Genomic DNA, 57,671 nt, shown 5'->3' with positions numbered 1-57,671 from the left:
ACGATTTTTGGACGCAGCGTAGGGCGGGTAAGACGGATTTTGAAAACACCTTATGCCAAGCAATTAACTGAGCAGGAGCAGGCGGGAATGACGCTTGAACAATACGCGGAATGGACGTCTGAAGAAAAGCATGTCAAAGGGGCGATGGAAGGCGATATGGAAAAAGGCTTTATTAATAGCGGCCAAATTGCAGGCCTGATTGAAGATGTTCCGACTGTAAAAGAATTGCTTGAAAGAATGGTGGAAGAGGCGGATGAACAGTTGAATCGCTCGGCGCAGGAACTAAGAGAAGTGAGGTCACGAGCGGGAAAATAAACAGCACCTCCTATTGCCGGCAAGGGTCATCCGTGGTAATATGTTCAGGTGCATGACTATGAGAAGTGAAATCATTTTCTTAAAAAAGCTTTTCATTGGAGAGGGGATTAGCCGCTCTCTTTTTTTATCGAGAAAATGCTGTAATTTTGGAAGAGAAAGACTTTTCTAAAAACATTGTTGACTCATCTATTACCGATTGGTAAAATGACGTTGGAATAACGTTATACATAAAAAGGGTAATATTAAAGAAAAAATAATGTAAGCGTTTTCTGATTTCAACAACTTTTATGGGGTGAAAAAATGGAACAAAAAGAACAATGGTCGTCTAAGCTAGGGTTCATTTTGGCAGCCGCAGGTTCAGCTATTGGGCTTGGTGCCATCTGGAAATTCCCTTATGTAGCTGGAACGAGTGGGGGAGGAATTTTTCTTTTAATTTTTATCCTCTTTACGCTTCTTGTCGGACTGCCGCTTTTAATCGGGGAATTTATTGTCGGCAGAAGTACGCAAAAAGATGCAATTGAATCATATAAGGAGCTGGCGCCGAATTCGTCCTGGCATTTTATTGGCAGACTCGGCATCTTCACATGCTTCGTTTTATTATCGTTTTATAGCGTGGTAGGCGGCTGGATATTAATTTATATTTTTAAAGGATTGACTGGAGATTTAAGTGGATTGACAGAAGCCCAGTATGGTTCTTTATTTGGAGAAACGATTTCCAGTCCATTCTTGGCTGTCTTTGCTCAGTTTCTCTTTATGGTCATTACCATTTATGTTGTCTCTAAAGGAGTAACAGCAGGAATTGAAAAGGCCAGCCAGTTTATGATGCCTGCTTTATTTATTTTATTCTTGCTTATCATTATACGCTCTGTCACACTAGACGGATCGATGGAAGGCATTGAGTTTTTCTTGAAGCCTGATCTATCAAAGATTACATCGGAAACGATTTTGTTTGCGATGGGACAGTCTTTCTTTGCGCTAAGTGTTGGGGTATCAGTCATGGTCACATACAGCTCCTACTTATCTAAAAAAGAAAGCATCCCGCAGTCGGCTATTTCCATTGTTGTATTGAACCTGCTCGTCGCTATTTTAGCGGGACTGGCTATTTTCCCAGCTGTTTTCTCATTCGGATTAAAGCCGGATGCAGGTCCAGTTTTACTGTTTAACGTATTGCCGACGGTCTTTAACCAAATTCCATTTGGCGTAGTCTTTCTAATTGCCTTTTTAGTTCTATTTTTATTTGCAACATTAACATCAGCCTTTTCCATGCTGGAAATTATCGTCGCTGTGTTGGCAAAAGGGAATGACAGCAAGCGTATGAAATTTTCTTGGATTATTGGAATGCTTATTTTTATCGTCGGTGTTCCGTCCGCTTTGTCTTTTGGCGTGTGGAGTGATGTATTAATTTTTAATAAATCAATTTTTGATGCAGCCGACTTTCTCGTCAGCAACTTGCTAATGCCGCTCGGCGCTTTGTTAATTGCTATTTTTGTTCCGTTAAAGATTCCGAAGCAAAGATTGTTGGAAGAGATTTCTTCGGGGTCATCTATCGGAAAGAAGATTTTCTCAGCTTGGTTCTTATTAATTAAATATTTAGCGCCAATTGCTATTATCATTGTTTACTTGGATGTGCTCGGCATCATTTAATATAAGCAGTAAAGGCCGGAAAAAGCATAAGAATAGAGTGAAATCAAACGTTTGAAGGTGAAAGCATGGATGAGACAGATATTCAACTTTTGAAAATTCTTCAAGAGGACGGAAGAATTACATTAAGCGATCTATCGAAGAAGTTATCCCTTAGTCGGCCAAGCGTAGCCGAACGATTTACGAGGCTAATGGAAAAAGGGGTGATAGACAAGATAAGCGCAAGAGTATCTCCCAATGCTGTCGGCCGCAACATTCTTTTATTTATCCAGGTGAGTGAGGTAAGAGTTCCTTATGATGAATTTGAACAAATGACGCTTGAACACCCGGATATTATCGAGTGTCACCGTTTGACCGGCACAGTCAATTACTTATTAAAAGCAGCGGTCAACGATATGGAGCATTTGAATAAGCTGATTGATTATTTAATCCGATACGGCATTATTCATACGTCCATCGTACTGAAGTCCCCGGTTCCTGAAAAGATTATTTTGCCCTCGGACGACGAACAGGAATGGCCGTAAATAAGACTGTGGATAAACTAGCAGGTAAAAAGTAAAAAGTTGTTTGCGTGTTGAAGCCTCTTTCATATACAGAAAGAGGTTTTTTTATGGCTGTCATTTCTGGAAATGAAAGCGTTTTACAAAATGAATAGGAATAATAAAAAATACATACGAAAAGTAAATGAAGGTCTGAAAATTCAATCACATTGATATATATATATGTAATTTAACCTTTTATAATTAAAGTAAATAATATGTTTATAAATCAGCTGTTTGACGCCTTTGTGAAAGGGCTTACAAAAAATAAAAAATGACAACGAGGCTAGCGTTTTTTTCGCGGCCGCATAAGAAGATGTAACTATTCATAATGAAAGCAGGGATTGAATATGAGTCTAGTAAAAAAAACCTCCATTACAGAAGATTTCACACTTTTTGACAAAATGTCTGAGCACGAACAAGTTGTTTTCTGCAACGACCCGGCAACAGGGTTAAAGGCCATTATCGCGATTCACGACACGACACTCGGGCCGGCGCTTGGCGGTTGCCGCATGCAGCCGTACAACAGTGTAGAGGATGCTCTGGAAGATGCTCTTCGTCTCTCCAAAGGAATGAGTTATAAATGTGCGGCTTCTGATGTAGATTTCGGCGGAGGAAAAGCAGTGATTATCGGCGATCCGCAAAAGGATAAATCCCCTGAATTATTCCGGGCTTTTGGACAGTTCGTCGATTCTCTTGGCGGCCGCTTTTACACAGGAACGGATATGGGAACGAACATGGAGGACTTCATTCACGCGATGAAAGAAACCAATTGCATCGTCGGTGTGCCGGAAGCTTATGGCGGTGGCGGCGATTCTTCGATTCCAACGGCGATGGGTGTTCTGTACGGAATTAAAGCAACGAACAAAATGCTGTTTGGCAAAGATGATCTCGGTGGCATTACTTATGCCATTCAAGGGCTTGGCAAAGTGGGCTACAAAGTAGCAGAAGGCTTGCTGGAGGAAGGGGCTGATTTGTTTGTGACAGACATTAACGAACAAAGCCTGCAGGCGATCCAGGAAAAAGCAAAATCAACACCGGGTTCTGTCACTGTAGTAGCCAGCGATGACATTTACTCTCAGGAAGCGGATGTGTTTGTTCCTTGTGCTTTTGGTGGAGTCGTCAATGATGAAACGATGAAGCAGTTCAAAGTGAAAGCCATCGCTGGTTCAGCTAACAATCAATTGCTGACGGAAGATCATGGCAGACAGCTTGCAGACAAAGGGATCCTTTACGCTCCAGACTACATCATTAACTCCGGCGGTCTTATTCAAGTAGCAGATGAATTATACGGGGTGAATAAAGAGCGTGTACTTGCTAAAACGAAGCACATTTATGATGCCATTCTAGAAGTATATCAGCAAGCTGAACTGGATCGGGTAACAACAATGGAAGCCGCCAACAGAATGTGTGAGCAGAGAATGGCAGCAAGAGGCAGACGAAACAGCTTTTTCACTTCTTCTGTTAAGCCAAAATGGGATATTCGCAACTAATATTGTTCGGGGAGGCTATCATGGAGACTCAATATCCAATCAAAAGAATCATTGATGATGAAGGAAATTTGGTAGATGCTTCTTATCAGGAGCAACTGGATGAGCAGCTCGTAAAGCAGCTTTATTACCATATGTATAGAATTAGAACGTTTGATAGAAAAGCGATTAGCTTACAGCGTCAGGGGCGCCTCGGCACTTATGCACCATTTGAAGGACAGGAAGCTTCTCAGGTTGGCAGTGCGCTGGCACTTGGCGAAGACGACTGGATGTTTCCAACTTATCGTGACCATGGAGCAAAGCTTACTTTTGGCGCTGATATGGCTAAAACTTATCTTTATTGGAATGGACGGGTAGAAGGCTGCGTGCCGCCGGAAGGAAAAAACATTTTTCCACCGGCTGTACCGATTGCGACACAGCTGCCGCATGCAACAGGCGCGGCTTGGGCTGAAAAGCGCAAAGGAACGAAAAATGCAGCTATCGCCTACTTTGGTGACGGAGCTACGTCAGAGGGAGATTTCCATGAAGGGCTGAATTTTGCCAGCGTCTTTAAAGTGCCGGTTATCTTTTTTAACCAAAACAACCGTTATGCGATCTCTGTGCCAATTGAAAAGCAGATGAATTCCGAAACGATCGCTCAAAAAGCCGTCGCATATGGAATGCCAGGGGTGCGCATTGATGGCAATGACTGTTTCTCTGTTTACTTTGAAGTGAAGAAGGCACTCGATCATGCCCGCAGCGGCAACGGCCCGACATTAATTGAAGCGGTAACTTGGCGCACAGGCGCGCACACCACGGCTGATGACCCGACAAAATACCGTCCGGAAGACCAGGGCAAGCATATCGTAGAACCGCTCTTACGCATGGAGCGCTTCATGAAAAATCACGGTTACTGGGATGAAGCGTGGATCGCTGAAATAGACGAAAAGATTAAAGCAGAAGTAGAAGCGGCTGTTGAAGCAATGGAGAGTTATCCGAAGGCCAATGTCGAAGATTTGTTTGATCATGTATATGCGGAAATGCCAGCTCAGCTCGCTGACCAGAAAGAATCCTATCTCGCGCATTTGAGGAGGGGGTAAAATGGCAATGGAAATGGAAGTAAGAGACATACCGCAAAAGAAAGAGACTACTCAGTTTTTGACCATCGTGCAGGCTGTAAATGATGGCATGAAAACATTGCTTGAAACAGATGACAGCGTCATGATTCTTGGGGAAGATATCGGAAAAAACGGCGGAGTATTCCGGGCGACAGAAGGACTTCAGGAAAAATTCGGTGCTGATCGTGTGATTGATACACCGCTGGCAGAAGCGGGTATTATCGGAACGTCCATCGGTCTCGCGGTAAATGGATTTAAACCAATTGCTGAAATTCAGTTTCTCGGCTTTATTTATCCGGCTTACGAACAAATTATGACACATGTATCCCGGATTCGAATGAGAACGATGGGCCACTTTACTGTGCCAATGGTCATTCGTGCGCCATATGGAGCCGGCATCCGCTCGCCGGAGATCCATTCCGATAGCACAGAAACACTGTTTACCCATATGCCGGGAATTAAAGTTGTTTGTCCGTCCACTCCATACGATGCAAAAGGATTGCTCATCGCAGCGATGGAAGATCCGGACCCTGTGCTCATGCTGGAGCCGATGAAGAGCTATCGTGCTAAGAGGGAAGAAGTGCCGACTGGCAAATACACAGTTGAAATCGGCAAAGGGAAAAAGGTAAAAGAAGGAACAGATGTAACATTAATTGCTTGGGGAGCGATGATGACAGTCGTTGAAAAAGCAGCTGAACAAGCAGAGAAAAAAGGCATCAGCTGTGAAATCATTGATTTGCGTACACTCTATCCAATCGACAGTGACATTATTGCCGAGTCTGTACAAAAAACAGGCAGGGCCGTGATCGTACATGAAGCTCACTCAACAGGCGGACTGGGCAATGACATTGCTTCCATTATTAATGATACCTCTTTCTTATATCTACGGGCACCGATTGAGCGTGTTACCGGCTTTGATGTGCCTGTTCCATTCTTCGCTCTTGAAGAGGATTTTCTTCCAACGCCGGCACGTGTCTTGGAAGGTATTGAAAAAGTTGTTCATTTTTAATTGTCCGGCTTAAGGCGCCACGAACCGGGCGCCTTCTGTTTTTCTATTATTTAACTTCAGGCGTCAGCGGCTCGAGGTCATAAGCCAGTCTGTCCAGAAGGCAAAAAAGCAGCCTTCCAGTCAGCTTGCTTTGTGCTTGTCGGGCCAATACAGGCGCGCACACTTTTATAACTATCCAGCTTCAGGCGTCAGCGGCTCGAGGCCATAAGCCAATCTGTCCAGAAGGCAAAAAAGCAGCCTTCTAGCCAGCTTGTCTTATGCTTGTCGCCGCTAAGCGGACGCCTTACACTTTTAAATAAAGGGGGAAACGATGTGTTAGAGGTGAAACTTCATGATATTGGAGAAGGGATGACAGAAGGCGAAATTCTTCATTATCTTGTCAAACCAGGAGATCGGGTAACGGCTGACCAGCCGCTTGTTGAAGTGCAGACTGATAAGATGGTGGCGGAATTGCCGTCGCCGGGGGCCGGTACAGTGAAAGAAATCGTTATTGATACAGGAACAACGGTCCAGGTTGGCACGACGCTACTTTATATTGAAGGAGAGGGCAGCCCGGCAGCTGCTGCTGAAGCAAAGCCAGCAGAAAAAGCAGAAACGCAGGCTGAAAAGAAGCAAGAGAAAAAGACATTTATTGCTTCTTTTAACCGTGTACTAGCCACTCCTTATACACGTAAAATTGCTCGCGATCACAATATTAATATTGAGGATGTGACACCATCTGATCCGTCGGGCCGGGTAACAGAGGAAGATGTATACCGGTTCATAAAAGGGGAACAGCAGCCACAGCAAGAAGCCGCTTCGCCAAGTGAACCACCTGTCTCCGCACAACAAACAACGCCTGATGAAATTCCATTCCGGGGCATGCGCAAGCAAATTGCGAAAAAGATGACAAAATCACTTTTCACTATTCCGCACGTCACGCACTTCGATGAAGTGAATATGACAAACCTGCTTAAGCTGCGCGAGGAATTAAAAGCGGCAGGTGTGTCGGTATCGGTCCCCGCATTTTTCGTAAAAGCCCTAGTGATCGCTTTAAAAGACTTTCCGGTATTCAATGCAGAACTTGATGAAGAAAATGAAAAGATTTTGTTGAAGAAAAACTATCACATCGGTATGGCTGTAGATACAAAAGATGGCTTAATTGTTCCAGTTGTTCACGATGCCGATAAAAAATCAATCAAAACGATTCATGATGATATTAAGCGCTTGAATGAGAAAGCACGAGACGGAAAATTAGCACCGGCTGACATTCAAAATAGCACATTTACTGTCAGCAATGTTGGACCGCTCGGCAGTATCGGTGCGACGCCGATTATCAACTATCCAGAAACAGCATTAATTGCTTTCCATAAGACGAAAAAAGTACCGATTGTGAACGAAAAGGATGAAATCGTGATTGGTCACATGATGACACTATCCATGTCATTTGACCATCGCGTCGCTGATGGAGCAACCGCTGTTGCGTTCACGAACCGGTTTGCCAGCTTAATTGAGCAGCCGAACAAATTGATGCTGGAGATGATATAAATGGTTGTTGGGGAAATCAGTCAGGAAAGAGATCTTATTATTATCGGCGGCGGCCCGGGCGGCTATAGTGCAGCGATCCGGGCTGCACAGCTCGGCTTGCCAGTGACATTAATTGAGCAAGCTGATCTCGGCGGTGTTTGCTTAAATAAAGGGTGCATCCCTTCTAAGGTATTTACATATGCTGCGAAAAAGCAGGCGGAAACGGCTCATATGAAAGAGCTTGGACTCCCGACAGGAGACGGCACGTTTGATTTAGAAAAGCTGGTCTCTTACAAGTCGAAAGTGACTGAACAATTGAGAAAAGGTGTGGAAGCTCTTTGTAAAGCCAATAAGGTTGAAGTGCTAAAAGGAAAAGCAGGTTTGATTGCAGAAGACCGTGTCGGTGTCGAAAATGGCCACCAGTTTGATATTTATGTGTTCAAACAAGCGATTATCGCCACAGGAAGTACGCCAGTTTTACCCCAAGGTCTACGAAAAAATAGCGAGCGCATTTTGCTTTCTCATGAAATGTTTGATTTACAAGAGCTGCCTGAGCATTTGATCGTCTATGGCAACGACTATATTTCTTTAGAAGTAGCGACGAGTTTTCACGCTTTAGGAGCTAAGGTGACCATCCTTTTGGAACAGGCAGCTGCTTTTCCATTTGATGAGTCCATCACTAAAGAATTGAACCGATTGTTGAAGAAAAAGAAAATCAAAGCGATCAAAGAAGCAGTGATTCAGTCGGCAGAAGAAACAGAAGACGGCGTACGCGTAATGTTTACTGCCGGCGGAAAAGAAGAAGAAGTAACAGGCTCTCATTTATTTGTGGACGGCAGCCGCCAGCCAAACGTTCAGGACTTAGGGATCAACCGCTTTGGTGTTGAGCAAACGTCTGAAGGATTTGTGAAGGTGAATGGAAACATGCAGTCTTCGGTTCCTTCCATCTATGCGATTGGCGACGTTACTGAGGGGCCGCTTTTAGCGGTGAAAGCGATCAAGCAAGGAAAGGCGGCAGTGGAAGCAATTGCTGGCGGCAAGCCGGAAGTCGATTTGACGTTTCTTCCAACAATCGTTCATTCCGTTCCGCCGATTGCCTCAGCTGGCTTAACTGAACAGCAGGCACGTGAACTCGGAATAGATATTCGTGTGGGCCAGTTTGCCCTTGGTGGCAATGGCTATGCAATGATTACTGGCAAAAAAGATGGCTTTGTTAAGGTGATTTCTGATGCTTCTAATGAAATCGTCCTTGGAATTCACATGATCGGCGAAGGAGCAGTTGAGCTATCCAGCACGTTTGTCCAATTGCTTGAAATGGCTGCCAAAGAGGAAGATGTGAAATTTCCGGCCTACGCGCACCCAAGCTTCAATGAAGGGTTGCTTGAAGCGGCTGAAGGCCTTATTGGCCAGGCGATTCACATGGTGCCAAAAAAATAAAAACTGCTTAATAAGCGGCTGTTCCAATTTAGGGAATAGCCGTTTTTGGTTTTTACTGAAAAGAGATGCAAATCCACTGTATATCTAATAGAATAGAAGAAAAGCTTATTGCAAGCTACAAGCTGATAGAATGGAAAATAGACTTCGTCTACACTCTGAAGCTTTAATATTATGAACAAGGCAGGTGAACTTTATGAAAACGGCAATTGTAACGGACAGCACTAGCTATCTTTCGAAAGAGTTGCGTGACCAGTTGCATATACATATGATCCCATTAAGTGTGGTTATTGGGCAGGAGACTTATAGAGAAGAAGTAGATATTCAAGCAGGGGACTTTTATGAAGTCGTCCGCACGCAAGAAAAGCTGCCGACAACGACACAGCCGCCTATTGGCGAGTTTGTTAAATTGTATGAACAGCTGCTAGAGCAAGGGTATGAGGCAGTGGTAGGTGTTTATTTATCAAGCGGGATTAGTGGTACTTACCAGACATCCCTCGCAGCGGCCGATCTGGTGGAGGGGCTAACGGTTCGCTCTTTTGATTCAGAAATTAGTTGCGGCCCCCAAGGATTTTATGTACTTCGAGCTGTAGAACTCGCCCGTGAAGGGAAAGGGCCGGATGATATTATTCAAGAGCTGGAAAAAATGCGGTCGTCCGTTAAAGCATATTTCGTTGTAGACGACTTGAACCATTTGAAGCGCGGCGGCCGTTTAAGCAGTGCGCAAGCTTTGATCGGCGGGCTCTTACAGGTTAAGCCGTTGCTTCAGTTCGTGGACAAAGTTATTGTTCCGTTTGAAAAAATCCGCACGAGCAAAAAAGCACTGAAGCGGGTGGCGGACCTGTTTGAAGAAGACTACCAAAAAGGTGAGCCGCTGGAAGCCGTCATTATTCACGCTAACAGAGAAACGGAAGCTCGCCGCTGGATCGGAGAGCTGGAGGAGCGTTTTCCTAATGCCTCATTTTCCATCAGTTACTTCGGGCCTGTTATCGGCACTCATCTTGGCGAAGGCGCCCTTGGATTTGGCTGGACAAAGAAGCGAGATTAATTTGTTTGGCTAATAAAAGCGTGGATTCAGACGATAAAATGAATCTTTGGAGAATAAGCCTTCCTTTTTGTTCTTAAATAAAGCTTCTTGTTTCATAAACTTTATTGTTCTGATAAAACAAACAAGCAGCTAACAGGTTTGTGATCTATGAAAGATAGAGGGGGAAGTTTTATGTTTGATATTTCAACTCTGAGTACATTTGTAGTGGTCGTTATGGGTCTCTTTTTAATCCCGGGGCCCGCTGTTTTTCTTACAATTACCCGAACAGCGCAGGGAGGCCAAAAAGCAGGCATTATGGCAGGGGCAGGCATTGCCACTGGTGATTTTATTCATACGGTGTGCGCAGCTGTAGGGCTGTCTGCTATCCTGATGACGTCTGCGCTCGCTTTTAATATCGTTAAACTAGCAGGAGCCGCTTATTTGCTCTACATGGGAATTAAAGCCATATTGGAAAAATCAGCTGATGCAGCGGCACCTGCAGCGACTCCTGTTTCAACGCTGAGTGTATACAGTCAAGCTATCGTCGCTGAAGTGCTCAATCCTAAAACAGCTCTTTTCTTCTTAGCGTTCTTGCCGCAGTTTGTCCATCCTGAACAGGGAACACCGATCATCCAGTTTTTAGTTCTCGGTTTAATCTTTGTGCTGATGAGCATTACCTATACCACGCTGATTGCTGTAGGCATACGGCCGCTCGGAAAATTGATCAAACGGATTTCCTGGATAGGCCGTTGGAGCGGAAAAATTGTTGGAACGATTTACATTGCACTCGGTTTAAAGGTTGCTTTTCAAAGCCGATAACGCAGCAATGAAAAAAGCTCTCCCTTCTCTTAAGGGAGAGCTTTTTTGCTTACTCAGCAAGCAAATCTAATTCATCTTTTGGCAATTCATTAAGATCGAGCTTTGCCTTCTTTTCTTTTGAACTTGCAGAAATAGGTTTAACGATATCACCAAATCCTTGCTGTTCGAGAAGCATGATAATTTGCGACTTAATAGGGATATTGTTATCAACCAGATATTGAGCTTTAGAGCGGATCATCGCATCGAAAATCGTACTGCGCCCTATGCCGTTTTCCTCAAAAGCTGTTTGTGAAAGCAGCAAGTCCATTAATGTTAGCCAATCATAGTCATTGCCGGTAAATTGCAGCTTGCCGTTTACTTGATACCATAAATCGCCGTTGGAGCGGATCCATCGTGGATAAAGGTTTTCAATCCCCGCTTTTAACTCACGGGCTGTTTTTAAATACGTCGGATCTTTCGTCTGTTTATATGTTTCTAGTAGAAATCTCATTTCGCCTAAAGCATGGTTAAGCGATACGTGTGTTTTTTGACTGCCTTTTGCATAATAGTCAGCAATTAAATGACTAGATGATGTGACTTGAATAACGTTGCCGATTTCCTTTTGCTTCACGAGAAAATCCGCATAGCGAAGATTCGCTTCAGACAGTTGCGGAATATTCAGGCTTTCTGCGGCGTTTTTCAAGAATAGCGCAGCATTTTCATTATGGCGCGTATCCACATAAGGAGCGGTCGTTCCATAAGCATTTTTAAGCCAGGTGCTCGTATACTCCGTTTTGAAAATAGGTGTCTTGCCTGCAGAGATTATTCCGCCAGAGAAAACATCAAGATCGGCAATAGCATTTACTACAAGGTCTTCAAAGTAACGTTCTTTGTTCCCTTCGTAAGCTGTTAAATAAATGCCTCCCTGCAATCGGCCGATATTACGTCCGTATCCCATTTTGTAACCAGGTTCAATCGACCATGGCAGCTTTGTATAAGCTCCATCCGCCGTTAACCAGTTATTAATCGACGTATACTCTTTAATCGATCGCTTAAACCACTCATCTCGATTGTTGTTATCGGCAAACAGTCGTTTGTCGGAAAGCAATACCCAATTTTCAGAAATCGCTTTTCCTTTAACAGACATATTTACATGGGTAGTGACAAGGTTTCGCTCGGTATCCGTGTATACTTGATGGCTTTCATACTCATTGAGCAGCTCACGGAGAACAGAGCGCTGCCCATTGGCATAATTCGTTTGGCGATCAAGAGAAATGTAGTTTTTGCCGATCATCATTTCATTGACCACTGTATTGCCTTTTTTCACTGATAAAATGCCGACTGGATGCGACGTTTTATCAACGCCGAACGTATCGTCATGCTTTTGATCTACCTGGCCGAACGTATTATATTTAGCCAGTGAATAGCTATTCGACTGCTGGAATGGCACAATGACCGAGGCAGAGTACGTGTTGTCGCCGTTATGGATGAATTTTGTAAAGACGAATACATCGCCATTCTCCAGCTTCCTCAGCGTCACTCTCAAGGAGCCAAGCGGCTTAGAGGCGTTCCCCATATGATAGTAATAATGATAGTCTGTCGAGCGAATGTGCACATCTGTCGTACGCTTATTGTATGTAAGAGGCACACCGCGTGTATTCATTCTTACTTTAATATATTGGTAGTCATTGACTGGAACGACAACCTCTGAGGAATCGATCGGCTTAGGAATCGTAATCGGATCTTTGCTTCCAGAGAATAAATCAAGCTTTTCCATCAATCGATACACAAACACGGCTGATTCACCGCGTGTAGCAATTTTCTTCGGTAAAAAATAATTATCTGCTGTTCCTTTAATGAGTCCGTAATGAGTCATGCGCTGTACAGATTCATAGGCGTACCGGGTAATATCTGCTGCATCCTTATACGTAAGTGCAGCTTTTGTTGGGTACTCTCCTTTTAGCTGCATGGCCCGATCAAGCATAACAGCTACATCCGAACGTGTGACTGGATCATTGGCGAGCGCATAGCCCTCGGCATTTCCTAAAAGAAGCCCCGCTTTTTTCGCTGCTGCAATGTCTTTATATAAATTGCTGCCGGAAGGAACATCCTTGAAAGCAGAATCCCCGGGTGGCAGATCCAAGGCCCGAACCAAAAATGCAATAAACTGTCCTCTTGTTACTTGAGCATCTGGCCGGAATGTTCCATCATGATAGCCGTTAATGACACCGGCATCGACAAGCGTCTGGATTTCTTTCGCAGCCCAATGATTCTTGGCATCATTGAATACTTGAGCAGACGCTTGAACCGTTAACGTAAAAAACAAAACGATCACGGTCAGGCTCGCTAGTAATTTTTTCATAATTTCCCCTTTCCCGATGGAATTTTTAACCCTTGACATTATATCATATTAGCAATTCCTTATCATAGGAAGCTAATGGAAAAGATCAACTTACATGATAGTATAAGTATGTACTTGTTTAAAAGGGAAAAAAGCCCCCTTTAAATAAGAAGTCATATATAATAGAAGAAACTCTACCAATAAGGAGATGAAATGATGAGTTCCTCAAATATATCCTCTTCGCTGGTTTCCTTTCTTTCCGGCCGCCTCCTCCTTGAAGAAGAAGTTCCTTTCCTTCTGCCAGTTTCTCCGCATATTCAGAAGCTTCCCGGCATTTCAAAAAAACATCAATATTTTTACTGTGAACGCTGCGGGAATAATAAAAAAGAGCGGTTTGCCGTTTTTCCCTGTGCTCGCTGCCGAACAATTTGTCCGTATTGCCGCCACTGTCTCATGATGGGACGTGTTGCTGGCTGCTCTCGGCTCATTTATTGGACAGGTCCTGAGCCGCCGTACGAAGGCGACGGCGTTCTTCAGTGGATAGGCCAGCTGTCAGAGGGACAGTCCGCTGCCTCGCAGGCAGTCATTCAGGCAATTCAGGATGATGAAGAACAGCTGATTTGGGCGGTGTGTGGAGCTGGAAAAACAGAAGTGCTGTTTGCTGGGATTGAGTCAGCGCTGCTTGCGGGCAAGCGAGTGTGCATCGCCACACCGCGGACGGATGTTGTTCTTGAGCTTGCCCCGCGCCTGCAAAAAGTGTTTCCTGGTATTCCCGTTGCCGCTTTGTACGGCGGCAGTCCTGACCGCCACCTGTACAGTCCGCTTGTTGTTACTACTACTCACCAATTACTTCGTTTTTTCAAGGCATTCGACGTCATGATTGTTGATGAAGTGGATGCGTTTCCCTACTCTTATGACCCCTCCTTGCAACGGGCTGTACAAAAGGCTCGGAAATCTCCTTCTTCCCTCATCTATTTAACCGCCACTCCTCATGAAACATGGCAAAAAGACTGTCTAAAGGGAAAAAGGCCATTCGTGAAAATCTCTGCCCGCTTTCACAGACAGCCGCTGCCAGTCCCTGTACTTACCTGGAGCGGAAACTGGAAAAAAGCCATCAAAAAGGGGAAACTGCCTATCCAAGTGAAGGAATGGGCGATGAAACGCCTGCAAGCGAAGAAACAGGCGCTCCTCTTTTTTCCGCATATTGACTCCATGCAACAGGCCCTCCCGTTATTTCAACAGCTCGATCCCTCGATTGACGCCGTTCATGCAGAAGACCCTGACAGGAAGGAAAAGGTTAATTCCATGCGTGAACAAAAGCTGCCTCTCTTGCTGTCAACGACAATTTTAGAGAGAGGGGTAACGTTTCCCAATATTGATGTGGCTGTCATCGGCTCAGAAGATGACATATTTACCGAAAGTGCGCTCGTACAAATTGCGGGCCGTGCTGGCAGGAGCGCCGACTTTCCGGAGGGAGAAGTTCGCTTTTTCCACTATGGGAAAACAAAAGCCATCGTTCAAGCAGTCGATCACATTCGCCAAATGAATAAAGAAGGATTAGAGAAGGGGTGGCTGGACAGGTGAACATTTGTCTCTTATGTGCTGAAGAAATGAGTAAAAGTTTAGGGTGGCGCCAGTTTTTCTGGCTGGAAGAGCCACCTGTCGTTTGTGAAGAATGCCGTCAGCCTTTTGAAAAAGTAGCAGGTGAAAGCTGCCGGAGCTGCTCTCGTCCGCTAGCCATGCTTGATCCAGCTTTTGTTATGGACGGTGTTTGTCTCGATTGTCTCCGCTGGGAAGAAGATCCGCTTTATCAGAATACATTGGCCAGTAATTATTCACTCTATACGTATAACGATGCGATGAAGGAATTTATTGCCCGTTTTAAATACCGTGGAGACTATATACTCGCTAAAGTATTTGCGAATGAAATAAAAAAAGCGGCAGAAAATATCGTGCATGATCTTGTGATTGGCGTGCCGCTCAGTAAAGAGAGACTTTATGAACGAGGCTTTAATCAGGCGGAGGCTCTGGCCCGAGAGGCAGGGCTCGAAACCCTCCATATTCTTGAGCGCTTTCACTCTGAGAAGCAGTCAAAAAAGTCACGCAGGGAACGCCTTCGGTCTTCACAAGTTTTTCAGATTAGAGAAAAATCGTCCATTTGTCATAAAAAAATTCTTATTATCGACGATATATATACTACAGGCTCTACTCTCAGGCAAGCTGCCTTTCTATTAAAGCAGGCGGGAGCAGCGGAGGTACGGGCACTCACGCTGGCCAGAGGGCAGGGGATCTGAGAGATCGTTGGAGGTATCGAGATATGGGGGAAATCGTTAACTGTTCGCGTTGCGGCGAGCTTTATATGGAAAATACTTTTCGTGATGTCTGTCCGAAATGTGCAAAAGAAGAAGAGCAAATGTATGAGATCGTATATAAATTTTTACGCCAGCGGGAAAATCGGGCAGCTACGATTGAACGGGTTGTGGAAGTGACAGGGGTAAGTGAATCACTTATCCATAAATGGATGAAAAAAGGCCGACTCCATGCAGCCCATTTTCCGAACCTCGGCTATCCATGCGACCGCTGCGGAGCTATTATTAATAAAGGTAAAATATGTCGAAATTGCACGGACGACATTGAAAGCGAGTTAGAGCAAATCCAGCGTCAGGAAGCATTTGAAGCGAAAAAGCAAGAGCATGATAAGCAAACGACATATTATGCGGCGAATAAAAGAAATTAAAAAGAGTATAGTATATAAGACCCAAAAACTTTTTTTGGCCGGCAAGAGACGCGTGAATAAAATTGATAAAAACCGCCTATGAATCCGCTGTTAACTTTTTTTCTGAAAAACCGATATAATGGATAATCAAATGAGAAATTCGGAAAAAAGAAAGCGAGGGATCAACAGACGTGAAAATTAACCAATCTGGCGTATCGGGCATCAACCCATACCAAAAGCAGCTGAACAAAGTGCAAGGGACGAAACAAGCGGCTAAGGCGCCAAAGGATAAACTGGAAATCTCTGCAGCGGCGAAAGGCATGCAGGAAGTGTCTAAAATGACAAAAGAACGAATGGAAAAAATCGCAAGCCTGAAACAACAGGTGGCGAAAGGTGAGTACCAGCCGCAACCGGAGAAAATCGCTGAAGGCATCGTGAAGTTTTATAAGAAATAATGAGAGCGGCACATCGTTTGTGCCGCTTTAAGAAAGCAGAGGGGACATCATGGCTGCACATAAGCTGATTGATGTATTGGATAAATTGGACCGCCTGCATATGCTACTGCTCGAACTTGCGGTTAAAAAAACAGATGTGATTAAGAAAAATGATATGGACGGGCTGGATCAGCTGCTTAAGGATGAGCAAAAATTCGTGGCAGCCATTCATACAATGGAACAGGAACGACAAAGAGCTGCTGCTGTACTAACAGGTAATAGCGAATCGACTATGACAGAATGCATCGCAAAGTTGGAAGCAAATGAAAAAAATGCTTTATTGTCTTTACAAAGCACTCTGCATGAAACAATCAAACGGTTGAAGGAACAAAATGAATTAAACCAGCAATTGATTTATCAATCATTGCAGTTCGTTAACTTGAATTTGAGTATGATTAATCCGCAGCCTGAGCAACCGACTTATACTCATCCGGCCCGTTCCAGTGCACAGCACAAAAAGCAATCGATGTTTGATTCACAAGCATAATTGATGATAAGCAAAAGAACGGAGGCTTTACTATGCGCTCAACATTTATGGGGCTAGAGATAGCAAAACGCGGTATGAATACGCAGCAAGGCGCTCTCTATACAACAGGCCACAATATTGCAAATGCAAACACGCCCGGCTATACACGGCAACGGGTTAACTTTGTTCAAACACAGCCTTACCCAGCCGCTTCAATGAACAGACCACAAATTCCTGGACAGATGGGAACGGGTGTGGAAGCCGGGTCTATTCAAAGAGTTAGAGAGAGTTTTTTAGATCTTCAATATAGAAATGAGAATAATAAATTAGGATATTGGGAGTCTAGAGCTACTGCTTTAAGTAAAATGGAAGATATTATGAATGAGCCAAGTGAAAATGGCCTTTCTGCTGTAATGGGAGAGTTCTGGCAGTCCTTACAGGATCTGAGTGTCCACCCAGAAGATGAAGGTGCGCGTAAAGTTGTTTTACAGCGTGGTCAAGCAGTAGCGGATACTTTTCACTACTTATCCGATTCACTGAATGGGATAAAAAAGGATTATGGTGCTCAAGTAGATGCTAGTGTAAAGGAAATTAACTCGCTTCTAGAGCAAATTGCTAACGTTAATAAGCAAATTGGAGAAATTGAGCCCCATGGATACTTGCCTAATGATTTATACGATGAGCGTGATCGCCTAGTTGATGAGCTTTCTCAGTATATAAATATCGAGGTTGAGAGAAAGGATTCAGGAGGTAACCCTTCTCCTTTAGCTGAAGGGTTGTATGAAATTAAGCTAGTAAATAATGATGGTTCAAAATCTACATTAGTCTCAAAATCAAACTTTGGTAAAATTAGTGATACTGGAGTCAAAGATGGCAATCCAGAAAGTATCAGTACTCTTGAGGTTATTGATAGTGAAGGTAACAGCAAGAGTATTGCAGTTCCGGACTTTTCCCAAGGTAAGCTTCGAGGTTTAATGGAAGCTTACGGTTATGAAGATAACGGGGGAAGCAAGGGAATTTATATTGAAATGCTGAATGATTTAGATAAAATGGCCACTGCGTTTGCCAATGCATTTAATGCTCAGCATAGAGAAGGTCATATTTTAGATAAGAATAATTCCCCATCGGCCAAAGGCAGTGACTTTTTTACGATTAATTCTGGAGAGCGTCCTGCTAAAGGGCTTATCCTTGCTATTAAAAACACGAATGAAATTGCTGCATCAGCAGATGGTACGAGCGGTAACGGGAAAAATGCCATTGAGTTAGCTGGTATTCAAGGGGAAGCTACACCGGAACTAGGAAATGCGACAATTAATTCCTTCTATGAAGGAATGATTGGAAAGTTGGGAGTAGATGCGCTGCAAGCAAATCGGCTTACTGCCAACAGTGCTGTTCTCCGACAATCAGTAGATGAAAGAAAGCAATCCGTCAGCTCAGTGGCGTTAGATGAAGAAATGACAAATATGATTAAGTTCCAACATGCCTATAATGCAGCAGCACGAAATATTACTGTTGTAGATGAAATGCTTGATAAGATTATTAACGGCATGGGAACTGTAGGAAGATAAGGCGGTGATTAAATAATGCGCGTAACACAATCGATGCTTTCTAATAATATGCTCCGTAATTTAAGCAATAGCTATTCCCGTTTAGGGAAATATCAAGAGCAAATTACAAGTCAGAAAAAAATCAGCCGGCCGTCGGATGATCCGCTTGTAGCTATGAAGGGGATTACTTATCGGCGTAATTTGCAAGAGGTGCAGCAATACCAGAGAAATTTCGGTGAAGCTTATAACTGGGTGGATAACGCAGATTCAAGTTTAGATAAGGCAGGATTAGCTTTAGACCGGATTCGCGAGTTAACTGTTCAGGTCAGCAATGATACGTATGACGCCACTCAACGTAAGGCGGCAGCTGAAGAGATTAAACAGTTGAGGAATCATTTGGTGAATATAGCCAATACAAAAGTGGGGGAAAAGTATCTTTTTAATGGGACAGATACGTTAAAGGCTCCTGTTACAGATGGCACACCTCCAACCTTTAATTCGCCGCGTAATAATGGAGATGTAGAATTAGAATTATCAAAAGGAATCTATATACCCGTAAACGTTAAACCTGAAGAAGCTTTTGATAGCAATCTCTTTAAAGAGATTGATGACTTGATTATCACACTAGAAGATCCTTCTAAGTCTGGAAGTGAAGTTGGACAGTATTTAGAAGTAGTTGATAAACATAAAGCTAACGTTTTAAACGCTCGTGCCGACTTGGGGGCACGAGCAAATCGTATTGAATTAATGGAAGACCGTGTAGATACGCAGGAGGTTATTTCGACAAAAGCAATGTCTGAAAACGAAGATATCGATTTTGAAAAAGTAATTACAGAATTGATAGCACAGGAAAGTGTTCATCGAGCCGCCCTGTCAATAGGTGCTCGCATTATTCAGCCGAGTTTAATGGATTTTCTAAGATAAGAACAAAGCTATCTAACAAGATAGCTTTTTTTCATAAAAGAGAAATCGAATTTGATTGGTGGGTTGAACAATAACCGTTTATACTTTTAAGTGAGGTGAGTAGTTATGCAGTTACCACAAATACGATTGCAATCTAATTTTGCTCAAATAGAACTCAACACTAAGCCAGCTGAACAGTCAATCGAGCAACCGAGGGCAGAATTAGATCTTCAACAGCCACCGGCAGAAATGATGATCGACCGTACACCGTCTAAATTGTCAATTGATCAAACCCAGGCGTGGGAGGATATGGATTTAAAGCATATCTTTCGAAGGATTGAAGAATATGCCGATAATGGTTATCAGGATTGGTATTCAGGTGTAGCCAGAAGAGCTGGAGAAGGTGACGAATTAATGAAAATTGAAAATAATAGGAACCCAATTGCCAGTCAAGCTAAAACAAATAGCGAGAGACCGGAATATTCATTTAATATCGGGTTTATTCCTTCTCCTTTTAGTGTAAATATTAACTTTGAACCAGCTAAACTAAATATAGAATGGAAAATCAATAAGGTAATTAATAATACAAAAGCACAAAAGCCGGTTATTGACTATCAACCAGGTGAAGTAATGACAAGTTTAAAGCAGCCATCATCTCTAAACGTCGATTTTGCTAATTTAAAGTTCAAGGGATTGAACTATGAACAAGAAATATAAGAAAAGGAAGAGCTAACATGGATATCCAAACAAAATATCATGGGAATATTATAATCGAGAACAAAGATATTTGGCACTTTGATAGCGGAATTCCTGGTTTTGACACAGAAAAGAGATTCACGCTCTTATCCTTACCAGACAATGAAATTTTTTATATTTTGCAGTCAGTTCAAACTCCTGATTTAGGATTTGTAGTTGCTAACCCATTTGCTTTTTTTAAAGACTACGATTTTACGCTGGAAGACTCTGTAGCGGAACAGTTAGATCTTGAAACGACTGAAAACGTACAAGTTTTAGTCATTTTGACGGTGAAAGAAACTTTTCAAGAAACAACGGCTAACCTTCAGGCCCCTATTATACTTAACCATGCAAACAACAGGGGAAAACAGGTCATTTTAAACAACACAAATTATAAAACAAGGCATGCCATTTTCCCTGAGAAACAAGAGAAGAAGGGGTGAGACGATGTTAGTCTTGACACGTAAAATAGGTGAGTCAATTAAAATAGGCACGGATATTGAAATCACTGTTTTGGCCGTCAAAGGAGATCAGATAAAGCTTGGTATAGAGGCACCCAAGCATGTAGAGATCCATCGAAAAGAAGTGTATCTCACCATTCAGGAAGAAAACCAATCTGCTTCAAAGGATGTAAAAGGATTGCTTGAGTTGCTGAACCATAAAAAGGGCAATTAAAGAATTTCGTGTTAATTTAAGGTAACAAAGTAAAATCTCTTCCATAGAAGTATTTATGGGGTGACTTTCAAACCAATTATGGTCTTTCATTTGCTTTATTTAAGTCAGTAAAAATAAAAAAGATTTTTTCTCTAAATTTGTTAAATAAATTTATTTCCTTGCCGATATTATTAGTGTAACAGGGAACAACAAGGCGGCCGACTTGAAAGTCCTTGTGAAACAACTTTTATCAAAAGTTCACATGGAAGTGAACGATATATTCAAGGAGGAAATTAAAAATGAGAATTAATCACAATATTTCAGCGCTTAACACATATGGTCGTTTAAGCCAAAACACTGGCGCAGCACAAAAAAGCATGGAAAAATTATCTTCTGGTCTTCGCATTAACAAAGCTGGCGACGATGCTGCTGGTCTAGCAATCTCTGAAAAAATGAGAGCGCAAGTTCGTGGCTTGGACCAAGGTTCTAAAAACGCACAAGATGGTATTTCTTTAATTCAAACAGCAGAAGGCGGTTTGAACGAAACTCATGCTATTCTTCAACGTATGCGTGAATTGGCTGTTCAATCTGCGAATGATACAAATGTAACTCAAGACCGCAGTGCATTGAACAAGGAATTTGATCAGTTATCTGAAGAGATTAATAGAATCAAAGATAAATCTACATTTAATACACAAGGCCTGTTTAAGGGAGCCAGCGGAGATGAAATTAATTCCTCTGGTAAGTTAGTTCTTCAAGTGGGTGCAAACAAAGGTGATGAAATCACTCTTGATTTAACTACTTCGGGAGTAAATTTAACAAACGTAGCCACTACTGCTTCTGGATTAGACATCAGCACATTATCTGGTGCTCAAAATGCAATCAGTGGTCTCGATTCTTTAATTAAAACTGTTTCTGAAGGGCGTTCTTACCTTGGTGCAATGCAAAACCGCTTAGAACATACTATCACAAACTTAGATAATGCTGCTGAGAACTTAACTGCTGCTGAGTCTCGTATTCGTGATGTTGACATGGCGAAAGAGATGATGGAATTCACTAAGAATAATATTCTTTCTCAAGCTGCCCAATCTATGCTTGCTCAAGCGAACCAACAACCACAAGGTGTTCTTCAATTACTACGTTAATAATAGTGATTTTACAAAAGGCCCCGCTATAGCGGGGCCTTTTGTATTTCTATAAAAAGTAATAAAAAAATTGTAAGGCTTATATTATTTTAATTTTTATACATACGAATAAAGAATTCGAAGATAATTAGATTTTTTATTCTAAAATTCATAGAGTTTTATCTGTAGTTAGTTGAGTAAAAGGAATGCATTATACTAACTGTAGTGTAAATAAAGGAAAGTTTATGAGAAGTAAACAATCTTTAGTTAGACACCGATAATAACACTGTAGGGATAATAAGTTAATTGAAAATCTAATAATAGCATTTCAAATAATCCTAACTTCAATAAAACAACATTTTTACTTTATTTTGAAATCGTGAGTTAAAAGCAAAGGGTCTCAACGAATGATGTATAGTTATATAAAGTTAAATAATAAAAAGAACTTTTCACTTTGTAAAATGGTACATGTAAGTTCATAAGGAAATAAGTGTAGTTAATCATAGACTCAAAGGAGAATCATAATATGGAAATTTATATTGATGGAAGGGTTTTTTATTTAGAGAATAAATCATTAGAGAAAGTAGGGGAGTTAATTGAAAATGAAACTCAAAACCAAAACAAGCTAGTAAGTCACTATTTATTAAATGGGGAGGAATATTATGATTTTGAAGAAGTCATTAATAGAATCTCCTTAGGAAAATTTGAAGTTATACTTAAGACACGAGAAGAGCTGATATGTGAGATTCTTAACTCTATCTATAAGTATTTAGAAAGAGCGTTGCCAGAAGTTCAATTGTTAGCAGATGAATTTTATTCTGAAATTAGTGATGAAACTTGGAATAAAGTGACTGATTTACTGGAGGGAGTTGAGTGGATTTATCAAGCAGTTCAGTCGGCAAGATCTGTAAATGTACAAGGAGTGAATTTTGTTACGATTGACTCGCTATTGCAAGATTTACAGGCTAGCTTCCCGGACCTAGAACAAGGGCTTGTTACCCAAGATTCACTAAGTATTGCGGATTTAATACAGTATGAAATGAAACCTATTTTAGAAGAATTAAAAGAACAATTAAGAAGCTTGATAAATATAGAGGGAGAAGGCCATGTTAGCTGATAATCAATCCTTTGTTCAAAAATTCATCCCGAACTTTCTCGATCAATCTGCAATTGATTTGAAAGATCATATAGAGGTTGAAAACAGTAGGGCTGGATTTCCTACTATAAAAGTAAGAAGAGACGAAAAAGAATTTTATCTGCATAGTAAATACAATCCATTAGAAGAGGCAGAAAGAATTATCCAGAAATATAGTGAGAAAATAGAAAAAAGTAACCATGTGCTATTTTATGGAATCGGAATGGGATTCCATATAGACTTATTTATCAGGAAATTTCCCGATAAAGCTTTTACTCTTTACGAATCCCAACCTCAGGTTTTAAAGAGCTTACTAGAAGAAAGAAATATAAGTCACTGGTCAGAGGGAAGACTTCAGGAATTCTTTGTTGAGTTCTCAATAGAAAAACAGAATAGTTTTATCTATCGCTTTCTAGAGAAAATAAATGATGAAGTCACTCTTATTGTTTTACCAGCCCATGAGCGGCTTTTTAAAGAAGAATACAAAATGTTCTCCAGTAAACTTTCTGAGGGGATAAAAAACTGGAAAAATCATTTGCATGTTAATCTTGCTTTCCAGAAGCGTTGGGTTCTTAATGGTTTAAAAAATTTCTCTCGTGTATTAGTTACGCCAAATTTTCTACATGATGTCAAAAAAGAATGGCTTAAAGAGAAACCAGCCATTATTGTTTCAGCAGGCCCTTCTTTAAGCGATGATTTAGAAGAAATTAAACATATAAAAGATAATCGATTAGCATATATTTTTGCAGTTGGATCGGCAGTTAATGGTTTAATCGAGTATGGCATTTATCCTGATGCAGCCTTTACTTATGATCCGAAAGAAGAAAATTATAAAGTATTTGAAAAGATAGTAGCTGCAAACCTTTCGTCTATTCCTCTGATATTTGGCTCAAGTGTGGGGCATGAGACTCTTCAAAACTATCCTGGTGAAATGTTACATTTTATAACTAGTCAAGATTCAATTGGTGCTCGTTATCTAGTCAGGGAAGATGATGAAAACATCATATCGATAAATGATTCGCCAAGTATTGCGGTTATTACATTTCAAATACTTAGTAATTTGGGTTGCAATCCTATTATCTTATCTGGGCAAAATTTGGCTTATAGAGATAAAAAGTGGTATGCAAAAGAGGTTATGAATCTTGAAGTAAGTGAAGAAGCTAACAAGGAAGCTATACTTGTTGAAAGTGTAGAGGGTAAAATGATTGAGACCAATGAAGACTTTAATAGGATGAGGTTAGCCCTTGAATCCTATATTGAAAAAAATCCGTCTATACAAGTTATAAATACTACTGTCCAAGGTGCCGCTATTAAGAGAACGAGGTTTATGGAGATAAAAGAGGTTATAAATGAATATTTAACTGAGTATTTACCAGTGAGTTTTGATGAGATAATTCGAAATGCACAGGCTGGATACGATATAGACAAAGTAACAGAAGACTTCAATAATCAAAAGAATAGAGAAGATTTAAAAGAAGCTTATCGCCAAGCTAAAAGAATTTTAGACAAATTACAGTATGAATTAAAAGTAACTAGAAACTTTGGAAAAGTGCAGCAACAGTATATTAAGTTCATTAACCATCTAAAGAAAATTTTAGATAACGAATGTTTTATTGTTTTTATTATGCCGATTATGCAAATACAGTTTAACTTGTTTGTTCAAGGTCTAAATGATCTTCATTTAAGGAAAAATATTATAGAAGAGATAGAAACTAGTTTACCGTTTTATATTAAGTTTTTAGAGGGAATAAAGTCCTCTATGGATGTTATTTTACCGGTTTATCAAGAAGTTTCTCAGGAGCTTGCTTCTGCCCAAATAAAATAATTAATTGGTGAGGAAATTATGAGTAATGTTATTACAATACGTGGAAGAAAAATAGGAGTAGATTATAAACCTCTTGTTATACCTGAAATTGGTATCAATCATGAAGGAGATATGAAAAAAGCTATTCAGATGGTGAATGATGCATATGAAGCTGGAGCAGAGATTGTGAAATTCCAATCTCATATCATTGAAGATGAAATGATCCCAGCTGCAGGTAATGTAATCCCCGGGAACGCCAAAGAGTCCATATTAGAAATTATGTCTAGGTGCGCTTTGACATTGGAGGAAGAGAAAGAATTAAAACAATACGTAGAAAGTAAAGGCATGATATTTTTAAGCACACCTTTTTCTAGAGCGGCGGCTAATCATTTAGAGTCACTCGATGTTGATGCATATAAGATAGGTTCTGGTGAATGTAATAACTATCCGTTAATTGATCATATTGCTTCCTTTGGTAAACCTATCATTCTTAGTACCGGTATGAATTCCATCGAGTCGATAAAGAAATCGGTTGAAATATTAGAGAAACACAATGTTCAATATGCCTTATTACATTGTGTCTCTATGTACCCTACGCCATATGATAAGGTAAAACTTGGTGCTATTCGTGATTTAGAACAGAACTTTCCGAATGCAGTGCTAGGGTTGAGTGATCATTCAATAGGTAACTATACCTGTTTTGGAGCTGTACCATACGGGGCAAGAATACTAGAAAAACACTTTACTTCGAATAAAAATTGGCCAGGCCCAGATGTACCAATTTCATTAAACCCTGTTGAGCTTGAGGATTTAATCAAGGGAACAGAAGCTATTTGGCAATCTCTTGGCGGAAGTAAAGAAATACAGCGGGAGGAGAAAGTAACGATTGACTTTGCTTATGCTTGTGTTGTTTCTATTAAGCCAATTAAAAAGGGGGATAAGCTCTCTAAGGATAATATCTGGGTGAAGCGTCCAGGAACTGGTGAAATCAAGGCTGGGGATTTTGAGAGAATATTAGGTCAAACAGCTATGGAGAATATTCCTGTGGATACTCAACTTTCATGGAATATGGTGAGTAAATAAATGAAATCTAGAAAAGTAGTATTCTTAACTGGAACTCGCGCAGATTATGGAAAATCAAAATCATTGATGTGCGAAATAAAAAGGCATAAAGAATTTGAGCTTCATATTTTTGTTACAGGTATGCACATGCTTTCAAAATATGGATCAACTTATATGGAAGTAGAAAAAGATGGGTTTGATAACATTTATAAGTTTGTTAATACAAAGATTAATCAAGGAATGGATATCACTCTCAGTAATACAATCCTTGGCTTCAGCAATTATGTGTCTGAGTATCAACCGGATTTAATTGTTGTTCATGGTGACCGAGTAGAAGCTTTGGCTGGTGCGATTGTCGGAGCCTTAAATAATATTAAAGTCGCTCATATAGAGGGTGGAGAAGTTTCAGGAACGATAGATGAATCAATTAGACATGCTATTACTAAATTTGCACATATTCATCTTGTATCTAATGAGGAAGCAAAAAAGAGAATCATTCAGCTTGGTGAAAGAGAAGATTCTGTTTTTGTAATAGGGTCACCCGATATTGACATTATGTTTAGTGATTTCTTGCCTACACTTGAAGAAGTCAAGGAACATTATGATATTGAATTCGAAGAATATGGGATTTTGATGTATCATCCTGTTACTACCGAATTGGATAAACTTAAAAAAAATGTTTCGGAAGTTGTAGATGCTGTGATTAACTCAGAAAAAAACTATATTGTTGTTTATCCAAATAATGATGAAGGAAGCAACACTATTTTGGATGAGTTTGAAAGGTTTAAAGACAACAAGAAATTTAAGTGTTTTCCCTCAATTCGTTTTGAATCATTTTTAACTCTGCTTAAATACAGTCTATTTATGATTGGGAATTCCAGTGCAGGAATTCGAGAAGCAAGCGTTTATGGAATTCCTTCTATCGATATAGGAAGTAGACAGGAAGGAAGATACGACCCTTTGCTATCAAAGAGTATTGTGCATGTTAATGAAGACAGCAACGAAATCTGTAAAGTTATTAAAAAAATTAAATTTAATAAAAGTGAACAATATTCTCTCTATGGAAAGGGAAAGAGTTTTATTGAGTTTATGAAAGTAATGAACAACGAAGATATTTGGATAAAGAATTTTCAGAAGAAGTTTATCCCATTTATTTCTCAAACTCAAGGGTGATTATGCATGTATAAAGGTAAAAGATTTCTTGCGATTATACCTGCACGTGGAGGAAGTAAAGGTATACCTAAAAAAATATTTATAAAATCAATGGGAAGCCTCTAATTTATTACTCTATTCATGAAGCTCTAAAATCAAATTTTTTGGATAGAGTAATAGTTTCTACTGATAGTGAAGAAATCGCTCAAGTATCTAAATTTTATGGAGCTGAGGTCCCTTTTATAAGACCATTAGAATTAGCGACAGATACATCAAAAACAATTGATGTCTTATTACATGCTATTGAGCAATGTAGAAATAAAAACGATAATTACGATTATTTAGTTTTATTACAGCCGACGCAACCTCTAAGAAAAAGTTTTCACATTGATAAAGCAATTAAAAAAATTGTTGATTGTCATCAAAAGTCGTTAGTAAGTGTTTCAAAAGTAAAAGAACATCCAATCTTAATGCGTACTATTTCAAAAGAGGGTTTTCTTGAAAACATACTAAATATTGACAGTACCGTAAGAAGACAAGACTTCCCGGATTTTTATAAGGTTAACGGAGCGATTTATATAAATAAGATTGATGATCGCTTTACCTCTAAAACTAGTTTAAATGATAATAATTTCCCCTTTATAATGGATGAGAAATATGATCTAGATATTGATACTTTTGAAGATATTGAACAATTTAAACTGAGGAGTTAGCCTGTTTTTTATAATTTTAAAAATATCAAATGTAAAGGGGGAATAATTTTGGAAAATATAGCCTTGTGTACTATTATGTCTCTAATTCTGATTGGAAGGGAATTGTACCACTAAAACCGGAAGATTTTATAAAACAAATTGAATGGTTGGCTTGCAATTATAATATAGTAAGTCTAGAAGAGTTAAAAAAACAAGAGGAAAAGAAATAAATTTTTAAATGGTAGAAAAACAGAAATATTTAAGTGACAAGGGACAATAAAAAGGAAAAGTGGCTAGATACACAAAGTATTTTAATCGCACCGATTAAAATACATATGCTTGAGTTTTGTTGAAGTTATCGATATAGGACTAAGTTAGGAGTAGTTAAAAGAATCTAAGAAGTGTACAAAAAAGATAATTAAAAGAAGTTTTTGTAAGGGATCTTTTAAAATCGATTTTATCTTTTCTAAAAAGCAGAGAATACTCTCTGCTTTTTTATTGAATTTCTTTTTATGTCATTAAGAAATTTTTTCCTAAACCGATATAATAGATAGCTACGAAAACAACAAGAATCCAATACAAGGATTGATAGATACGTCTATGCTGTTTAATTATCTTGAGATGTAAAGGTTTCAGAGAAGTAGATAAAGAAACAGAAGTGGGAAAGTCAGTGACTGATACTTGTAATAGACTTAAGATCATATGAAAAGAGTACAAATACTAACTGTAGCTAACATAAAAATTGAAGAATCTAAAAAGATTTAATTGTGGAAAATAATGGATATATAATAAAGAGTATTAAAAATAGTACATAGAAGGATTTAAGGAGTGAGTTAAAATGGCTATGCGTATTAGTGGTTTGGCTAGCGGTATGGATACCGAGTCAATTGTAAAGGATTTGATGAAGGCGGAAAGAATGCCGCTTGATAAATTAAAGCAGAAAAGACAATTGCTTCAATGGCAGCGTGATGACTATCGGGCAATGAATACGTTGCTTCTAGATTTTCGAAGCGAATTAACCAAGATGAAGCTATCTTCTACTTACCGTTCTAGAACAACTTCCTCAACGAACGAAGCATTGGTCAGTGCTGTAGCAAGCAGTGGAGCCGAGAAAGCTTCCCATACCATTTCTAGTGTACGGCAACTAGCCGGTTCCGAAAGAATTTTGAATGGAGGATCAGTTACCCTTGATCCTGCCAAGGGCTTATTTGGTCAGTCAAGCGTCCCAGATGCTACATGGAGACAGGGGGCCATTGAAACGAAATCAATTGTAGCTGATGGGGTTACAAAAGACTTTTCTGTAGGAGTGCCAGCAGAAAATCTTCAAGATTTTTCTTCCTGGAGTGTAAAAGTAAATGGTAAAGGCTATAAGGTGGTCGATAGCGCTACTTGGAATGACACGACAATAAATAATGACAATAACGTTTTTATTGATACAAATGGAGTCGTTCATTTTAAACAAAATGTAGCTCAGGATAGTTCTGTACGAATCGACTACATTGCTAAAACTAAAACAGATACAGCAACGTTAGCTTATAACTCTAAATCTATTCAACTCTCGAAGGGGTCTGTAGATACAGTTAGTTCTTTTGTTCTTAAGAAAGATGGAGCCGTGGCGCAAGCATATGATGTAGATGCTAATGGAAATGTATTTAAAAAAGACAGCACAGATCAAGTAGGAACGTTAGATAAGCAAACCGGTAAAGTTAGTTTTATTGATGGTAAGATAGACTTACCGCCTAATCCGGAGGATCTTCCTGCCGGAACAGAAGGTCCTAAATTTACCATGGAGGTTACTTACAATCAAAATTACACAACATTTAGTCTAGATACTTCTACTTCCAAAGGTGCCATGCACGAGAATTTCCTTGTACAGGGCAATGAATCAATTAACCAACTAAGCAATCGAGTGAATGGATCGAATGTTGGAGTGACACTGTTTTATGACCAGCAGTCGGGAAAAATGACGCTGAATCGTACGGAAACAGGGAAGTTTGCGTCGAGTGGCAATGATATTGTTACAAACGGTTCACTGATCAATGATGTATTTAAATTTGGATCTAATACGACTGTAACGTCTGGTCAGGATGCCATCTTAACGATAAATGGGATTGATACTACACGCAAGTCAAATACTTTTGAGATGAATGGCGTAACATTTACGCTAAAACAAACCTTTAACACCGATCCGAGCAACCCGACGACAACCCCTGTTGGTGTTAATATCAACAATGATAGTACTCAAGTGTTTGATAATATTGTTAAGTTTGTTAATAAGTATAATGAATTAATTGATAAAATCCAGAAGAAAACGGGTGAGGAAAAGTACAGAAGTTACGCACCGCTCACTGATGAACAACGTGAGTCTCTTTCTGATAAGCAACAAGAACAGTGGGAAGAAAAAGCTAAGAGCGGTTTGCTGCGGAGAGATCCTATCCTATCTAGTGTTTTGAGTGATATGCGTATGGACTTTTATCAGCCAGTCAGCAATGATAATGTTTCTGGTTTATATAATCAGTTATCAAAAATAGGAATTACTACTACAAATGATTACACATCAGGCGGAAAGCTTACTATCGATGAAACGAAGTTAAAGAAGGCATTAGAGGAAGATCCTCAGTCTGTGGAAAGCTTGTTTACGGGTGAGGGGGCTACAGAAGCTCAACAAGGAATCATACATCGGCTGTATGACTCAGTCTCTAAAACAATGAATAAGATAAATGATAAAGCGGGTGCTTCGTACTATACAACGAAAATGTATTCGATGGGGCAACAACTAGATGACATGGAAAATAGAATTGACCGATTTGAAGACCGAATGAAACAAGTCGAAGACCGTTACTGGCGTCAGTTCACTGCCATGGAAAAAGCCATTCAGCGAGCGAATGCGCAATCAGCCCAAATGCTGCAAAGCTTTGGTGGATAAGTTTAAGAAAGCAATTACTTAAAGGAGTGTCTCTTTAATGGCCATCAATAATCCTTACAAGTCTTATCAGAATAACTCGGTAACTACTGCTTCTCCTGGTGAATTGACGTTAATGCTATATAATGGCTGCATTAAGTTTATTCATCAAGCTAAGCAGGCTTTGGAAGATAAGAACTATCATGAAAAAATATTAATATTCAAAAAGCGCAAAGCATTGTTCAAGAGCTTATGGTTACGTTAAACATGGATTATGAAATAGCTAATAATATGATGTCATTGTACGATTATATGAAACGCCGTTTAATTGAAGCAAATATCAAAAATGATGGAGCCATTTTACTAGAGGTGGAAGAATTAGCAACAGAATTTCGAGATACTTGGAAGCAAGTCATCCAAATTAATCGCCAGCAAAAGTACGGTCAAACTGAAAGAGTCTAATTAAGGTTGCACACCACTGAATGAAATATCCAAAAAAAGTTTTATTTTATTGTATGTTTCAGTCATTGTACATTTAGCATAATCAAAGGCTGGCCTCCATATGGAGACCAGCCTTTGATCAATGAAATAACTTAATGATGTCTTTTGTATTGGTATCTACACTAGAAATTAATAACTTATCGCTATTCTGTCGAATATTCAGACTGACAAATTGCAGTGTCTCTTTTGCGATATCCGCATCTTGGATCATTGATAAAGATTTCGTTAAATTGGATTCAAGCAAGAAGGAGTTCGTTATATGGTGTTCAAGCGCCTCGTATTCTGATCCAATCTTAGTTAAATGTGTATTTACTTTTTCTATTGCTTGATCTACTTTCACAAGTAATTGTTCTGCTTGCAATTGGCTCTCTAAAGACACACCATCTAATCCCAGTGCTGTTGTACTTGTATCAACTAAATTAATGGAAAGAGATTGACCGGCATGGGCGCCAATTTGTAAGGATAAGGATGTATCTTTACTAAGGATTTTCTGTGTATTAAACTGCAGCTTTTCTGCTGTATCATTAATACTTTCCATTAGCTGTTCTAGTTCAAGCTGATTGGCTTCGCGGTCACTAGTCGTCAATGTATCATTAGCGCTTGAAACGCTAAGCTCCCGAACCCTCTGTAACAAGCTATTTACGTGATTAAGCCCGCCATCGGCTGCTTGGAGTACTGATAATCCGTCCTGCATATTGCGTTGCGCCTGAGAAGTGCCCCTGACTTGTGCACGCATAGTTTCAGAAACGGCTAATCCACCTGCATTATCGCTTGCTCGTTTAATAGCTAACCCTGAGGAGAGCTTCTCCATTGTTTTTTGCATCTGTGTTTCGTTTTGCTTCAACCGATTTGCAGTAGAAGCAATCACTGGACTATTATAAATCTTCACGTTTCCACTCCTTTCTAAAAAGTTGGTTCAATTTTTATATCGTCTAATCTCTGCTTATGTAAAGCTTATTATTCGAACCAAACAGCCGGTATAACCTAATACAGTAAATGTCAGAGGTGTTTCAATGGATCATGTGAAAGCTGGAGCTCTATATAACAACATCAAATTTATAACTTTATTGCCGGATGAATTAGTAGTTCTATTAATTGAGGAATGTATAAAGGCGGTTGAAGGGGGAAAAACAGCTCTTTTGGCTAATGACTTTATTGAAAAAAGCAATAGCCTAATTAAGGCGCAGCAGATTATTTTAGAACTCGTTGTCATTATTAATAGAGAACATAAAAGGGCAAACCACTTTATCAACCTATATGATTATATAAATCGTAAATTAATTGAGGCTAATTTAAAAAATAAGGAAAAAATTTTAGAGGAGATTAAAGAGTACTTAATTGAATTGGAGCAAGCCTGGAAAGAAGCAGTGAAGAGTAGGAGAATAAGAGAGTATAATAACAATTTGATCTAGCAAGACACCTTTGAGGTTCCTCAAAGGTGTCTTGCTAGATTTTAATATCTATAAACTGGGAAAATGGAGAAGGCTGCTGCAGCTCACGTACTTTCTTTGCTGGATCTGACACAACATCCTGAATTTTCTCGTTTATTACTTTCTCCGCAATTTGTTTGCTAATGACCACAAACTGTGACACTGGCCCTTCTCCAACGCCGCCAATAACACTCATAATGATCCCTCCTAATATTTACAACAATGTATATATTCTCCTTATAAGACTTTTTTCCTGCTTTGTAGATCATATATTTTCTAAAGAAAAGCTTTTTGCCATTACAAACTACTGCTCATCATCAGGTTCTTGTGTTTCAGTTCAATCAAAGCCTGATCAGTGGAATGGATAGTTAATCTTCTTCGGGGCCCTTCTTTTTCAATTGTCGCGCTAGCTATCCCTCGGCAACAATCCCCATAATAATACAGAAAATCTTTTGATCGTCTAATTGTCTTTCCTTCTCCGTGATCTTCAGCTAGTGAAGGAGTGTGACACATTTAGCTAACCTCTCTTGGAAGCTATGGGCTTGAATGGCTGTAGTTTGTCCTTTTGTTCATGGTGTCTCTGTACATATCGTATCAAACAACGATGCAGGTAAATAAGCCAAGAGCGAATCGTTCTAGATTTTTTCCTCGGGTAAGTATTAACCATATAAATACTATCCTGCATGGTATAATAGGGATAAAAACATTGGTGAGGTTCAACGGAGTAAACTGAAGGAGGGACATAATGAATCAGAGCGTAGTGAAGGCTTTGAAGCTGCTGGATCTTTTTTTAGATGGCCAAACTGAATTGACGCTGAGTGAAATAGCTGAGAAAGCCGCCATGCCCAAGCCGACTGCTTTTCGCTTTCTTGCTTCTTTAGAAACATGCGGCATGTTAGTAAAATCGAAAAACACAGGCCAAGATGTACGTTATCGCTTAGGGCTGAAGCTGTTGGAATTAGGTAATATCGTAGCGGAACAATTGGAGATCCGAACGATTGCCAAACCGTGGATGCAAGAGCTGTGTAAGGAACTAAACGAAGATGTTCATTTAGTTATATTGGACGGCGATGAGGCGGTTTATATCGAAAAAATCGAAAGTAATCAAAAGGTTCGATTACATACTCATGTAGGAAAGCGTTCAAGTATTTACATAGGATCGGGGCCAAAGCTATTACTAGCTTTTCTGCCACCGGAACAACAAAGCAGTCTCATTTCCCGCATAAAGTTAGAGGACAATGCGGATAGTCTGATTCAATCAGAGGAAGCATTGTACAAGCACCTAGAACAAATCAAAGATCAGGGATACTCGATTAGTTTGGGGGAACAGGAGCGGGAAACGATTGGCATTTCTTATCCTATTCGTAATTATTCGAAGGAAGTGATTGCTGCTTTGAGCGTAAGCGGTCCCGTTAGCAGAATTGACAAGGAGCTCCAAAAAGAAATTCAGAAAAAGACAAAAGAAACGGCTTTGAATATCTCAAAAGCGCTTGGCTATATTGGATAATAAAGACAATAAATGGCCAGCGGCTAATTAGCCGCTGGCCATTATGTGTTTCCTTACTTGCTTATCGTTTTGACGGTTATGTCGGCTATTGGTTCGTTATAGTCACTATGCTTTTGCTCACTCTTATCAACCACGGCAGCTCCAACGATATCTCCGGTTACATTACAGGTAGTAAAAACCATATCCGTGATAACATTGACTCCGGCTGTCAGGCCGACAATTTCAATAGGGAGACCGGCCTGTGTGAATACAATCGACATCCCGATTAATCCAGCTCCAGGCACACCAGCTGTTCCAACTGCCGCCAATGTTCCTGTTAAAATAATGCCGATAATGGTGCCCAGGCTTAAATCGTAGCCAACAATTTCAGCAGCGAATATCACGCCCACACCGAAGTGAATGGCCGATCCGTTCATGTTCACGGTAGCACCAACAGGTAAAGTAAAGTCTGCTACACGGTCACTAATGCCGGCTTTTTTGGCTGCTTTAAGAGTAACTGGAAGAGTGCCTAGACTGCTGCATGTTACGAAAGCGGTTAACAAGGCTTCACGAACATTCTTGAAAAATCGCAGAACCGGTACTCTAAAGAGCAAGAGGATCAATGGGAAGACAATAAACATTTGTACGCCGACACCGACATAAGAAGCAAGAACGTATTTTCCAAGAGATTGCAACGTATCGAAACCTTGATTCCCTATTGCATTCGCTGTAATGCCGAGCACTCCAATAGGAGCGTATTGAAGTATGCCGTTCAGAATTCGAAAGGTTACTTCACTGCCGGCCTCAGAAAATTTTAATAATAATTCTCCTTGATCTTTCATTTTTTGGTCTTTGGCGTGGCGCATAAATGAAATAGCAAAACCAACAATCAATGCAAGAAATACGACACTCAAGATATCGCCGTTAGCGAGGGACTGAAAAACATTAGACGGAACGATATTAAGAAAAACTTCAACCGCCGATGGAGCTTCAGGGACTTCGAAATTTTCATTTCCCGGCATGCTGAGCCCCATGCCTGGCTTAATCAGCTTAGCAATCCAAATACCTAACAATAAGGAAACGGCAGTCGTAATCAAATAGTAAGGAAAGATTTTTCCGCCAATTCTTCCTAATTCTTTCGGATTAGAATGGTTAACAGATACAATTAAAGTTAACAAAATGAGCGGAACAACGACCATTTTAAGAAGATTAAGAAAGAGTGTTCCGAATGGAGCCAGCACACTGGCTGACGGACCGAATGCTAATCCTACGATAATACCAAGAATAAAGCCGGTTGTGATTTTTAAAATAAATGATTTCTTTTTATACCAATTCCAGAATTGAATCACCGTATATTCCTCCTAAATTACCTTATTGGGTGCCTGCAGGTATTATGTCAGTTTCATAGAAGAGAGGGGAAAGCGCATGACTTTTATGTATGCGCTTACACAAAGGGCGTTAGCTGCATGAAAATATTTTAAGCTTGCCCTACAAATCTTTTATTTCATTATATGAAATGGTGTTTCTTTATTTGTTGTAATAAATTTACCACAGCGACTAAATTTTAGCAAATGTTTTTTGACAATTCTCAACATTTATTATTTTTCTGGACAGCAAGTGGTTTTTAAAAAGCAAAAAATCATTCCTTAAGGGAATGATTTTTTAAAAATGCACTTATTTGTTACGGTCTCTTAATTCTGTAATGGTTTTTGAAACAGATATTTGTTCAGGGTCCATTCTTAATTCCAAAAGAGTAGGGACTTTGTTTTTTACAGCTTTTTGTAGCGCTTCCTTGAGCTGATCTGCTGTTTCAATCAATTCTCCTGAGGCTCCCATTGAATGGGCAAGAAGAACAAAATTAACATTGCCAAGGTCTGTTCCGACTACTTTTTCAGGGTAATGGATTTCTTGATGCATCCGAATGGTTCCGTACATTTGATTGTTATAGACAATGCAAATAACAGGGATTTCATACCGTACAGCGGTTTCCAATTCTTGAATCGTCATCATGGCACCGCCATCACCTGACAAAGATACGACAGGAGAAGAGGGATTAGCCAACTTGGCCCCTATGGCTGCAGGAATTCCATAGCCCATAGCGCCTGAGGTAGGGCCGATATAGGTGTTTGGCTTAGTAAAAATAAAGTAGTTATGGAGCCAAGTAGCAAAGTTTCCGGCATCGTTCGTAAAAATGGTTTCCGAAGGAAGTTCGCTCTGTAAAAGTTTAATCGTTTGCTGGTAAGAAATTGCCGCTTCAGTTTGCTCTTCTATCTTCAATGAAGAATATTTTTCAAAGATCTCATGCCGTTCCTCTGCCCACTCTAATGATTCGGGCTGCGGTGTTATATTTAATGCTGTCAATGCAGATAGCGCTTCTTTCGCATCCGATAAAACGCCTATGGCTGGAGCAAACACCTTACCAATCGTATCTTCACTTATATCAACATGAATTAACTTTTGGTCCTTATTAAATAATGAATAATCTTGAGAGGTAATTTCAGAAAGTCTTGATCCTAATGCTAAAATAACGTCCGCTTGTTTAGCTGTTTCTAATATCGGAGCTGGTGTTCCTAGCCCTAAGTGTCCCGCGTAGAGGCGATGATCGTTCGGGAACACGTCATGGCGCCGGAAAGAAGCCATAACCGGGATACCCGTGGCCTCAGCAAAAGTGATCAATTCTTGCTCGGCGTTTGAACGCACCACTCCGCCTCCGGCGATAATGATAGGCTTCTTTGCCTCCTTGAGTAAAGAGCTTATTTTTTCTAGTTCTGATCTTGAAGGAGCAGGCTTTGGCCGTTCGAGTGATGGAGCAAAGGTCATATCGGCAATATCTCTAAGCATATCCTCGGGCAGAGAGACAACTACCGGACCAGGACGGCCGGATCTTGCCGCTTTAAAGGCACGGCTGACTAATTCAGGAACTCTTGCGGCCTCTCGAATTTCAACGGTCCACTTTGCTATATGGCTAAAAAATTGATCCAGTTCTACTTCCTGAAAGCCTTCACGCCCTCGAAAAGCTGTATGGACTTGACCTAAAAAAACGACCATAGGAGTAGAGTCTTGATAAGCAGTATGAATACCGATCGCTAAATTTGCCCCTCCCACGGCCCTTGTTGCCATCACTATGCCAGGTTCCCCAGTAGCTTTCGCATACCCTTCCGCCATAAAGGAAGCCCCTCCCTCATGACGGCAGGAAATGAGTTCAATAGAAGGTTCGTCATAGATGGCGTCCATGACTGGCAAGTAACTTTCTCCAGGAACACAAAATACTTTGGACACGCCTTCCTGCTTTAAAGAGGCGACCACGCCTTGACCACCAGATAACTTTTCCATTTTAACAGATTGAGTATTCAGCATTATTTTACCCTCGCTTTCAAATTGGCTATTCTTTTAATCGCTTCATCTAATCGGTCATTGGAGACGGACATGGATATTCTGAAAAAACCTTCTCCAGACGGACCAAATAAATTGCCGGGTGTGATGATAACCCCTGTTTCCATTAACACTTTTTCTGCAAAGGCGGCTGAGGAATACCCGTCGGGAACGGGAGCCCATATAAAAAAGGAACCTTTCGGAAGTTCAACGTCAATGCCAATGGTTCTAAGCGCGTCAACCATTTTTTTCATTCTTTTATAATAGATTTCATTATTTTCTCTTACGCTTGCATGGTCACTCGTTAAAGCGGAAGAAGCTGCTTTTTGAATGGCCATGAACTGGCTCGTATCAATATTGCTCTTTAAATTGGCAAGGGCCTTAATCATCTCTTTATTGCCGACCGCATAGCCAATTCTCCAGCCTGTCATATTATAGCTTTTTGACAGAGAGCCCATTTCAATAGCAATATCTTTAGCACCGGATACTTCTAATATACTGGGAGCTTTATAGCCTCCATAGGTGACTAAAGAATAGGCAGAATCATGAACAACGGCAATTTGATTGTCTCTGCAGAAGGAAACAGCGTGTTCAAATGTGCTTACATCAACCGTAGCGGAGGTAGGATTTCCGGGATAATTTAGAAATAGCAGCTTAGACTGTTCAATATCTTTTTGGCTCAATTTTGTAAAATCCGGCGCGTATTGATTTTCGCGCTCAAGAGGCAAGTTGATCGTATGAACACCAGCTAAATAAGCGGACGTTCGATATGCAGGATAACCGGGATCAGGCACTAAGACAGATTCTCCCGGATTTACTACTGCCGGGATGATGTTAGCAATCCCTTCTTTAGAGCCGATAAGTGCTAACACCTCTGTATCAGGATCGAGGCTGACTCCATACGTCATTGAATAGAATGCGGCAACCGCTTCCCGGTATTCTGGAATTCCGGCATACGGAGAGTACTTTCCGTTTTGGGGATTGCTTAATTCTTCTTTTAGCGTCTCGATAACGAAAGAAGGAGTCGGAAGATCAGGCGCTCCGATTCCTAAATCAATAACATCAATGCCTTGATCTGATAATTCCTTTTTCTTTTTATCAATCGAAGAAAAAAAGTAAGGAGGTAACTGTTGAATTTTATTAGATGTGAAAGACATAGAACACCCTTCCTTAGAAAATATTTAACAAATAAAGAAACGTTTCATTATTAGAAATAAAGTTTTGTATAATGAAATTATAAAGCTTGATTTTAAAATATTCAATTAATTTTTTGAGAGTAGAGTTAGAACAATTTCTTGCTTAGTTAATTAGTAAAAGGTTGTAAAAAGGAAGCCCGCATATTATCTAACTGTCTAAGAGTCATTTTATCTTCAAATTCTTAAATTTCGTGCTGGTTCAATAACTTGAATGAACATAAAGAAATGAAGTCATTTCCTTTCGACAAGATAGGACAGACTGCTCGATATGGCTCATTTATAATAATAAGATCCATGAAGCTATTTATTTAAAAAGATGCAGGCATGAGCAGAAGACAAAAAAGCAGAGAGCATTATAGTGTGAAACAGCGGCTGGAATTCTTTTTTGTTAGAGTGTAATTATTACAAAATTTAAGAGAGAGGCGGGGGAAAGATGACTTTTAGAAAAAGAGTACAGGCTGTCTTTATGGCCGTTTTGCTTCTAGGTTGTATCCCAACTTTAAGCACGAAGGCTGCTAGTTATTCAGATGTGCCGGCTACTCACTGGAGTGCGAAGGAAGTAGGTTACTTAAGTGACTTAGGCATATTAAAAGGAGGCTCCAATGGCAAGTTTAATAAGGATGCACCAGTTACGCGAGCACAGGCGGCCGCTATTTTAGTTCGTGCAAAGAAGCTTCCATTAGTAAATGTGCCAAATCCGGGTTTTAAGGATGTGCCTGCTTCTCATCCGTTCTATAAAGAGATTGCCGCGGCCGTACATGCAGGCTGGTTTTCGAAAGCCGTGAATTTTAACCCGAATGGAAAATTGAAGCGTGTAGAAATGGCGAAAATCACGACGGATGCTTTTTCTCTAAAAGGATCGTTGCCGGTGGAATGGGAAGATATGACAAGGGCGTATTGGGGGACTCCGTATGTCACGCCACTCGTAGCAAATGGGATTACTTCCGGTTATACGGCTACGAAATACAATCCATCAGGGGTCGTTACACGTGCACAGTTCGCCGTGTTCATTGCCCGGGCGTTGAACGAGAAATTTAGAATTAGCGTGGTCTCTTACCCTAAAAAGGCAGCGCAAGGAATATTTTATCCGCAATTTAAAGATACGGCAGGTGCTCATGATTTTGGCTTTTTAAATAACGAATACGCAAAAATAGGAAGAAATCTCGTAAGTATCCGCAAAGAAATCATGGATCTTGCCCGAGAAGATCATTCGTTGGGAAAATACTATGAATATGTGGTGTCTTATAAGGTGGCTCGCGCCGATGCCAATTATACGAGTGTTGTATTCGAAAGCTATGAATATACAGGCGGCGCACACGGGTATGAACAGCTCTTTTCTTACAATTATGATGTGAAGAATAGCCGTTTTATATCGCTGGATCATCTTGCGGAAAAATCAAATTATGAACGCGCGGTGATTGACCGGATCAATGCCCAAGCCTATGCGTTACACAATCAGGGACGCATTTATTGGGAGGGGCTTGACAGTTTGGCTGAGCATAAAAAGCAATTTTACATGACCACTGCAGGATTTGTCGTCTACTTTAACCCTTATGAATATGGCCCGTATTCAAATGGCATTAGAGAATTTACCCTGCCGTATTCTTTGATCCGCTGATTGGTTGTAAAGTGCTTCTGTTTAGCCCGCCTTTTATAACGGCGGGTTATTTTATTTGAGATGATATACTTCTCGATCTTTTAAAGGTAAAATAATGAAAAGCAGCAGAAATAGCCAAAGAGCCATTATGCCAAAAGTATAGAGAGAATAGTTGAATACGATCGTGTTCATAAGTTTTCTTTATTAGAAATGAAACAGCTTAGTGGAATAAAAAATTATGTATTAGCTCTGTTCAGTTGATTATTCGTTTTCGCTGCAGACGGGGCACCGGGACTCGCCGCCTTCCGCTGCAATCAACGATTGAAAAATAACATAGAGCCTATTTATTAGAAAAAGAGAGGTGTTTTTATGGATATAGCGTTGATGTCAATGGCATTAGGACAAGGGAAAGTTCAGCGGCAGGCTTCTATAGCGGTGATGAAGATGGCAATGGGAGGGGCGAAACAGCAGGGAGAAGCCCTTCAAAAATTAATGGAGACAGCTGATGTGGCAGCTATTCAACATGCTGCCCAGCCGCATTTAGGAGGCAACATCGACATAAAAGGATAAGAAGAGCTGAATCCTCATGAGCAAAAAGCCATTGAATTCCTCTATTCAATGGTTTTTTGTTTATTTCCCCAAAGAAGTTGGTCTATTCTTTGTGCGGTGATCAACACATCTGTACATTGTCAATTGTGGATATTCAGTCTATTATTCCCAAGAGACAACCCTGAGAAAGAAAAGCCTTTCTTCGGGCGGATTCTTACATATTTTCAAAATAAGTGAAAACGAACGCTCATGATGCCTGGAATCACTTCCGCGAAATTCATAGAATTCCTTGTTTCTTTTAACCATACATGATCGTTTAAAAAACTTAGTGATTTTAAGGGCTTTAGTAAAAATACACAATATGCCCAAAATTACCGGTGTAAGAAGAGGATTCATTCGATAAGTAGGAGGAATATATGATGGGGACTAGCTGAAACTGATCGGGCGAATGACTGAGTTAACCCGAACGTCTTTGTCTGCACACTCTTTCTCCTTTTCAAGAATACTATGCATTAAAACGAGAGAAGGATGAGGAACCTTGCCTACTGCATTACCAGTTGCTGTCCAAACCGTTAAGCTAAGTAGCGGGCCACAGAAAACAGTCTTTTATCCCCAAGTTACCGGCATGAGAAATAAAGAGATTCAAAAAGCAATGAATCGCGCCATTGCTTATCAAACCCAGCAGCTTATCAACCTGCAAGTTGGAAATATGCCGACAACGGTTGAAGAGATGGAGGGCTCCTATGAAATCAAAAACAACCAACGGGAAGTGCTGAGTGTATCGCTTTCTAATTATACGTATCACTTTCATGCGGCTCATGGAATGACATTTATTAAATCGCTGACATTTGATTGGCAAAAAGGAAAGCTTTATCAACTTAAAGACTTGTTTAAGCCCGGAAGTGATTATGTGAAAAGGCTGTCTGACTTAATCCGCATACAAATCCAGCAGCGGGATATCCAACTGCTGAATGACTTTACAGCTATTCAGCCGAATCAAGACTTTTACATTGCCGATAAAGCGCTTATCATTTATTTTCAGCTTTACGAAATCACTCCATATGTTTTCGGCTTCCCGATGTTCCCGATTTCTGTGTATAGCTTACAGGATATTATTGATGAAAATGGCCCGCTCGCACGAATGGCTGTGAATAATTAGCTGGAAAATAAATATTGTCTTTAGCTTGTTTTGCAGCTGTATGATTTTCTTCTGGCGAAATATTTACATGAGCCTCTCCTAAAAAATAGCTGTCTATATAAAATAGACAGCTCAGTTTGTCGACAAAAGGGGTTCGGAATAGTCTTATTCCGAACCCCTTTTGATTTTTCGGTAGTTTTAAAGCCATTCGAGAGAAAGATAGACCTCTCCGAGGTCATCATTTAAGCCATTTCTGGTTCTCGCCAAGTCCAGCTGGCCATTTTCTTGAGATTCATGGCAGCGAAAGTAAGCATCGCTTGCATCGACAATTTTTTAAGTCCTCTTAACGTTGTCCAACGCATGCCATGCTTTTCTTTTGCATCTGCGAATACACGCTCAATCGTTTCTTTTCGCTCCGCATAAATCGCTTTAACTTCTTCGTGGTGGCGAAGATGGTCGGCCTCTTCCATATATTTCTGCCAAATATGGCGTGTCACCACTTTTTGATGATCTCTGCTTTCCGTGCATTTAGCTAAAAAAGGGCAGGAGGTACAAACCTGTTTGGGTGATCTGTATTCACGATAGCCTTCCTTATTCGTCGTTGAGTAATTCAATACTTCCCCTGCCGGACAAAGGTAACAGTCAAAATGTTCATCGTACACATAGTCATGCTTTCTGAAGAAGCCCTCTTTTGTGCGCGGCCGTGTATAAGGCAAGGCAGGTGTCATGCCGTTTTCCATTAAATAACTGGCAATGGCAGGTGTTTTGTAAGCTCCATCTGCACCAACAGCTTTCGGTTTTCCTACCTTTTCTATCACTTTCTCCATTAACGGCTCTAAGATCTGGCTGTCATGTGTGTTGCCTGGTGTGACCATTGTGCCAATTACGAATCCCTTACGGTCTGCGGCCGCGTGAAAGGAATAGGCAAATTGTTTGGTTCGTTCGTCTTTAACGTAGTAGCCACTGTCCGGATCGGTTGTACTTTCCTTGATTTCTTTCGTTTCTTCTTTATCGAACTTATCTGGCGGGAACGGCTTTTTTCCATGATCCTCTCGGTTCTGATTAATCTCTTCTTGGAGGCGTTCCTGATACGCGCGTGTTTCTTTGCGAACCATTTTCTTTTCAAATTTACGCTTATTCGCGCTAGCTTTTACATGAGTGGAATCCACAAAAACGTGCTCCGCACTAATGAGCTTTTTCTCGGCAGCTATTTTTAAGATACGATAGAAGATCTGTTCAAACAGGTCGGTATCTTTAAAGCGACGCTCGTAGTTCTTACCGAAGGTAGAGAAATGCGGCACTTTATCATGGAATCCATAACCGAGAAACCAGCGGTAGGCCATATTCGTTTCCACTTCCTCGATCGTCTTGCGCATGGATCGAATGCCAAAGGCATATTGGATAAATGTTAGTTTAATTAAAATAATTGGATCAATGCTTGGGCGGCCCACTTCCGCGTACAATCCTTCCACCAAGTCATAAATAAAAGAGAAATCCATTGCTGCCTCCATTTTACGGACCAGGTGATTCTCTGGTACAAGCTGGTCTAGAGCGATCATTTCTATTTGATTCCGTTGGATTGGATTGTTTTTCGAAAGCACCTTTCTCACCTCAAGCGTTTGATCTATTTATTTTAAAACAGGTATGGTTGTACGACTACTCTAACTTTGTAACCCCTGTTGATTGAAATGGATGGCGCAAAGACTCCTGCGGGATCAGCGGGACAGGTGAGACCCCGCAGGCGCTTTCGCGGCGAGGAGGCTCACCGCCCGCCCCGCGGAAAGCGAAGCGCCTGGAATGGAAATCAACAGCCCCCATTCACAAGCAAAATAAAAAGGACTGTAGACAAACTCTAGAATTTCATTGAGTTTGTCTACAGTCTGAGCTGTCTATATAAAATAGACAGCTATTTTTATTGAATAGAGAGTATCGTTCCGTCACAGTAAACAATCCAGCCAAATTTTCAATAACCAAGTCTGGTTTACTATTCGTTTGTTCGATATCTCTTTGGCTAGACATGCCCGTTAATACGAGGCAGATGCAGATATGGTTGTTCTTTGAGACAGTTTTTCTTTAAGAGTACGAAAGCATAGGGAGTTATCACGTTGATTTACTTTTTTATAAATTTATTACATGCATACAATCCTGTCACACCTGTGATCTCGGCAGCTAAGCTGCGTAAAGCTGATCCGCCAACCCGAAGTTTTTCTTCCCATGAAGTAGCGCCAGCAATCAACTTTGCGGTCTCTTTGAAGCCGCCCAATGCTTTAATATATTTCCGAACTTTAATGATTTTGGCAGCTACAAACAGATTTGAACCGACAAACCAAGTTAACGCTGCACTGCAAGCACCAATTGCCACCCAGTCCGGATCTGCAATAACAGGGAAAGCCGTGTTTTCGGTAAAGTTTACAACTTGGATCAGCGTATTGTCGACCACTTTATAATGGGTAGGAACACTCATTCCATTGGCATCTTTTGCCCATGCTGCACCAAAGACACTTTGAATGATATTATTCTCGTCTACAATGAAGACTTCCCCAGTATCTAATTCACTGCCTGGCTCTTCACCGAAATATTCAGAGGAGAGCATCACTTTGTGACCAGCAGGTAAGTCTAAGTCAAACTTATATTCTTTGGGGCATTGGCATTCTTGATATTCATTAAACTTCGTACGCCATTCTCTGTCGGTTGAACGATTAAATCGACATCGCCATTATTTTTATATTCATAGCTGCCGGAGTCTGTAATTTCAGGCGTGCCCACTTTCATATCATTAGGCACACTGATCTTTAAATCTTCTTTTGCTGTCTCTTTGTTTACTAAAGTAATTTTATTGTCAGATTGGCCAGGGAGGTCAATAACGTTAAAGTTATTTTCAACAGAACCAGCAGTGGTAGGAGTAATCAAATCCTCCGTGCCAGTAATCGCTTCGGTTTTCTCACCAAGTGAAGGGTTGATATCAGCATTAGCGCTTGCTTCAGTTCCTAAAAAAATAGTTGAGCTAGCTAAAATAAAACTGGTAGATAGATAGGTTAATTTTTTTCGTAAATTCATAAAATTTCCCCTTTATTGAAAAAATTATAAAATAATGGTATAACAACTAATATTAAAAGTAAAATAATTTTTTACAAAAAAATGAATTTATTGAAAATTAATCCATAAGTAGGAGGAGCTTATGAACAAATATGTAAGTGGAATAACCGTTGTCTCCTTGCTGGCGATTATCTTATTGGCTATGGATAAAATATCATTAGAAATGTTTTTAATTATATTTTTGCCGTTGGGAATCATCATGTTATTTGTTGGGGGAATAGAGTTAAAAAACACGCTTAAAGATAAAAAAAGTATTGAGGCAAAAGCAGAGGAGCTTAAAAATAGAAAAAGATAAGAGGTTAAAAGAAGTTCTCTTGCCAGATAGGATGCTTATCTTTATGAGGTTATTTCATTGGTCATTTGCTTTGAGTTTCATGCTGGTTCATCTTTACGGAATTCACAGGGCATAAGGAAAGGAAAACGGGCTGAAGACATTCAGCCCGTTTTCTATTTCGCAAAGAAGTTTTCTGTATAGTAAGGCTGTGATTCCTTGTTAAAAGCCACGCCAACACCTAAAAACCGGTATTCAGGACGCAGGATGTTTTCACGGTGGCCGAGAGAATTCATTAACCCCTCATGGGCAAAAACACTGCTAAATTGCCCGTAAGCCAAATTTTCGCCCGCTGTTGTGAAAAAGATATGGTCGGCTTTCATCCGATCAAAGGGAGACTGGCCACGAAGGTTTGTGTGAGAAAAATAATTTTGCTTAGCCATGTCTGCGCTATGCTTTCTTGCGGTTTCTTTTACCGGATTGTTCCATGTTAAAATCGGGAGATGGTGATTGACACGGGCGGCATTCGTTAGATCGAATAATTGGTATTCCAATCCTTCTTTTAATTGTTCGCTCGCTTCTGCATAGAAAGCCGGCTTTTCCTGCTCCAGGTCGTTACTGATAATTTGAATAGCAGTCACTGTATTGTTTTCATGCTTATCATAAAAAATAGTGACATAACTATGATCAATCATGAACATGTCATACTCTTGATCGGTTTGGAGCTTCATGTAAACCAACCCTTTGCGAAGCTGGCTTAAAGGCTTTCCTAATTTCTGCAGAACGGTGTTTCTATCACTTCCAAGCTTAATTCCGCTGGCTGAAGCGATCAAATCTTGATTTGTATAAAGCCCTGCTACTTGATTGTTTTTATCATAGGCAACCATCAAAAAATTTTGGTAATCGGTATGATAAGTGTGCCACTCGACGCCATATTCATTATAGGAAGAACGCTGCGGAGTGCCAAGAATTTGCTCAGCCTTTTGCTTGCTTTCCTGAAGTTCAATGTTATGGATGGAAAAAGCTTGTTCAGCCGGCTTTGTTAAAGCGGGCTTTTCAACGTTCTTTCTTTGCGGGTCAGTAGCGGTTTCATCCGATCCGATCAATTGAGACAGGCTCGCATACAGGTTGTCGAGTGCTTCTGAAATATAAGGGTTTTCTTTAATTTGCTCAAGACTCGACTGAAGTTTATAAACGACCGGTGAATCATTATTCTTTGTAATCTGCTTTTCGATTGCAGGCCAGGAGATGAATAAAATAGCTAAAACTATTAATGTATAAAAAAAGCTCCTCAATGCAGTAGCTTCCTTTCTTAATTAATTCTATTCCAGCAGTGAATGATTACTCCTTTATATTATAAATTTTGCCTGTTGTTTTTCACAGTTATATCTCTTTTCCAATTTTTTATTCTCTTGCCATTTGGAAAAAGAGGATGTTCCATAACACGTACATGAAAATGCAACAATTCTCTCATTTTTTCTCCTCAGGTTAATATATTAATGATAAGGAGAAAAAAGCCACAGCGCCTATAGACGTTTATCACATTTATTCCGCTTTTTCATACTTTACTAGTAGAATTGCTTTTTTAAAAGGGATGGGATAAATGCCAGCAATCGTAGGGGCGGTAAAAGTCATTAGTATAGGAAGCAGCAGTGTTTTTAATATTGGTGATGTGTATAACATTTCTCCGTCCAGTACAGCAAAAACCTTTGCTGGGGCGGGTTCCTTTAATACAGGGGATGGCATGAGAGTAAGAAATGATTATAGCTCAACGAATACGTATGATGCAGATGCGGCCGATTCCAATATTCAAACCGTTGTATAAGAGTACTCTTACAAGGGGGAGCGGGCATGAATTTTCACATTAATCAAAGCATCGTCATTCACAATTTAAAAATTGATGCCATTTCCAACTCTTCCTTTTTGCAAATTGGAAGTGCGGGCATTATTAAAGCTTTGTCCAATCTTTATAACACAGGAGGGTTTACTGAACCAGCTCCGCAGGCGGGACAGCAAAGTCAGCAGCCTTTCTTTGTGCCGCTTACTCCCCCGACCCGTTCTTAAAATGATACTTCAACTTCAGCTGTAAGGAGGAGATTGTATGTATTTTAATTATTCTCATATGATACATAGTCTCCAACAAATGCAACAATGGGTCAATGCCCAACAGCAGAGAATTACTCAACTGGAAGCGAATGTTCAGCAGCTTCAGCTGGAGCTTCAATCGTTAAAAGAAAATCAGTCCTCCAATATTGAACGGGTAGAATATAAATTCGATCAATTAAAAGTGGAAAGGCTGGAAGGAACGTTAAACATCGGCATTACTCCTCATGCCGGAGAAGGATCGATTGAAGACTTTTCTGTTGAACAAAATGACTTAACGGTGCCGCCGATGAATCCTCAGCAGCGGCTGTTGTTGTTCGGAAATATTCAGCGGCAGGTTCATGAGTACTTAAATGGAGAGTGCTACCCTGTTTTAAACACAATTGAGCAGCAAAAAAATCAGCCGCTGAATGCTAATTATCGGCAATACATTATTGACGATATAAAAAAACAGATTGATTCACGCATCCATTATTATCTGAATCAAATTAATATGAGTAACATGGCGGAGGAGCAGCTAGCAGAGATTGAGGGCAGAACAGTGAACAGAGTAAAGGAAGACATTCATAAAACTTATGATGAATTTATTGCCCAGCTGCCAAAGGAAGGAGGCTTTCTAGAATGAATTTTACAGTCGTCAATAAAAATATTTCTGTGGGGAGTTTGGAAATCGGCGGGGTGGCCAGCGCTTCTGTGGCGTTAGTTGGCGACACGGATACAATTACACTGTCATCTATATTTGATACTCCGCCTGAGTCTTTTATTGTCGGGCCTTTCGTTCCTCTCTCCCCTGAATAGGGGGATTCTATTGTTTAAAAGAACATCCATTGTTAAAAACATCTATGTCACCACCGTAGCTGACAGTTCAGTCTTAGAAATCGGAGATTCAGCCAACATGACATTGCGCAATAATGCATTAGCTGTCCAACGCCAGGCAGAACTCTTTTTCGGGAATGAAGGCAATCTTAACAATTATCCACTTTTTTCAAAAATGATACCCATACCGCAAATCAACGAAAACATTACCGTTACGAGATATAATCTTTCCCCTTTTATCCATGTGAGCCATATCAACATAGTAGGGGTTGCTTCATCCAGCGTGCTGCAGATTGGGTCGACAGGGAAAATTAATTTGGAATCCAGAATAAAGCATATTAGACAACTAACGGAAATAGATGATTAGTTTGATTAAGAAGAATACAGATTGAAAAGGGTGTTCCTATGCCTTCTATAATTAGCGGACCATTTAAAGTAAATAGCAATAGCGGCGTTTTGAATTTTGGAGACGCTTTAAATATCTCTCCAAAGAGTGTAGGAAAAGAGGTGAATGGCTCAGGAGGAGGCAATGTAGGGGATTTTATTATGACGAATAACGGGGTTAGCATAAATAACACGATAGATCCGGATATAGCGGATCAAGCACAAGCAGGCAATATATAAATGCAATTCTCATTAATTGATAAAAAGTGGTGGATATCTATGGATAACTACTTTAATGGATGGGATGCTTTATTTAAGAAGTTTTTTGACGGGGAGGTGGAGGGGAAGTTCAACCAGTACTTTAAAGGAGCGGAAAACCAGCTGCGAATGAACTTATACGAATCGAAAGATGAGCTCCTGTGTTTATTTCTCGTTCCAGGAGTTAAAAAGGTAGAAGATATCTGTTTGACGGTTAACGAAAAGATGTTGGAAGTCAGCTGTGATATCCATTTTGAGCACAGCAATTTTCGTGTGATTCAAGAGGAATTCAATGAAGGAACCTTTACACGCGTGATCAACTTGCCGTTTTTGGTGAGAAAGGATCGGATTGATGCATCTTACAAACGGGGACTGCTCGCTGTTCGCTTAGTACGTCTTCCGCCTAGCAAGGAGAATCAAGCGATTTCCATTAAAGACGAAGAGTAAATATATAAGTGTTGGGCAAAAAGACAGTCGTTGCTGCCTTTTTGCCCAACACTTTTTATAATGAAAAAACAATTAGTACTTAAAGGCGGAAATCAATTCTTGCAGTTCTTCGGCCATGGAGGATAGCGCCTTTGCGGAGGCGGAAATTTCCTCCATCGAAGCAAGCTGTTCCTCGGCTGATGCAGCCACATCCTCTGAAGTAGCCGCATTTTCTTTCGCAATAATCGCCAATTCATTTGTTGTATGAGTAACCTCTTGAACAGCTGCCGCCATTTGCTCAGCAGTAGCAGATACATCCTCCATTTGTGGAGTGATTTCTCTTGTGCGTTGTAAAATTAGTTTAAACTTTTCAATTGCTTCATTTGATACGTTTACTCCGGCTTGCACATCGTCTGTAACACGAGCCATCACCTGCACGGAACTTTCTGTATCTTTTTGTATGCCTTGGACGATGGAAAAGATTTCTCCCGCTGACTGTTGTGATTGTTCAGCTAGCTTCCGCACTTCGTCAGCTACGACGGCAAATCCTTTGCCCTGCTCACCTGCTCTTGCCGCTTCAATGGCTGCATTTAAAGCGAGCAAATTCGTTTGTTCTGCAATTCCGGTAATTACATCTAAAATGGAGCTGACCTCCTTAGAACGTTCGTGCAAGGAGTGAATCATTTCATTTGATTCTGTCACTGACGCACGAATGGAGTGCATTTGTTTGACGGTATTGGCGACAGCTTTTCCGCCTTCCTCCGCTTGAATGGTTGTGTCATGGGCAAGCTCAGATACTTTTCCAGAACGATCAGCAATTTGAGAGACACCTTTAGATATTTCTCGCAGGGAGAGGACATTCCGGTCAACACCAGACGTTTGTTTTTCCGCACTGCCCGCTACTTCTTGAATGGATGAGGCGACTTGTTCTGTGGCCGTGCTTGTTTGCTCGGCGCTTGCGGTTAACTCTTGTGAAGAGGCTGCTACTTGTTCTGCATTAGACTCAATCTTTTGAACTAACTGTCTGATGTTTTCTTGCATAATGTTGAATGCCCCCGCCAGCTGTCCGATTTCATCGTCTGACTGGACACTCACCGGCTCTGTTAAGTCGCCTTTACTAACGGTGATTGCTTGCTCTTTTAGTCTCCTAAGCGGCTTAATAATTGACTTGATAATAAGGAAGACGATAGCTGCACCAATGATTGTCGCTATAAGAATGACGAGCAGTGTTTTTTGGAAGATAGGAGCGGCGGCAGCAGTGAATTCCGCTTGTTTGATCGTCCCGCCTATTTTCCAGCCGGTCAATTTGTTTGTTACAAAGCTCATCGTTTCTTCACTATCGCCGTCTCTATAATCAAACGTTCCTTTTGCTCCATTATACATCGTCTGATAAAAGTTTTTTTTCACTTGCTCACCAGCTTTAATAGAAGGGTGAGCTATCGCGGTCTGATCCTTGTCCAAAAGAAAAGCATAACCCTCTTTACCAATTTTCACTTGTTTGATTAGCCCTTGAATATAGTTCAAGTTAATATCGATGCCAATTACACCTGATCCGTCTTTTGTCGATTGCGAGATAGTAACAACCATGTCCCCTGTCGTTACATCAGGATAAGGTTTCGAGATAATTGTTTTTCCTTTTTTAGCCATCGATTCTTTATACCAGTCTCTCGTCCGCGGATCATAACTAGATGTATCCGTAATTACTGGCTCCTCGATGAACAAGCCAGTGTTTGTAGCAACATAGATACTGAAAACTTCAGGGTGTAATTTTGAATACTGCGCTAATTTTTGCCGAAGTGCAGGGCTGCTTTCCCCTTTATAAAAAGAAGAAGAGGTGCTTTGCGAAAAAACGTCAGCATCGTGGATCTTCGATTGAATGGTTTGATCGATTGAAGAATTTAATAAGTCAATATTCTCGGAAAAGCCGTTGAGCATTTCCTGTTTTACCGCTTCTTTGGCTGTTCCATAAGAGAGCGTGCCAATAATAAGTGCCGGGATAATTAAAATGAGGGAAAAAGATAAAATTAATTTAGACCGGATGGTCCCAAAGTATGTAAAGACACTTTTCACTATGAATAACCTCTTTTCTACGATTGTCTATTCTTTTGGCGTTCAGGGTTAAAGATAAAGACAATTTTATATATCGGTAAGCAGCTGCAAACTTTTAATACACAGCAATTAAAAAACTTCATGTTAAGAGGAAGTAGAAAAATTTTAATTAAAGCGAAGGGGAAATAATATGTATAGTGAAACTACTTACCTCCTGTGATATAATTTTGTGGGTCTTTAGTCTTGTTTATGACGAAGAGGAGGGAGTTTAATGAAGAAGATAGCCATCATGTTCACTGTCATTTTTGGCTTAATTGGCCTGTCGTTTCATTCACCGCAGGCAGCAGTAAACGGGCCAGGGCAGTATACTGTAAAAGTTGAGACAAAGTTAAATGTACGTGAAAAGCCGAGCCCAAAAGCAAGGGTAGTCGGTTCACTAAAAAAAGGCGCTAGCGTGTATGTATATAATACAGAGCCCGGGGGATGGGCGAAAGTTAGATATAATAATAAAGCAGGTTATGTTTCTGCGGGATACCTTGTGCCTGCAAGCAGTGAAATAAGTACATTTAAAAAAGAAGCAGTTGCCACAGCCTCTCCCATTCTTCATGTAAGAGCCACTCCAAGTCCGAAAGCTAAGGTGATCGGCACACTAAAAAAGAGAGCGTCTGTTTATGTGTATGCAACTGACACGGCAGGCTGGTCGGAAATTAGATATAATGGCAAAAAAGCTTATGTTGGAACCAGTTATCTTACATTTAAAAGCCGATTGACATTAAAAGAAGCAGAAAAGCTTATTTTAAGTAGCGAGCCAGCACCCGATAAAGAGATTAAAATGAGTTACTACGAAGCGGAACGCGATGTCTATCGTGCAAAGGTAGGATTTAAAGGAACCCCATATGGGTATTACTTTCTCATTATAGACCCGGATAACGGAGCGATGAAGGCCGATTAAGTGGCAGGCCTCATTAAAAAAGGAGAAGCGCACACTAGCGCTTCTCCTTTTTAATGTATGGAATGAGTTTATTTTTCCCACTGATCTTTCCAGTCAGACACTTTCTGATCAATGATATTTTTGGCTTCTTCTAGTTTTTGTTTTTTCATTTTATATATTTGTTCAAAGTGATCGTTTCTTAGTCTATTCCTTTTTTCTATAATAGAAAGGACCTTCTCTTTTGTTTTGTCATCGATCAATTGTTGGTTGGATAAAAAATAAGTAGCATTTGCAATTCGGCTTTTTTCATAGTTGCTTAAATCAGTTAAGTGAACTTTATAATTAGTAAGCTCGCTTATTTTGTCTACATATTCATGAGCTGGCACGCCTTGTTTTCCAGCGATTTCAAACACAGAAGGACGCCATTTCTTTATTATCTGTGTTTCTAACTCCTCTTTATTTTTAACCGTAGCGTATTCACCGCCACCCGCTTCAGCTACAGCCTTTAATTGTTTTTGGCCGGGATCATCGACGTCAAACCCAATAATATGAACTTTAGCTTGAATGCTTTGTTCCTGTAACTTTTTCGCGGCCGCAATAGGATCGCCGCCACACGTTTCGATCCCGTCGCTCACAATATATACGCTATTGGCGTACTGGTCAGAGGGATAGGCAGAAAGAAGTTCGGCTGCTTTATTAATCGCACCGGCAAGCGGTGTCCATCCGCTTGCTTGAAAAGAGTCAGTCGCTTGCTGGAAGCTGGCCTTTTCGTATTTCGCCAATGGGAATATGGATTCAATGGCTTGGCATGACTTGGCTTTATCGGCATCACTTCCAGTTCCAATGTGGCCATAAACGAGCAGAGAAACGTTCGTTCCCTCAGTGAGCTCGGCTGCAAATTGTTGAATCGCTGCTTTTGCTAGGTCCATTTTGACCCCACCTGGAACTTCCGCTTTCATGCTTCCGCTTGCATCTATGAGGATGAGGGCATTTGCCTGCTTTGGCGTTTCTGCTGTCTCTACTGTGTCGGTTTTCTCAGTTGGCAATTCAGGGGCCTGAAAGCCGTGGGTGAAAGCGGTGAGCGGTTTATAAAATCTTTCATATTGACCTGAGCCTAATGTATAAACAAGATAATTATAGACCTCCTCACTCGTTAAGTTCTTGTGCTTCTCAAAGTAATGACCAATTTCTTGTTCCATAATAGGCTTGAATGTTTCATCATAAAAGTTACGGTACTTGAACCAATCAATGGGCTTGACAGCCTCGATGTCTTCGTCAAAATGCTTTTTCATTAACCATCCAGCTTTCTGGGCAATCATTCCCTCAGCTGTTTCGGCTGCTTTAGGAATCTTTCCAGCTGGTGAACTGTTTGCTGCCGTTTTCGGCTCGGCTGGTTTGCTGTTTTCTGTAGAGCCAGAGCAAGCAGCTAGGAATATGAGACAAACCAGCAGGATCAAGAGCCGGCTGCTTTTAATTATGGGTTTCTTCATCGTTCCTCCTCCTAAACAATTATTCTAATTATCATTATGGCAAAATGGGATAAATGAGACTAGAGGAAAAGGAAACAATTGGGACTTGTTCGGACCTGTCATGCTTGCGGCTTTAATATCGTGTAAGATAAATATTAATAGGCGCTATTTCAGTTTTTTCTTGCTTAAAGAAAGGATTCTCGTTCTTTTTGCAATATTCTTCTTTTATGTGGAAATATAGAGCGAATGAAAATAAAAGAGATAGCTAAATTAACCATTAACATAGGGGTAGACAGATAGAATTCTTCTATTATAAAAGAAGGATAGTTAAACACATGGGCTGCTCGTGCTGGAAAATTAAACTGTACTTAAAGGCGGATAGTCATTATAATTGAAAAAGGATAATTACTAGAAATTGTAAAATAAAATGATAAAAAAGTTGTCTGGATAACCAGTACCTTGTCGAACTGAAGGAAAAGTGCCGAAAATCCGGCATGGAGATGACAGAAATCCGGCATTGATTATTTGCGGGTTATCTGTCTTAAAATGGAATAAAGCGGTTTTGTAAGCAAAGAAGGAGAATCGTTCAAAATGCTATTGAATATAACTGACACGAAAGAAATGAAAATGATTCAGGCTATTTTGGGCACGATTGATGAAGGCATTCACGCAGTAGATGCTAATGGTATAACAATTTTTTATAACCATGTGGCAGCTAAGCATGATGCTGTCGAGAGAGAGGAAGTGCTGGGCAAACATTTATTGGAAGCGTTTCCTTCCCTGTCGGCTTCTACCAGCACGTTAATGAAAGTCATTCAAACAGGAGAACCGATTTATAATCAACACCAGTCGTATTACAATATCCGCGGAATGCTGATCGATATGGTAAACACAACACTGCCGATTAAAGTGGATGGAGAACTGGTTGGAGCTGTTGAAATTGCTAAAGATTTAACGAAAGTAAAGCAATTGTCAGAGAAGCTTATTGATTTGCAGGCAAAGGTAGAAACGGCTCAGCGCCCTAAAAAGGAACGGCGCAGCCAAACAGGAGCAAAATATCATATTACAGACATTATCACAAATGATCCTGTTTGCGAACGTCTGAAAACAAAAGCGTTAAAGGTAGCATCGACTTCGTCACCTATATTGATATACGGGGAAACCGGAACAGGAAAAGAACTGCTTGTTCAGTCAATCCATAACGCATCCCCGCGCAAGTCTGAGGCGTTCATCGCTCAAAACTGTGCAGCTATTCCTTCTTCGCTGCTTGAAAGCATTTTGTTTGGAACAGCAAAAGGAAGCTATACCGGTGCTGTGGATCGGCCTGGCTTGTTTGAACTTGCGGACGGGGGCACGCTGTTTTTAGATGAGATTAACTCGATGCCGCTTGATATTCAAGCAAAACTATTGCGGGTGCTAGAGAACGGAGTAATTCGCAGAATAGGTGGGACGAAAGAGCATGGAGTGAATGTTCGGATTATTGCGGCGATGAATGAGCCGGCAGACGTTTGTCTCCGTGAAAAAACACTGCGCTCCGACCTGTATTATCGTTTAAATGTAATCAATTTGCAGATTCCGCCGCTCAGGGATAGAAAGGGTGATCTTCCATTGCTGACGGATCACTTTATTCAGAAATATAACTTTCTCTTTGGCAAGCTCGTTACCAAGGTTGATGAAGAAGTAAAGGTCAGATTTAACCAGTATGACTGGCCGGGCAATGTCCGGGAATTAGAGCATGCGATTGAATCAGCGATGAACATTATGGACGGTGATTCAATTACAGTGGAGCATATTCCTATGCATATTGCAGGGGACACTCCAGCACCGGAAAGGACAAAACCCATTTCGCTGCAGCCGTTGCGGCAGGCGTTAATAGACACTGAAGAAAACTTAATCAGACAGGCACTAGCAGAGACAGAGGGCAATATACAAAAGGCTGCAAAGCTATTAGAAATCCCCGGCAAACGCTGCAATATAAACTAACGAAGTTAAATATATTGTAGACCGCCGAATTTTCGGCGGTTTTTTATATGTTTTTATTAGATTCTTTCAATAAAATCTCTAATGCTCCCTCCGTTAATATTTAAATTTCCGCTCTATTACAGGGTTTATGAGAAGAGGTCTTCTTTTTGGCATAGAAATTGCTATAAAGAAAAACGGAATAGTTTATAGCAGAAGAACTGTCTGCTAACAAGTAAAAGTATTGGAGGAGAGAGAGAATGAATCTTACAATTACGAATATGTATGAAGCCCCTCATTCTAAAGTTGATCATACAGAGGCACCGCTTTATGAGGCCCTTTGTTTATATGAAGCAAGCAAGCGTACATCTATGCATGTGCCTGGACATAAAGACGGGCGGGTGTTTGACCGGGAAGCATTTGGCCGCTTTGAGAGCATATTAAAAATAGATGCAACTGAATCAGTAGGAATTGATGACTTGCATCATCCGACGGATTTTATCGCTGATGCTCAAAATTTAGCAGCGGAAGCATTCGGAGCAGATCATACATTTTTCTTAGTAGGCGGAAGCACCATCGGAAACATCGGAGTAGCTCTCACTCTATGTGCGCCTGGAGAGAAAATTCTCGTTCAGCGCAATATGCATAAATCGGTGTTTCATGGTTTAATGCTGGCAGGTGCTCAGCCAATCTTTATCGCACCGGCTATTGAATCCACAACGAAAGTAGCGAAAGTATCTGATATTTACTACATTGAAAAAGCACTGGCGGAAAACCCGGATGTAAAAGGCGTTTGGATTACGAACCCTAACTACTATGGAATGAGTCAGGATATTACCCGTTTAGCTGAGACTTGCCACAAAGCGGGGGTGCCTCTCATTGTTGATGAAGCCCATGGAGCCCATTTTGGCCAATCGGAGGAAGTGCCACCGTCAGCTTTATCTAAAGGAGCAGATGTTGTTATACAATCTACGCATAAGATGCTTACAGCTATGACTATGGCTTCAATGCTTCATGTAAAAGGAGACCGTGTTTCCCGTGAGCGGCTGGCACAAGTGCTCGGAATGATTCAATCAACGAGCCCTTCCTATCCGTTACTTGCTTCTTTGGATCTGGCTCGACGTTATTTAGTGACAGAAGGACGTGCGCATTTAAAAGAAACAGTGAAACGTTTAGAGGAAAGACGTATGGCTCTTTCAGATGAGCTGCAAGCGCTTTCCATCTGGGAGGGAAGTCAAGAGGTTCATTATCGGGATCCGTTAAAATGGATTATCTCCTGCAACAATGAGGTGGTCTCTGGCTATCAGCTGCTGGATATGTTTTACGAGCAAGGCTGTACAGCAGAGATCAGCGATCCGCGCAATATTGTCTTTTTATTCTCATTGAATGAGGAACAAGAGGATATTGAGAAAGTAGTGGAAGCGATTAAAGCGATTGATCAAAAGCTACAGCAATGGGCAATGACGGAGCAGAAGGAGAAAGTAGAGACTGTTCTTTTTGCAGCGGAAGGCACATTATATAAGCAGGAAGTCTCTTTGCGAGATGCTTTTCACATGCCGCGCAAAAGAGTAGCTTTAGAAGACGCCGTTGGCTCTCTTTGCGGAGAAATGATTCTTCCTTATCCACCGGGAATTCCGTTGTTGACACCTGGGGAGGAAATTACTGCCACTCATGTACAAACGATTAAAGAGTTAAAGGAAATGGGAGCCTATTTTCAGAGTCCTTCCGACGATACATTAAAAACACTATACGTACTCAAATAGTTTGTTATTCAGCCAGCCGCTGCATCTGCAGGAAGCTGCGGCTGGTTAAATAAAAAGTATGAAGACTGGAATGCACATCCGAAGAATCCACAAGCAGAACATGACAGGTCCTCATAGAAAAAGGGGGAACAATGTATGCCAAATAACGCCTCTCAACCTACTATCTTGTCAACGAATGAGGCAAACAATCAGCTAGCACAAGAACCATCACAAGAGTTAAAACGAAGTTTAAAGTCAAGACATTTAACAATGATCGCACTTGGAGGAACAATCGGCACGGGCCTATTCCTCGCA

Annotated in this window: 56 protein-coding genes and 2 pseudogenes (2 of these 58 cut by a window edge); 45 read left to right on the top strand and 13 right to left on the bottom strand. The window is 40.6% G+C overall.

All coding sequences use genetic code 11. The annotated features are described in order from the left end of the window. From CJ483_RS11140 to CJ483_RS11095, 10 genes are all read left to right on the top strand, one after another. Positions 1–315: the 3' portion of an NAD(P)H-dependent flavin oxidoreductase gene (locus tag CJ483_RS11140; protein ID WP_120034926.1), read on the top strand. It extends 660 nt beyond the left edge of the window; the window shows 315 of its 975 coding nt (coding positions 661–975); the start codon falls outside the window, past its left edge; the stop codon is at positions 313–315. A 300-nt stretch (positions 316–615) separates the two neighbouring features. Continuing rightward, a complete protein-coding gene (locus CJ483_RS11135) occupies positions 616–1,959 on the top strand; it encodes a sodium-dependent transporter (protein ID WP_120034924.1) in 1,344 nt (447 codons plus the stop codon). 65 nt (positions 1,960–2,024) lie between these two features. Then, positions 2,025–2,480, top strand: a complete 456-nt coding sequence (locus CJ483_RS11130) for an Lrp/AsnC family transcriptional regulator (protein WP_120034922.1) — start codon at positions 2,025–2,027, stop codon at positions 2,478–2,480. A gap of 365 nt (positions 2,481–2,845) precedes the next feature. After that, positions 2,846–3,988 carry a Leu/Phe/Val dehydrogenase gene (locus CJ483_RS11125; RefSeq protein WP_120034920.1) on the top strand — a complete coding sequence of 381 codons (1,143 nt, stop codon included), beginning with the start codon at positions 2,846–2,848 and terminating at the stop codon, positions 3,986–3,988. Between the two features lie 20 nt (positions 3,989–4,008). After that, positions 4,009–5,064, top strand: coding sequence for a pyruvate dehydrogenase (acetyl-transferring) E1 component subunit alpha (gene pdhA / locus CJ483_RS11120; protein WP_120034919.1), 1,056 nt, complete (start codon positions 4,009–4,011; stop codon positions 5,062–5,064). A gap of 7 nt (positions 5,065–5,071) precedes the next feature. Continuing rightward, positions 5,072–6,091 (top strand): alpha-ketoacid dehydrogenase subunit beta, encoded by a 1,020-nt coding sequence (locus CJ483_RS11115; RefSeq protein ID WP_120037957.1) that lies wholly within the window; start codon positions 5,072–5,074, stop codon positions 6,089–6,091. Positions 6,092–6,403: 312 nt separating this feature from the next. Continuing rightward, entirely contained in the window at positions 6,404–7,618 is a 1,215-nt protein-coding gene (locus CJ483_RS11110; protein WP_120034917.1) for a dihydrolipoamide acetyltransferase family protein, read from the top strand. Beyond that, a complete protein-coding gene (gene lpdA / locus CJ483_RS11105; RefSeq protein ID WP_120034915.1) occupies positions 7,619–9,034 on the top strand; it encodes a dihydrolipoyl dehydrogenase in 1,416 nt (471 codons plus the stop codon). Positions 9,035–9,227: 193 nt separating this feature from the next. Continuing rightward, positions 9,228–10,079 (top strand): DegV family protein, encoded by an 852-nt coding sequence (locus CJ483_RS11100; RefSeq protein ID WP_120034913.1) that lies wholly within the window; start codon positions 9,228–9,230, stop codon positions 10,077–10,079. Between the two features lie 171 nt (positions 10,080–10,250). Next, on the top strand, positions 10,251–10,877 hold the full coding sequence (locus CJ483_RS11095) for a LysE family translocator (protein ID WP_120034910.1): 627 nt from the start codon (positions 10,251–10,253) through the stop codon (positions 10,875–10,877). Between the two features lie 49 nt (positions 10,878–10,926). Here CJ483_RS11095 and CJ483_RS11090 read toward each other — a convergent pair whose 3' ends face one another. Next, positions 10,927–13,218 carry an S-layer homology domain-containing protein gene (locus tag CJ483_RS11090; protein ID WP_120034908.1) on the bottom strand — a complete coding sequence of 764 codons (2,292 nt, stop codon included), beginning with the start codon at positions 13,216–13,218 and terminating at the stop codon, positions 10,927–10,929. Positions 13,219–13,410: 192 nt separating this feature from the next. Here CJ483_RS11090 and CJ483_RS11085 point away from each other — a divergent pair, with 192 nt between their 5' ends. From CJ483_RS11085 to fliS (CJ483_RS11000), 18 genes and pseudogenes are all read left to right on the top strand, one after another. After that, entirely contained in the window at positions 13,411–14,781 is a 1,371-nt protein-coding gene (locus CJ483_RS11085) for an ATP-dependent helicase ComFA (protein ID WP_120034906.1), read from the top strand. A gap of 26 nt (positions 14,782–14,807) precedes the next feature. After that, positions 14,808–15,491, top strand: coding sequence for a ComF family protein (locus CJ483_RS11080; protein WP_120037956.1), 684 nt, complete (start codon positions 14,808–14,810; stop codon positions 15,489–15,491). A gap of 23 nt (positions 15,492–15,514) precedes the next feature. Beyond that, complete coding sequence (locus CJ483_RS11075; RefSeq protein ID WP_120034903.1) at positions 15,515–15,934, top strand: TIGR03826 family flagellar region protein; 420 nt, start codon at positions 15,515–15,517, stop codon at positions 15,932–15,934. Positions 15,935–16,104: 170 nt separating this feature from the next. After that, positions 16,105–16,368: a flagellar biosynthesis anti-sigma factor FlgM gene (gene flgM, locus CJ483_RS11070; RefSeq protein WP_120034901.1), complete on the top strand. Its 264-nt coding sequence runs from the start codon at positions 16,105–16,107 to the stop codon at positions 16,366–16,368. Between the two features lie 49 nt (positions 16,369–16,417). Further along, positions 16,418–16,894, top strand: coding sequence for a flagellar protein FlgN (locus CJ483_RS11065; RefSeq protein WP_120034899.1), 477 nt, complete (start codon positions 16,418–16,420; stop codon positions 16,892–16,894). A gap of 32 nt (positions 16,895–16,926) precedes the next feature. Further along, complete coding sequence (gene flgK, locus CJ483_RS11060; RefSeq protein ID WP_120034897.1) at positions 16,927–18,441, top strand: flagellar hook-associated protein FlgK; 1,515 nt, start codon at positions 16,927–16,929, stop codon at positions 18,439–18,441. Between the two features lie 15 nt (positions 18,442–18,456). Beyond that, entirely contained in the window at positions 18,457–19,344 is an 888-nt protein-coding gene (gene flgL / locus CJ483_RS11055) for a flagellar hook-associated protein FlgL (protein WP_120034895.1), read from the top strand. A 105-nt stretch (positions 19,345–19,449) separates the two neighbouring features. After that, positions 19,450–20,040: a DUF6470 family protein gene (locus CJ483_RS11050; RefSeq protein WP_120034893.1), complete on the top strand. Its 591-nt coding sequence runs from the start codon at positions 19,450–19,452 to the stop codon at positions 20,038–20,040. 17 nt (positions 20,041–20,057) lie between these two features. After that, entirely contained in the window at positions 20,058–20,501 is a 444-nt protein-coding gene (fliW, locus tag CJ483_RS11045) for a flagellar assembly protein FliW (protein ID WP_120034891.1), read from the top strand. Between the two features lie 4 nt (positions 20,502–20,505). Then, positions 20,506–20,733 carry a carbon storage regulator CsrA gene (gene csrA / locus CJ483_RS11040; RefSeq protein WP_120034889.1) on the top strand — a complete coding sequence of 76 codons (228 nt, stop codon included), beginning with the start codon at positions 20,506–20,508 and terminating at the stop codon, positions 20,731–20,733. Between the two features lie 278 nt (positions 20,734–21,011). Next, entirely contained in the window at positions 21,012–21,857 is an 846-nt protein-coding gene (locus CJ483_RS11035; protein ID WP_120034887.1) for a flagellin N-terminal helical domain-containing protein, read from the top strand. Positions 21,858–22,362: 505 nt separating this feature from the next. Then, entirely contained in the window at positions 22,363–22,953 is a 591-nt protein-coding gene (locus tag CJ483_RS11030; RefSeq protein ID WP_120034885.1) for a hypothetical protein, read from the top strand. Then, positions 22,943–24,796: a motility associated factor glycosyltransferase family protein gene (locus tag CJ483_RS11025; protein WP_120034882.1), complete on the top strand. Its 1,854-nt coding sequence runs from the start codon at positions 22,943–22,945 to the stop codon at positions 24,794–24,796. The genes CJ483_RS11030 and CJ483_RS11025 overlap by 11 nt, the downstream gene beginning before the upstream one ends. A gap of 18 nt (positions 24,797–24,814) precedes the next feature. Further along, positions 24,815–25,858, top strand: coding sequence for an N-acetylneuraminate synthase family protein (locus tag CJ483_RS11020; protein ID WP_120034880.1), 1,044 nt, complete (start codon positions 24,815–24,817; stop codon positions 25,856–25,858). Beyond that, positions 25,859–27,010 (top strand): UDP-N-acetylglucosamine 2-epimerase, encoded by a 1,152-nt coding sequence (gene neuC, locus CJ483_RS11015; protein WP_120034879.1) that lies wholly within the window; start codon positions 25,859–25,861, stop codon positions 27,008–27,010. Between the two features lie 77 nt (positions 27,011–27,087). After that, positions 27,088–27,702 (top strand): acylneuraminate cytidylyltransferase family protein, encoded by a 615-nt coding sequence (locus CJ483_RS11010; protein WP_342754549.1) that lies wholly within the window; start codon positions 27,088–27,090, stop codon positions 27,700–27,702. Positions 27,703–28,519: 817 nt separating this feature from the next. Next, positions 28,520–30,607, top strand: coding sequence for a flagellar filament capping protein FliD (gene fliD, locus CJ483_RS11005; RefSeq protein ID WP_259455617.1), 2,088 nt, complete (start codon positions 28,520–28,522; stop codon positions 30,605–30,607). A 37-nt stretch (positions 30,608–30,644) separates the two neighbouring features. After that, positions 30,645–31,045, top strand: a pseudogene (fliS, locus tag CJ483_RS11000) (flagellar export chaperone FliS). 118 nt (positions 31,046–31,163) lie between these two features. Here the strand turns inward: fliS (CJ483_RS11000) and CJ483_RS10995 are convergent. Further along, on the bottom strand, positions 31,164–31,973 hold the full coding sequence (locus CJ483_RS10995; protein ID WP_120034877.1) for a flagellin N-terminal helical domain-containing protein: 810 nt from the start codon (positions 31,971–31,973) through the stop codon (positions 31,164–31,166). Positions 31,974–32,097: 124 nt separating this feature from the next. Here CJ483_RS10995 and fliS (CJ483_RS10990) point away from each other — a divergent pair, with 124 nt between their 5' ends. Next, positions 32,098–32,496, top strand: coding sequence for a flagellar export chaperone FliS (gene fliS, locus CJ483_RS10990; RefSeq protein ID WP_120034875.1), 399 nt, complete (start codon positions 32,098–32,100; stop codon positions 32,494–32,496). Between the two features lie 34 nt (positions 32,497–32,530). On the opposite strand, the gene CJ483_RS10985 is transcribed toward fliS (CJ483_RS10990), so the two are convergent. Further along, a complete protein-coding gene (locus tag CJ483_RS10985) occupies positions 32,531–32,710 on the bottom strand; it encodes a hypothetical protein (RefSeq protein ID WP_120034872.1) in 180 nt (59 codons plus the stop codon). Between the two features lie 549 nt (positions 32,711–33,259). Here CJ483_RS10985 and CJ483_RS10980 point away from each other — a divergent pair. Next, complete coding sequence (locus tag CJ483_RS10980) at positions 33,260–34,021, top strand: IclR family transcriptional regulator (RefSeq protein WP_120034870.1); 762 nt, start codon at positions 33,260–33,262, stop codon at positions 34,019–34,021. Between the two features lie 53 nt (positions 34,022–34,074). Here CJ483_RS10980 and CJ483_RS10975 read toward each other — a convergent pair whose 3' ends face one another. The 3 genes from CJ483_RS10975 to CJ483_RS10965 form a co-directional block, all read right to left on the bottom strand. After that, a complete protein-coding gene (locus CJ483_RS10975) occupies positions 34,075–35,349 on the bottom strand; it encodes a dicarboxylate/amino acid:cation symporter (protein WP_220702327.1) in 1,275 nt (424 codons plus the stop codon). Positions 35,350–35,674: 325 nt separating this feature from the next. After that, entirely contained in the window at positions 35,675–37,357 is a 1,683-nt protein-coding gene (locus CJ483_RS10970) for a thiamine pyrophosphate-dependent enzyme (RefSeq protein WP_120034868.1), read from the bottom strand. After that, positions 37,357–38,529 (bottom strand): LL-diaminopimelate aminotransferase, encoded by a 1,173-nt coding sequence (locus CJ483_RS10965; RefSeq protein WP_120034865.1) that lies wholly within the window; start codon positions 38,527–38,529, stop codon positions 37,357–37,359. Before CJ483_RS10965 ends, CJ483_RS10970 begins: the two co-directional genes overlap by 1 nt. Before the next feature lie 472 nt (positions 38,530–39,001). Here CJ483_RS10965 and CJ483_RS10960 point away from each other — a divergent pair, with 472 nt between their 5' ends. The 3 genes from CJ483_RS10960 (at position 39,002) to CJ483_RS10950 (ending at position 41,873) form a co-directional block, all read left to right on the top strand. Further along, on the top strand, positions 39,002–40,186 hold the full coding sequence (locus CJ483_RS10960; RefSeq protein ID WP_120034863.1) for an S-layer homology domain-containing protein: 1,185 nt from the start codon (positions 39,002–39,004) through the stop codon (positions 40,184–40,186). 348 nt (positions 40,187–40,534) lie between these two features. Further along, entirely contained in the window at positions 40,535–40,735 is a 201-nt protein-coding gene (locus tag CJ483_RS10955) for a YjfB family protein (protein WP_120034861.1), read from the top strand. Positions 40,736–41,252: 517 nt separating this feature from the next. Continuing rightward, the gene (locus CJ483_RS10950) at positions 41,253–41,873 is read left to right on the top strand and encodes a DUF3298 and DUF4163 domain-containing protein (RefSeq protein ID WP_120034859.1); all 621 of its coding nucleotides are present in this window, start codon (positions 41,253–41,255) and stop codon (positions 41,871–41,873) included. Positions 41,874–42,094: 221 nt separating this feature from the next. Here the strand turns inward: CJ483_RS10950 and CJ483_RS10945 are convergent, their stop codons facing one another. The 3 genes from CJ483_RS10945 to CJ483_RS10935 form a co-directional block, all read right to left on the bottom strand. Further along, positions 42,095–43,453: an IS1182 family transposase gene (locus tag CJ483_RS10945; RefSeq protein WP_120034856.1), complete on the bottom strand. Its 1,359-nt coding sequence runs from the start codon at positions 43,451–43,453 to the stop codon at positions 42,095–42,097. A 509-nt stretch (positions 43,454–43,962) separates the two neighbouring features. After that, on the bottom strand, positions 43,963–44,448 hold the full coding sequence (locus CJ483_RS10940) for a hypothetical protein (protein WP_120034854.1): 486 nt from the start codon (positions 44,446–44,448) through the stop codon (positions 43,963–43,965). Between the two features lie 20 nt (positions 44,449–44,468). Further along, positions 44,469–44,909 carry a hypothetical protein gene (locus tag CJ483_RS10935; protein ID WP_120034852.1) on the bottom strand — a complete coding sequence of 147 codons (441 nt, stop codon included), beginning with the start codon at positions 44,907–44,909 and terminating at the stop codon, positions 44,469–44,471. 121 nt (positions 44,910–45,030) lie between these two features. Between CJ483_RS10935 and CJ483_RS10930 the strand changes: the two genes are divergently transcribed. Next, positions 45,031–45,243: a hypothetical protein gene (locus tag CJ483_RS10930; protein ID WP_120034850.1), complete on the top strand. Its 213-nt coding sequence runs from the start codon at positions 45,031–45,033 to the stop codon at positions 45,241–45,243. A gap of 152 nt (positions 45,244–45,395) precedes the next feature. Here the strand turns inward: CJ483_RS10930 and CJ483_RS10925 are convergent, their stop codons facing one another. Then, the gene (locus tag CJ483_RS10925) at positions 45,396–46,514 is read right to left on the bottom strand and encodes a CAP domain-containing protein (RefSeq protein WP_120034848.1); all 1,119 of its coding nucleotides are present in this window, start codon (positions 46,512–46,514) and stop codon (positions 45,396–45,398) included. A 308-nt stretch (positions 46,515–46,822) separates the two neighbouring features. Here CJ483_RS10925 and CJ483_RS10920 point away from each other — a divergent pair, with 308 nt between their 5' ends. Genes CJ483_RS10920 through CJ483_RS10890 form a run of 7 tightly spaced genes read left to right on the top strand, consistent with a single transcriptional unit; the run spans position 46,823 to position 49,227 of the window. Further along, a complete protein-coding gene (locus CJ483_RS10920; protein ID WP_120034846.1) occupies positions 46,823–47,044 on the top strand; it encodes a spore germination protein in 222 nt (73 codons plus the stop codon). Between the two features lie 26 nt (positions 47,045–47,070). Beyond that, positions 47,071–47,283: a spore germination protein GerPB gene (locus tag CJ483_RS10915; protein WP_120034844.1), complete on the top strand. Its 213-nt coding sequence runs from the start codon at positions 47,071–47,073 to the stop codon at positions 47,281–47,283. 37 nt (positions 47,284–47,320) lie between these two features. Next, on the top strand, positions 47,321–47,947 hold the full coding sequence (gerPC, locus tag CJ483_RS10910; RefSeq protein ID WP_120034842.1) for a spore germination protein GerPC: 627 nt from the start codon (positions 47,321–47,323) through the stop codon (positions 47,945–47,947). Next, positions 47,944–48,120: a spore gernimation protein GerPD gene (locus CJ483_RS10905; RefSeq protein WP_120034840.1), complete on the top strand. Its 177-nt coding sequence runs from the start codon at positions 47,944–47,946 to the stop codon at positions 48,118–48,120. Before gerPC ends, CJ483_RS10905 begins: the two co-directional genes overlap by 4 nt. 10 nt (positions 48,121–48,130) lie before the next feature. After that, entirely contained in the window at positions 48,131–48,505 is a 375-nt protein-coding gene (locus tag CJ483_RS10900; protein WP_259455616.1) for a spore germination protein GerPE, read from the top strand. A gap of 38 nt (positions 48,506–48,543) precedes the next feature. Further along, positions 48,544–48,762 carry a spore germination protein gene (locus CJ483_RS10895; protein ID WP_120034838.1) on the top strand — a complete coding sequence of 73 codons (219 nt, stop codon included), beginning with the start codon at positions 48,544–48,546 and terminating at the stop codon, positions 48,760–48,762. Beyond that, positions 48,763–49,227 (top strand): Hsp20/alpha crystallin family protein, encoded by a 465-nt coding sequence (locus CJ483_RS10890; RefSeq protein WP_120034836.1) that lies wholly within the window; start codon positions 48,763–48,765, stop codon positions 49,225–49,227. Between the two features lie 72 nt (positions 49,228–49,299). Here the strand turns inward: CJ483_RS10890 and CJ483_RS25750 are convergent, their stop codons facing one another. Together CJ483_RS25750 and CJ483_RS25745 are read right to left on the bottom strand one after the other, a co-directional pair. Beyond that, positions 49,300–50,247, bottom strand: coding sequence for a methyl-accepting chemotaxis protein (locus CJ483_RS25750; protein ID WP_481747738.1), 948 nt, complete (start codon positions 50,245–50,247; stop codon positions 49,300–49,302). Next, a pseudogene (locus CJ483_RS25745) lies at positions 50,239–51,141 on the bottom strand (HAMP domain-containing protein); the annotation flags it as partial. The pseudogene CJ483_RS25745 and the gene CJ483_RS25750, both read right to left, overlap by 9 nt. A gap of 385 nt (positions 51,142–51,526) precedes the next feature. On the opposite strand from CJ483_RS25745, the gene CJ483_RS10880 reads away from it, so the two are divergent. Continuing rightward, entirely contained in the window at positions 51,527–52,207 is a 681-nt protein-coding gene (locus tag CJ483_RS10880; RefSeq protein WP_120034832.1) for an SH3 domain-containing protein, read from the top strand. A 68-nt stretch (positions 52,208–52,275) separates the two neighbouring features. Here CJ483_RS10880 and CJ483_RS10875 read toward each other — a convergent pair whose 3' ends face one another. After that, positions 52,276–53,676 carry a vWA domain-containing protein gene (locus CJ483_RS10875; RefSeq protein ID WP_120034830.1) on the bottom strand — a complete coding sequence of 467 codons (1,401 nt, stop codon included), beginning with the start codon at positions 53,674–53,676 and terminating at the stop codon, positions 52,276–52,278. Positions 53,677–54,246: 570 nt separating this feature from the next. Between CJ483_RS10875 and CJ483_RS10870 the strand changes: the two genes are divergently transcribed. The 3 genes from CJ483_RS10870 to CJ483_RS10860 form a co-directional block, all read left to right on the top strand. Beyond that, positions 54,247–55,638, top strand: a complete 1,392-nt coding sequence (locus CJ483_RS10870; RefSeq protein ID WP_481747715.1) for a sigma-54 interaction domain-containing protein — start codon at positions 54,247–54,249, stop codon at positions 55,636–55,638. 236 nt (positions 55,639–55,874) lie between these two features. Further along, complete coding sequence (locus tag CJ483_RS10865; RefSeq protein WP_120034828.1) at positions 55,875–57,377, top strand: aminotransferase class I/II-fold pyridoxal phosphate-dependent enzyme; 1,503 nt, start codon at positions 55,875–55,877, stop codon at positions 57,375–57,377. Positions 57,378–57,512: 135 nt separating this feature from the next. Further along, a protein-coding gene (locus CJ483_RS10860; protein ID WP_120034826.1) for an amino acid permease crosses the window boundary here: on the top strand, positions 57,513–57,671 show its start. Its footprint extends 1,335 nt past the window's final position; 159 of the gene's 1,494 nt are visible here — the first part of the coding sequence; the start codon lies at positions 57,513–57,515; its stop codon lies off the right edge, out of view.

Source organism: Bacillus sp. PK3_68 (genome assembly GCF_003600835.1).
Classification (GTDB): domain Bacteria; phylum Bacillota; class Bacilli; order Bacillales; family Domibacillaceae; genus Pseudobacillus.
The sequence above is the reverse complement of the archived record's forward strand: the minus strand, read 5'-3'. Positions and strand labels throughout refer to the sequence as shown.

Excerpts from the sequence above, each read along its gene's own strand:
- CJ483_RS11135 (WP_120034924.1), top strand. The coding sequence starts at position 616 with ATGGAACAAAAAGAACAATGGTCGTCTAAGCTAGGGTTCATTTTGGCA.
- CJ483_RS11130 (WP_120034922.1), top strand. The coding sequence starts at position 2,025 with ATGGATGAGACAGATATTCAACTTTTGAAAATTCTTCAAGAGGACGGA.
- CJ483_RS11125 (WP_120034920.1), top strand. The coding sequence starts at position 2,846 with ATGAGTCTAGTAAAAAAAACCTCCATTACAGAAGATTTCACACTTTTT.
- pdhA (WP_120034919.1), top strand. The coding sequence starts at position 4,009 with ATGGAGACTCAATATCCAATCAAAAGAATCATTGATGATGAAGGAAAT.
- CJ483_RS11115 (WP_120037957.1), top strand. The coding sequence starts at position 5,072 with ATGGAAATGGAAGTAAGAGACATACCGCAAAAGAAAGAGACTACTCAG.
- lpdA (WP_120034915.1), top strand. The coding sequence starts at position 7,619 with ATGGTTGTTGGGGAAATCAGTCAGGAAAGAGATCTTATTATTATCGGC.
- CJ483_RS11100 (WP_120034913.1), top strand. The coding sequence starts at position 9,228 with ATGAAAACGGCAATTGTAACGGACAGCACTAGCTATCTTTCGAAAGAG.
- CJ483_RS11095 (WP_120034910.1), top strand. The coding sequence starts at position 10,251 with ATGTTTGATATTTCAACTCTGAGTACATTTGTAGTGGTCGTTATGGGT.
- CJ483_RS11090 (WP_120034908.1), bottom strand. The coding sequence starts at position 13,218 with ATGAAAAAATTACTAGCGAGCCTGACCGTGATCGTTTTGTTTTTTACG.
- CJ483_RS11085 (WP_120034906.1), top strand. The coding sequence starts at position 13,411 with ATGATGAGTTCCTCAAATATATCCTCTTCGCTGGTTTCCTTTCTTTCC.
- CJ483_RS11080 (WP_120037956.1), top strand. The coding sequence starts at position 14,808 with ATGAGTAAAAGTTTAGGGTGGCGCCAGTTTTTCTGGCTGGAAGAGCCA.
- CJ483_RS11075 (WP_120034903.1), top strand. The coding sequence starts at position 15,515 with ATGGGGGAAATCGTTAACTGTTCGCGTTGCGGCGAGCTTTATATGGAA.
- CJ483_RS11065 (WP_120034899.1), top strand. The coding sequence starts at position 16,418 with ATGGCTGCACATAAGCTGATTGATGTATTGGATAAATTGGACCGCCTG.
- flgK (WP_120034897.1), top strand. The coding sequence starts at position 16,927 with ATGCGCTCAACATTTATGGGGCTAGAGATAGCAAAACGCGGTATGAAT.
- flgL (WP_120034895.1), top strand. The coding sequence starts at position 18,457 with ATGCGCGTAACACAATCGATGCTTTCTAATAATATGCTCCGTAATTTA.
- CJ483_RS11050 (WP_120034893.1), top strand. The coding sequence starts at position 19,450 with ATGCAGTTACCACAAATACGATTGCAATCTAATTTTGCTCAAATAGAA.
- fliW (WP_120034891.1), top strand. The coding sequence starts at position 20,058 with ATGGATATCCAAACAAAATATCATGGGAATATTATAATCGAGAACAAA.
- csrA (WP_120034889.1), top strand. The coding sequence starts at position 20,506 with ATGTTAGTCTTGACACGTAAAATAGGTGAGTCAATTAAAATAGGCACG.
- CJ483_RS11035 (WP_120034887.1), top strand. The coding sequence starts at position 21,012 with ATGAGAATTAATCACAATATTTCAGCGCTTAACACATATGGTCGTTTA.
- CJ483_RS11030 (WP_120034885.1), top strand. The coding sequence starts at position 22,363 with ATGGAAATTTATATTGATGGAAGGGTTTTTTATTTAGAGAATAAATCA.
- CJ483_RS11025 (WP_120034882.1), top strand. The coding sequence starts at position 22,943 with ATGTTAGCTGATAATCAATCCTTTGTTCAAAAATTCATCCCGAACTTT.
- CJ483_RS11020 (WP_120034880.1), top strand. The coding sequence starts at position 24,815 with ATGAGTAATGTTATTACAATACGTGGAAGAAAAATAGGAGTAGATTAT.
- neuC (WP_120034879.1), top strand. The coding sequence starts at position 25,859 with ATGAAATCTAGAAAAGTAGTATTCTTAACTGGAACTCGCGCAGATTAT.
- fliD (WP_259455617.1), top strand. The coding sequence starts at position 28,520 with ATGGCTATGCGTATTAGTGGTTTGGCTAGCGGTATGGATACCGAGTCA.
- fliS (WP_120034875.1), top strand. The coding sequence starts at position 32,098 with ATGGATCATGTGAAAGCTGGAGCTCTATATAACAACATCAAATTTATA.
- CJ483_RS10985 (WP_120034872.1), bottom strand. The coding sequence starts at position 32,710 with ATGAGTGTTATTGGCGGCGTTGGAGAAGGGCCAGTGTCACAGTTTGTG.
- CJ483_RS10980 (WP_120034870.1), top strand. The coding sequence starts at position 33,260 with ATGAATCAGAGCGTAGTGAAGGCTTTGAAGCTGCTGGATCTTTTTTTA.
- CJ483_RS10970 (WP_120034868.1), bottom strand. The coding sequence starts at position 37,357 with ATGCTGAATACTCAATCTGTTAAAATGGAAAAGTTATCTGGTGGTCAA.
- CJ483_RS10965 (WP_120034865.1), bottom strand. The coding sequence starts at position 38,529 with ATGTCTTTCACATCTAATAAAATTCAACAGTTACCTCCTTACTTTTTT.
- CJ483_RS10960 (WP_120034863.1), top strand. The coding sequence starts at position 39,002 with ATGACTTTTAGAAAAAGAGTACAGGCTGTCTTTATGGCCGTTTTGCTT.
- CJ483_RS10955 (WP_120034861.1), top strand. The coding sequence starts at position 40,535 with ATGGATATAGCGTTGATGTCAATGGCATTAGGACAAGGGAAAGTTCAG.
- CJ483_RS10935 (WP_120034852.1), bottom strand. The coding sequence starts at position 44,909 with ATGAATTTACGAAAAAAATTAACCTATCTATCTACCAGTTTTATTTTA.
- CJ483_RS10930 (WP_120034850.1), top strand. The coding sequence starts at position 45,031 with ATGAACAAATATGTAAGTGGAATAACCGTTGTCTCCTTGCTGGCGATT.
- CJ483_RS10920 (WP_120034846.1), top strand. The coding sequence starts at position 46,823 with ATGCCAGCAATCGTAGGGGCGGTAAAAGTCATTAGTATAGGAAGCAGC.
- CJ483_RS10915 (WP_120034844.1), top strand. The coding sequence starts at position 47,071 with ATGAATTTTCACATTAATCAAAGCATCGTCATTCACAATTTAAAAATT.
- gerPC (WP_120034842.1), top strand. The coding sequence starts at position 47,321 with ATGTATTTTAATTATTCTCATATGATACATAGTCTCCAACAAATGCAA.
- CJ483_RS10905 (WP_120034840.1), top strand. The coding sequence starts at position 47,944 with ATGAATTTTACAGTCGTCAATAAAAATATTTCTGTGGGGAGTTTGGAA.
- CJ483_RS10895 (WP_120034838.1), top strand. The coding sequence starts at position 48,544 with ATGCCTTCTATAATTAGCGGACCATTTAAAGTAAATAGCAATAGCGGC.
- CJ483_RS10890 (WP_120034836.1), top strand. The coding sequence starts at position 48,763 with ATGCAATTCTCATTAATTGATAAAAAGTGGTGGATATCTATGGATAAC.
- CJ483_RS25750 (WP_481747738.1), bottom strand. The coding sequence starts at position 50,247 with ATGCAAGAAAACATCAGACAGTTAGTTCAAAAGATTGAGTCTAATGCA.
- CJ483_RS10880 (WP_120034832.1), top strand. The coding sequence starts at position 51,527 with ATGAAGAAGATAGCCATCATGTTCACTGTCATTTTTGGCTTAATTGGC.
- CJ483_RS10875 (WP_120034830.1), bottom strand. The coding sequence starts at position 53,676 with ATGAAGAAACCCATAATTAAAAGCAGCCGGCTCTTGATCCTGCTGGTT.
- CJ483_RS10870 (WP_481747715.1), top strand. The coding sequence starts at position 54,247 with ATGCTATTGAATATAACTGACACGAAAGAAATGAAAATGATTCAGGCT.
- CJ483_RS10865 (WP_120034828.1), top strand. The coding sequence starts at position 55,875 with ATGAATCTTACAATTACGAATATGTATGAAGCCCCTCATTCTAAAGTT.